Here is a 56,792-nt window from a genome sequence, read left to right on the forward strand (position 1 = left end):
TCCGAGGGCAACCGGACATGATAGTCCGCCGGACAGCCCCGCCCCCAGCCCGACAGAAGCCGCCCGCTCGCCATGAAATGCCCGGCGGACTATCATGTCCGGTTGCCCTCGGACGATCGCCCCCTTTGAATTCCAAAGCCACTGAACAAGCCGAACATCGCGCTGAACACGCCGAACGCGAGGAGCGCGAACGTGACGCCCAGCGCGAACGCGACACCTACCTCGGCGCCGTGCTTGCGCAGCAGCGCATCAGCATCCGCGGTGCGCGCACCCACAACCTGAAGAACGTCGACCTCGACATTCCGCGCAACAAGCTGGTGGTCATCACCGGGCTGTCGGGCTCGGGCAAGTCGAGCCTGGCGTTCGACACGCTGTATGCCGAAGGGCAGCGGCGCTACGTCGAGAGCCTGTCGGCCTATGCGCGGCAGTTCCTGCAGCTCATGGACAAGCCCGACGTCGACGTGATCGAGGGGCTGTCGCCCGCCATCAGCATCGAGCAGAAGGCCACCAGCCACAACCCGCGCTCCACCGTGGGCACGGTGACCGAAATTCACGACTACCTGCGCCTGCTGTACGCGCGCGCCGGCACGCCCTACTGCCCCGACCACCACCTGCCGCTGCAGGCGCAGACGGTGTCGCAGATGGTCGACGCCACGCTGGCCCTGCCCGGCGAGCCGCGCCTGATGATCCTGGCGCCCGTGGCGCGCGAGAAGAAGGGCGAGTTCCTCGAGCTGTTCACCGAGATGCAGGCCGCGGGCTATGTGCGCTTTCGCGTCGACGGGCAAACCTACGAATACAACGACCTGCCCAAGCTCAAGAAGACCGAGAAGCACGACATCGACGTGGTCATCGACCGCCTGCGCGCGCGCCCAGACATGCAGCAGCGCCTGGCCGAGAGCTTCGAGGCCGCGCTGCGCCTGGCCGAGGGCCGCGCCATCGCGCTGGAGCTGGGCGCAAGGCCGGAAGGCAGCGCCGATGGCGCTGCGGGCGCGGCCGACAAGGAGCACCTGTTCAACGCCAAGTTCGCCTGCCCGATCTGCCACTACTCGCTGTCGGAGCTGGAGCCGCGCCTGTTCTCGTTCAACTCGCCCGTGGGCGCCTGCCCCAGTTGCGACGGCCTGGGCCACCGCGAGGTGTTCGACCCGGCACGGGTGGTGGCCTTTCCGTCGCTGTCGATCGCCAGCGGCGCCATCAAGGGCTGGGACCGGCGCAACGGCTACTACTTCAGCATGATCGAGAGCGTCGCCAAGCACTACAAGTTCGACGTCGACGCGCCCTTCGAGTCACTGCCCGCCTCGGTGCAGCAGGTGTTGCTGAACGGCTCGGCCGCCGAGGAGATCAAGTTCAACTACACCATGGAGTCGGGCAACTTCGTGGGCAAGAAGCTCACGAAGAAGCACCCCTTCGAGGGGATCATCCCGAACATGGCGCGGCGCTACCGCGAGACCGACTCGGTGATGGTGCGCGAAGACCTCGCGCGCTTTCGCAACCTGCAGCCCTGCCCCGACTGCGGCGGTTCCCGCCTGCGGCGCGAGGCGCGCAACGTGTTCCTGGTGGACGAATCGGCGCGTCCGGCAGACGGCGGCGAGCCGCCCCGCATGGCCATCTTCGAGCTCAGCCATCTCACCTTGCGCGACTCGCTGGCCTGGTTCCAGAACCTCAAGCTGCGCGGCTCCAAGGCCGACATCGCCGACAAGGTGGTGCGCGAGATCGGCCTGCGCCTGAAGTTTTTGAACGACGTGGGCCTGAACTACCTGAGCCTGGACCGAAGCGCCGAGACGCTCTCGGGCGGCGAGGCGCAGCGCATTCGCCTGGCCTCGCAGATCGGCTCGGGCCTCACCGGCGTGATGTACGTGCTCGACGAGCCCAGCATCGGCCTGCACCAGCGCGACAACGACCGGCTCATCGGCACGCTGAAGCACCTGCGCGACATCGGCAACAGCGTGATCGTGGTCGAGCACGACGAGGACATGATCCACGCCGCCGACCACGTGATCGACATGGGCCCCGGCGCGGGCGTGCACGGCGGCCGCGTGATGGCGCAGGGCACCTATGCCGAGGTGTCGGCCAACCCCGAATCGCTCACCGGCCAGTACCTCTCGGGCGTGCGCAGGATCGAGGTGCCCAAACACCGCACCGCCTGGCTCCCGGTGGTCAAGAAAGCCGCCTTCAACGAAGGCAAGAAGGCCTCTCGCTTCGCGCCCAGCCCGGCGGCCGAACGGCGCGCCGCGCGCGAAGCGGCGCACCTGGCCTCGCAAAGCGACCTGCAGGAAATTCGCGTGGTCCACGCCACCGGCAACAACCTGAAGAACGTGAGCGTGGCCTTCCCGGTCGGCCTCTTGACCTGCGTGACGGGCGTGTCGGGCTCGGGCAAGTCGACGCTGGTGAACGACACGCTCTACACCGCCGTGGCGCGCACACTGTACCGCGCGCACGAGGAGCCGGCCGCGCACGAGGCCATCGAGGGCATCGAGTACTTCGACAAGGTCATCAACGTCGACCAGAGCCCCATCGGCCGCACGCCGCGCAGCAACCCGGCCACCTACACGGGCCTGTTCACGCCCATCCGCGAGCTGATGGCCGAGACCAACACCGCGCGCGAGCGCGGCTACGGCCCGGGCCGCTTCAGCTTCAACGTGGCCGGCGGGCGCTGCGAGGCCTGCCAGGGCGACGGCGTGGTAAAGGTGGAGATGCACTTCCTGCCCGACGTGTACGTGCCCTGCGAGGTATGCCACGGCCAGCGCTACAACCGCGAGACGCTCGAGGTGCTCTACAAGGGCAGGAACATCGCGCAGATCCTCGAGATGACGGTGGAGACCGCGCACGAGTTCCTGAAGGCCGTGCCCACCATCGAGCGCAAGCTGCGCACGCTGCTGGACGTGGGGCTGAGCTACATCAAGCTGGGCCAGTCGGCCACCACGCTGTCGGGCGGCGAGGCGCAGCGCGTGAAGCTCGCGCTGGAGCTCAGCAAGCGCGACACCGGCCGCACGCTGTACATCCTGGACGAGCCGACCACCGGCCTGCACTTCGCCGACATCGAGCTGCTGCTGAAGGTGCTGCACCAGCTGCGCGACGCGGGCAACACCATCGTGGTGATCGAGCACAACCTGGACGTCATCAAGACGGCCGACTGGCTGATCGACATGGGGCCCGAAGGTGGCGCGGGCGGAGGCACGGTGGTGGGCGAAGGCACGCCGGAAGACATTGCGGCGAACGAGGCGAGCCACACGGGGCGTTACCTCAAGCGGCTACTACCAAACTGAGAACCGCTTGAGCGGCAACGTTCAATCGTTCGGTTCGTTCAACAGCGCCCTCTGTCCATTGTCAAACCAGGCTGAATCGAAACCATCGGCCAGCAAAATTGACTTCACGCTGCTGGTGCCTGCCTTGTTCAGGCGGTCGAGGTACTTCACCAAGGTCTGGGCGTCTTCTGTAAGGATATGAGTCAGCGATTCGCAGATTGCCTGAGCAATCAGCTTGATGTCGTCTTTCACGGCGCTGCGATCGTCACCAACATCCCGCTTGATATCTCGCATCAACAAGCCAGCCTGCATGGCGTGGTCGATATTGAATGGCAGCACTTCGAAATTGCGCAATGGGAGATCGGTCACCGCCTGCTTGACCTGAAATTCCGAAGCGACGACTGCCGAAAGGTACAGCGGCACACCGCGCTTCAAGGCTTCTCGAAGATAGCTGACCGCGACTTGATGATGAGCACGTGCCGGATCGGCCAACGAGATCAGATAGCTCGTATCGAGCAGGATCGCAATCACTCTTTGCTTCCCCGAAGCTCATCGACCCAGGTGCCCGCATCGGGCACATCTCGCCATGCCTTGGCCCCGCGCTGGGTGAGGCGATCGAGAGCCTTTTCATCGAACCGGCTTTCATGCTCAATGAATTCAAGCAATCGCGCACCTCGGTATTCACGCGTCACCACGTTGTATTCGGCAACGATCCGGATCATCGCGGGCTTGTACAGGCGGTTGACCTTTTCGTCTCGAAGCATTTCACGTGCCGCCTCCACGAGGAGTGCCTTGCCATCGGGCAGGCGAATATGGGCATTCGGCTTGCTGTGCCCTCCCATGTCCTCGATCTCGCCACGCACATAGCGCTCGACACGAACCCACTGATCAGCGTCGTCGGAACGAAAATCAGATCCGCCACTGATGACAATAGCCTCGGGCAGGAAATTTGATGCAATGCTCACACGCCACTGACGCCCGCTGCGCGCGTTTTTCTGCCACCTCTCGATGACCGCGCGCCGCTTCAAACTGACGCCATCCATCTGCTGATCGTTTGCAAGTTTTCGCAAATCACTCATCAAAACGGGGTTGGCAGTCGGCGCTGTTCGGATGCCCAGCGATCCATCGACAACAGAGACTTCCAGCGCATTGGTATCTATGTCGTTGCCATCCCCACGCAAAAACTCATCCACGTCCTTGGCAAAGTTCCGCAGCACGGACATCGGTACTCTGTCGGGCGAGATTTCGTATCCCGCCGACTCGTCGTGCAAAGCAATCAAAAGCTCTTGTGCTTCCATAAAAGCATTCTAGGGGTGCAGGCCCTTTTTCGTAGGGCCACAGAAAGTCCACGTCCATGACGTACCTGTACGAATACGCGGGCCGCGCCACAATCGCGGCCCATGCCTTCCTTCACCCCGCGCCAGCTCGTTCTTCTCGTTCTCCTGACCCTCGTGCGGGGCTTCAACTGGCCGGTGATGAAGCTCGGCGTGGCCGACTACCCGCCGCTCGGCTTTCGCGCCATCTCGATCTGGCTCGGCCTGCCCGTGCTGGGCCTCGCGCTGGTGTGGCTCAAGGTGCCGTTCCGCGTGCCGCGCAGCGCGTGGCCCGAGCTGGTGTGGCTGGGCGCGACCAACATGTTCATCTGGCACGCCTGCATCATCCTCGCGGTGAAGGCGCTCTCGGGCGGGCGCGCGGCGATCCTGGGCTACACGATGCCGGTGTTCTCCGCCGTCATCGGCGCGCTGCTGTTCTCGGCCGTGCTCACGCGCCGTGCATGGCTGGGTGTGGGCGCCTGCGCGGTCGGGGTGGGGCTGCTGCTGTGGCACGAGCTCACCGACCTGTCGGGGCGGCCCGGCTATGTGGCGCTGGCGCTGGTGGCCGCCGCCACGTGGGCACTGGGCACGCAGCAGCTGCGCCACACGCGCATCGGGCTGCCGACGCTCACGATCTCCTTCTGGATGACGGCGATGACCGCGGTGGTGATGACCGTGCTTTCGCTGCTGTTCGAGCGGGACCGGCTGGCCTGGCCGGGGAGCGTGGCGTGGGGGTCGATCGGCTACAACGCGGTGCTGATCTTCGGCTTTGCGCACGCCGCATGGTTCTACCTGGCGCGCGGCCTGCCGCCCATTGCCTCGACGCTGAGCGTGATGTTCATCCCGGTGCTCGGCGTGTTCAGCGGCGCGGTGTGGCTCGGCGAGGCCGTGCACTGGCAGGACGGGGTGGCAATGGTGCTGATGGTGGTGGCCATCGCCTCGGTGCTGCTGCCCTCGCGCGCCGCCGCGAAGGCCTGAGCGGGCGGATTCAGGTCGTCGTCTGCACGTGCAGGCGGCTGGTCTTGCAGCGGTGCAGCGCGCGGTAGTGCTCCAGCGGCCTTCCGTTGGCACCGTAGGCGATCGACTCGATGCGCAACAGCGGCTCCGGTGTGGGCAAGTTCAGCAGTTCGCAGGTGGCCGCATCGGGCAGCACCGCGTCGATCCAGCGTTCGGCGCGCACCAGGCGCAGGCCGTACTGGCGGCGCAGCACGTCGTAGAGCGAGCGGTCGTCCAGCCGCGTGCGGTGCAGCCCCGGCGCCAGGTCCGCGGGCACCACGGTTTCCACCAGCAGGCGCAGCTCGCCGTCCACGCTGCGCAGGCGCTTGAGCGCCACCACCTGCGTGCCGTCGGTCAGGCCGAGCGACGCGGCCTCCTGCTCGGTAGGCGCGCGCAGCTCCTGCGTGAGGATCTGCGTGCGCACCGAGCGGCCCTTGCGCTCCATCTCGTCGGAGAAGCCGAGCACGGTGGAGACGAAGTCTTCGTCGCGCTCGCGCGCCGACACGAAGGCGCCGCGGCCCTTGATCTTGTAGATGAGGTTGTTGCGCACCAGGTCGGCCAGGGCTTCGCGCACCACGATGCGCGAGATGCCGAACTGCTCGCCGAGCTCGGCTTCCGACGGCAGCTTGGCGCCGATGGGCAGCACGCCCTGCAGGATCTGCAGGCGAAGCGCGTCGCGAAACTGGGCCCACAGGGGAGATTCGGAGCCGCGGTCGAGCACGGTCGAGGTATCGGTCGAAGAGTTCACGTGGAGGGCTGGCCTGCGGCCTGAGGTGTCGTCAATGATGCATCGAAAGCGGTGTGCGCCCGCGCCGCCATCGGCGAAAGGCCCACGCCGTGCCGATCGCGCAACGCGGTGGCGCAGGCCTGAAGCTCGTCGTGGGCCTGCCGTGCGTCCCAGCCGAGCGCTTCGGCAGCGATGCCCGCCATCTCCGCCAGCACGGCGTCGGTGACGAGGCCGCGAATCGCCAGCAGGGTTCGGCGGATCACCAGGTCGTCGAGGTGGACCACGCCGGTTTCCAGGCACAGGTAGGAGAGTTCGGCCACCGAGTAGTCGGGCGCATGCTGCAGCGGCACGTCGCCCGAGGCCCCGAGGCGCTGCGCCAGCGCCAGCGCCTTCGAGCCGTAGCGGCCCAGCAGTGCCTGCGCCCGCGCGCGGCCCACGCCCGACGACGCCACCATGCGGTCGAGAAAGCGCGCCGTCGCGTGGGCATCGCCCGGCAGCTCCGCGCCGCCGCCGATGGGAATCAGCTCCGTGGACGCCGTGCGCGGGCGGCCCAGCTGCCGCAGCACTTCGTCGGTGGCTTCTTCCGCGAGCGCGCGGAAGGTCGTCCACTTGCCGCCGACGAGGCCGACGATCGGAATGTCGCGCGACGCGTTCGGCAGGTCGACCACCACCGAATGGTCGCGCGAGATCTGGCCGGGCTTGTCGGCGTCGGAGCGCGCGAGCGGGCGCACGCCGACGTAGGTGTAGACCACATTGCCGCGCCCGAAAGCCAGGTTCGGGAACACCTCCGCCAGCACCTCGAGCAGGTAGTCGACCTCGGCCGGCTCGGTGCCGATCTGGTCGGGGTCGTCCACCGGAATGTCGGTGGAGCCCACCAGCACGCGGTCCAGGAACGGATAGACGATGCACACGCGCCCGTCCACCGCCTCGAAGTACGCCATGCGGCCTTCGAGCGCGTCGCGCAGCGCGGGGTGGTCGAGCACCAGGTGCGAACCCTTGGTGCCCATCACCCGGGACTTGATGCGCGAGCCCGCGCCACCGAGCACCGCCGTGCTGCGGTCCAGCCACGCGCCGCTGGCGTTCACCACCGTGTCGGCCGTCACGCGCACCAGCGCGCCGGTGATCTCGTCGCGCAGCGTGAGGATGTTGCCCGCGCAGCCCATCACGCGGCAGTAGTTGGCGGCGGCCGAGCGCGGCTGGTCGCGGCAGGCGTCGCCGATGAGTTCGAGCACCAGCCACTCGGGGTGGCTGATCCACGCATCGAAGAAGGTGGCGGTCCAGCGCACCGCCGCGCGGAACAGGTTGCGGTCGGCCGGCGGCACGCGGGCGATGCGGTGGTTGGGCATCACGCGCTGGCGGCGGCCCAGCAGGTCGTACAGCCGCAGGCCCGCGGCCACGGCCAGCAGGCCGCGCGTGCGCTGCGGCGGCGTGCGGCCGAAGAACTTGAGCGCGCTGCTCATGAGGCCGCCGAAGAAGCTCGACAGCGGCACCACCGTCTTCAGCGGCTGCACCAGGTGCGGTGCGTTGCGCAGCAGCAGGTTGCGCTCGCGCGTGGCCTCGGCCACCAGCGAGAAGCTGCCGTTCTCCAGGTAGCGCAGGCCGCCGTGGATCATGCGCGACGGCGCGCTGCTGGCGCCCGCGCTGAAGTCGCCCTTGTCGACGATGAGGCAGTCCACGCGCTGCAGGCAGAGGTCGCGGAACACGCCCACGCCGTTGATGCCGGCGCCGACGATCACGGTGGAGAAATGGCGGTCGGCCAGGGCAGCCGGACGCACGAAGGGCAGTTGCCAGGCGCTCATTGCGCGGCTCCGACCAGGTGGGAAAACACAGGGGACATGGTGTCGATCAGTTCGTTGAAGCCGGCGTTGAAGTCGGCATGGGCGCGCGCCTGGGCGGCGTCGGGTTCGACGGTGTCGCAGGGCGCGAGAAGCGCGCTGCCTTGCGCGGCGCGGTCGATGCCTTGCGACATGGCGGCGTAGAGCGCCGCGCCGCGCGCGCCGGTCTCGTCGTCGGCGCAGCGTTCGACCGGACGGCCGAGGAACGAGGCCAGCAGCCGCACGAGCCGCGTGTCGCTCGCACCGCCGCCGAGCACGGTCGATGCGGACACCGGCAGGCCGCAGGCCGCAAGGCGCGCGGTGTGGCGCGCATGCAGCGCGGCGACCGCATCGACCACCGCACGCGCCATGTCGCCGCGCGTGTGATGGCTCTTGAGGCCCACGAAGCCCGCCGTCACACCCCCGCCGCCGTTCACGAACGGCAGGAAGCGCAGGCCGCCGGCGCCCAGCGGCACCGACATCGCCAGGTCGACCACCGCGCGCGCATCGGGCAGGCCCAGCACGCCGGCCAGCCATGCGATGTTGGCCATGGAGGACGGGCTGTTCTCCATGTAGAGCCGCCTGTCGGCGCGGCCGAAGTTCACGACCGCCGCGACATCGGGCTTGGGCTCGATCACCGGCCCGATCACCGCGTTGACGCACCACGTGCCGAAGACCGACACCGCACGCCCTCTTCCCTCGGCGCAGATGGCCGTCATGGAGGCCAGCAGGTCGATGGCGCCCATCGCGACAGGAATGCCGGCCGGCAGGCCGCACAGCGCGGCTTCGGCCGGCCGCAGCGTGCCGACGACCTCGCCGCTGGTCACCAGCGGGCCGAAGGCACGCGGCCCGAGGTCGGCGATGCCGGATGCGTCGAAGGCCGCCTGCGACCAGCCGCCCGTGGCGATGGCCACCAGCCCCGCAGTGCTCGCGTCGCTCGCGTCGGTGGCAATTTCGCCTGTCAGCAGAAAACCGAGGTAGTCCTTGGCGAACAGCAGCCGGCGCACCGCGCCACGCTGCACGGCGTCGGTGCCGAGCAGCTCCGCCGCGATCACGGTCGGTTGCCCCGGCCACGGCTGGCAGCCGACGTCCGCGAAGAGCGCCTTGCCATGGCTCGCCGCCAGGGAGCGCGCACGCGCGTCGGCGCGCTGGTCGGTCGAGGCGACCGCCCTGCCGCCCACCAGTTCGTTCTTCGCGTCGAGCGCGTAGAGCCCCGCGCCGTGGCCCGTGCAGCCGATGGCGCGGACCTCGGCCACGCGGGCGCCGAGCTGGTGGGCGACGTCGCGCAGCACGTGGGTCAGGGCCGCGCGGATGGCCGTGGCGGCCACCTCGCATCCCCCGCCAGGCAGCCGGTCGTGCGGCAATTGCATTCGGGACAGGGCGACGGCCCGGCCGCTCCCGGCTTCGAGGGCCAGGGCTTTCAGGCTGCTCGACCCCATGTCGATGCCGATGAGTATGTTGGGCTTCATGTCATAACAGCTTCGGCGGAATAAAAGCGGCTTGCCAGTAGCGTTTCCCCTAGTTATCGCTTCAAACTCGCTGCGCTTACATTCTACCTGTCATAACAACTGTCGTGACACAGAGGATCAAAGCGCTGCCCCGAAAGGGCAGCACCGCAAGTTGAGCCACCCAACGCGAGGAGACAAAAAATGAGGCGAAATTTCCTGAAGTCCGCAGCGGCCGCCGGCATCGGCCTGGCCGGCGCGAGCGCATTCGCGCAGCAGCAAGCCGCCGCCCCGGCAGCCGGTGCGGCAGGCGCCGGTTTGCGCGGCAACGCCAGCGACGTCTACGTGATGAACGTGATGGTGTCGGGCGTGGAGTACTGGTTTCCGGTCTACGAAATGATGAAGCAGCTCGGCCGCACGCTGGGCGTTCGCACGCGCTACACCGGCACGCCGGAGTACGACGTGAACAAGCAGCTCGCGTCCTTCGAGCAGGAGCTGGCGCGCAAGCCCGCGGGCATCCTGCTGCACCCGATGAACCCGGACCCGTTCATCGAGCCCATCAACCGCGCGGCGGCGATGGGCATTCCGGTGGTCACCTTCGCGGCCGACTCGCCCAACTCCAAGCGCACCTCGTTCATCACCTCGGACAACGACCGTGAAGGCACGCAGGCGGCCGACGCGATTGCCGCGTCGATGGGCGGCAAGGGCGAATACGCCGTGCTGGAGAACCCGGGCCAGGACAACCACGACCGCCGCATCGCCGCCTTCGTGAACCGAATGAAGACCAAGCACCCGGGCATGAAGCTGGTCGGCCGCGCCGCCAGCAACCAGGACCCGAACAAGGCCTACCAGGCCGTGCTGAGCCTGGCGCAGGCCAACCCGAACCTGGGCGCGCTGTTCATGCCCGAGGCCAACTCGGCGCTGGGCGCGGCGCAGGCCAAGGTCGAGAGCAAGAAGAACATCAAGGTGATGTGCTGCGACGTGAACGCCAAGATCCTGGACATGATCAAGTCGGGCGACGTGTTCGGCTCCATCAACCCGAACCAGGGCATGCAGGGCTACATGGGCATGATGATGCTGTTCCTGGCGAAGAACCCGGGCCTCATCGACCCGATGAACGACGCCAAGCGCAACGGCACCAACCCGATGGCCGTGCCCTTCCTGGACAACGGCCTGGCGGTGGTCAGCAAGGCCAACGCCGACGACTTCTACTGGGACAAGTACCTCGCGCGCCGCGGCACCAAGGGAATCGGCGAGTGAGCCAGGAGACCGCCATGAGCGCCACGGGCGCCTTGCTCGAACTGCGCGGCATCAGCAAGCGCTTCGGCGCTTCGCGCGCGCTCACGGGGGTGGACTTCTCGCTGCAGCGCGGCGAGATCCACGCGCTGTGCGGCGAGAACGGCGCGGGCAAGTCCACGCTGATGAACATCATCGACGGCATCCACCGGCCCGACGAGGGCGAGATCTCGCTCGACGGGCAGCAGGTGGTCATCGACGGCCCGGCGCATGCCATGCGCCTGGGCATCGGCCTGGTGCACCAGGAAATCGCCCTGTGCGCCGACGCCACCGTGGCCGAGAACATCTTCATGCAGGAGATCAACGCCGGCAAGCACGCGTGGATGAACTACGCCAGCCTGAACGAGCGCGCCGCCAGGGTGCTGCAGCGGCTGGGCCAGGACGTGGACCCCGCCTGCCTGGTGAAGGACCTGAGCATCTCCACGCAGCAGCTCATCGAGATCGCCAAGGCGCTCACGCTCGACTGCAAGGTGCTCATCCTCGACGAGCCGACCGCCGCGCTCACCGACAACGAATCGGCCGCGCTCTTCAAGGTGCTGCACGACCTGAAGGACCAGGGCATCGGCATCATCTACATCAGCCACCGCATGGCCGAGATCTTTGCGCACTGCTCGCGCGTGACGGTGCTGCGCGACGGGCGCAACGTGCACAGCGGGCCGCTGGCCGAACTGAACGCGGACGGCCTGGTGCGCCGCATGGTCGGGCGCGACCTGGGCAACTACTACCCGCCGAAGCAGGACGATGCAACCCACGGCGAGCCGGTGCTCGAAGTGCGCGACATCGCCGACGGCGAGCGCGTGCACGGCATCTCGTTCACGTTGAAGCGCGGCGAGATCCTCGGCATCGCGGGCCTCATGGGCGCGGGCCGCAGCGAACTCGCCGAAACCGTGTGCGGCCTGCGCACGGCCACGCGCGGCACGGTGCGCCTGCGCGGCAAGGCATTGACGATCCGCAGGTACAGCGACGCGCTGCGCGAAGGCATCGCCTACCTCAGCGAAGACCGCAAGGCGGCGGGCGTGTACCTCGACCTGCCCATTGCGCAGAACATCGCCTCGATGGCGCTCAAGCGCGTGAGTTCGCGCTTCGGCCTGCTGCAGCGCGCGGCCGAGCACAAGCTGGCTGTGGCGCTGGGCGCCAAGCTCAAGCTCAAGAGCGACGGCGTGGACATCGACGTGGCCAGCCTGTCGGGCGGCAACCAGCAAAAGGTGGCCATCGCCAAGCTGCTGGCCACGCACCCCTCGGTGCTGCTGATGGACGAGCCCACGCGCGGCGTGGACGTGGGGGCCAAGTCGGAGATCCATCACATCCTGCGCGAACTGGCGAACCAGGGCGTGGGCGTGGTGGTGATCTCTTCGGAGCTGCCCGAGATCATCGGGCTGTGCGACCGCGCGCTGGTGATCCGCGACGGCCGGCTGGCCGGCGAAGTGCAAGACAACGACATGACGGAAGAGGCGCTGCTGCGGCTGGCCTCCGGACTTTGCGAACAGGAAACAGCATGAACTACCCGGCACAACTCGACGCGGGGGCGCCCGCGGGCCTCGCGCCACGACAGCAAGGCGGCGGCCCCCTGAAGCCCGCCAACAAGCTCACCAGCATGCGCGAGATGGGGCTGCTGCTCATCATCGCGGTGCTGTGCGTGGCCATGAGCTTCGCGTCGCCCTACTTCCTGACCTGGGACAACGTGCGCGCGATGCTGCTGTCCTTCTCCATCGAGGGCATCGTGGTGGTGGGCATGACCATCCTGCTGATCGTCGGCGGCATCGACCTGTCGGTGGGCTCGGTGGTGTGCTTCGCGATGGTGGTCACGGGCAAGCTCTTCCTCATGGGGTTCGACCCGTGGACGGCGGGGCTGATCGCCATTGCGGCCAGCGCGGGCATCGGCGCGATGATCGGCGGCTGCGTCACGCGCATCGGGCTGAACCACTTCATCGCCTCGCTGGCGTTCATGGTCATCGTGCGCGGCCTGTGCCTGGCGCTCACGCAGGGCACGCCGCAGTCGCTGTTCTCGCTGCCGGCGGAGTTCAAGTTCATCGGCCAGGGCACGCTGTTCGGCATTCCGGCCGTGATCCTGATCTTCCTGGCGATCGTGGTGGTGAGCGACTTCGTGCTGCGCCGCGCCTCGCTGTTGCGCCGCGTGTTCTACACGGGCAGCAACGAGAAGGCCGCGCTGTACTCGGGCATTCGCGTGGGCCATGTGAAGTTCTGGGTCACGGTGCTGTGCTCGGCCTCCGCGGGCCTGGCCGGCGTGATCTACACGGCGCGCTTCGGCGCCGCCACGCCCACCTTCGGCGTGGGCATGGAGCTCAACGTGATCGCCGCCGCCGTCATCGGCGGGGCCAGCCTGAAGGGCGGCTCGGGCACGGTGCTGGGCGCGGTGCTGGGCCTGGCGCTGCTGTCGGTAGTGACCAGCTCGCTCATCCTGCTGGACGTGTCGCCTTACTGGCAGGACGTGATCAAGGGCCTGATCCTGCTCGCGGCCGTGACCATCGACCACCTCATGAACACGAGAAAGACCAAGCGATGAACAACGCAGCGATGAAGAAGACCACCCTGGGCCCCTCGGGCATCGAATGCTCGGCCATCGGCCTGGGCACCTGGGCCATGGGCGGCTGGATGTGGGGCGGCGGGGACAACGCAGCCGCCGTGCTGGCCATCCAGGCCTCGCTGGACGCGGGCGTGACCCTGATCGACACCGCGCCGGCCTACGGGCTCGGGCGCTCGGAAAGCATCGTCGGCACGGCCTTGAAAGGCCGCCGCCAGGAGGCCGTGATCGCCACCAAGTGCGGGCTGGTGTGGCACACGCAGAAGGGAACGCACTTCTTCGAAGAAGACGGGCATCCGGTGTACCGCTACCTGGGGCGCGAATCGGTCTTCCACGAATGCGAGCAGAGCTTGAAGCGCCTGCAGACCGACTACATCGACCTGTACATCACGCACTGGCAGGACAGCACCACGCCCGTGGCCGAGACCATGGACGCGCTGCTCGAACTCAAGAAGCAGGGAAAGATCCGCGCCATCGGCGTGAGCAACGTGAGCCCCGAAACGCTCGCCGAGTACCTGCGCTACGGCCCGGTCGATGCGGCGCAGGAGCGCTACAGCCTGATCGACCGCGAGATCGAGCAGACGCTGGTGCCGCTGTGCAGCGAGCACAACGTGGCGGTGCTGGGCTACTCGTCGCTGGCGCTGGGCCTGCTCGCCGGCCCCATCGACCCCGCACGCCAGTTCACCGGCGACGACCAGCGCGCCACCAACCCGCGCTTCAGCGCGGACAACCGCGCGAAGCTCAAGGCCTTCTTCGACGAACTGGAGCCGTTGCGCACGCACCTCGAATGCTCGTTCGGCCAATTGATGATCGCGTGGACGCTGGCGCGCGGCAGCGTGCAGGTGGCGCTGTGCGGCGCGCGCGTGAGCAAGCAGGCCGTGGAGAACGCGGCCGCGGGCTCGCTCGCGCTGCGAGACGACGCGCTGCAACTCATCGATGCGGCGGCGGGCAAGTACCTGCACACGCTGGCCTGATCTTCTTCACCCCCCACACAAGGACCTTTTCGTATGTCGAAGGACAAGACCGCACGCCTGAACCGGCTGCTGACCCACGGGCGCTGCCTGGACATCGCGCTCGACCACGGCGTGTGCAACGAGCCCTCGTTCCTCAACGGCCTGGAAGACATGCCCGCCGTCGTCGACAAGCTGGTGGCCGCGCGCCCCGACGCGCTGCAGCTCAACCACGGCCAGGCCGACCTGCTGCAGGACCGACCGGGCCGAGACAAGCCCGCGCTGGTGCAGCGCATCGACATGGGCAACCCCTATAACGCCACCGCGCACCGCGTGATGTGGGCGCTGCTGCAGAACGAGCACGACCCGGTGCTGCCCGCGGTGCAGCGCGACGCGGCCTGCGTGGTGGTGAACCTGTTCATGCTGCCGAACGAGCCCGACCTGTTCCGCCAGTGCGTGCAGAACATTTCGCGCGTGCGCGCCGACTGCGACCGCTACGGAATGCCGCTGATGATCGAGCCGCTGGTGATGCGCCCGCACAGCGAGCAAGGCGGCTACATGGTCGACGGCGACGCCGAGAAGATCGTCACGCTCGTGCGCCTGGCGCGCGAGATGGGTGCCGACATCGTCAAGGCCGACCCCACCACCGACCCCGCCGAGTTCCACCGCGTGGTGCAGGCCGCGCGCTGCCCCGTGCTCGTGCGCGGCGGCGGACGCGAAGACCTGCAGCAGGTGTTCTCACGCTCGCGCGTGCTCATGGACCAGGGCGCTGTCGGCATGGTGTACGGACGCAACGTGTACCAGCATGCCAATCCGTCGGCGGTGGTGGACGCACTGATGGCCATGATTCACCGCGGCGCGAGCGCCAAGGAGGCGTGGGACATCTACGAATCGGGCGGCGCGCAGAAAAAAGCAATGTGATGTGACGACGTAGCGCCGTCGACAACGAGGAGAGGGAGAGGCTGGACGGCCGGCGGCGGACTCGCCGCCGGCCGGGTGCGCCCCTGCGCGCGCACTTTTGCGAGTGACCCAACAACCTGGAGGCGACGATGAAAATCCGGTATTACTTGATGGCGTTCCTGCTGCCATTCGTCACGCTGCTGACGCACGCGGCAATCACCGGGGTCAGTCCGATGACGACCCTGAACAACATGGCCACGGCGGTGGCCCAGGCCGTGGCCGACCCGCTCCCGGTGCAGGGGCCCGGCCTGGGCAACCTCACCTACACCTCGGCCGAACTGTTCAAGCCGGTGTCGATGATCACGAGCGCCGCGCACCCGCTCGATCCCGCGCACAGCACCGCCTACGAGTCGCGCGAGGTGCCGGCCACCTACCCGGGCCGCAAGGACTACGGCATGAATGCGGGCATCATGATCAACGGCTACTTCCTCACCTCCTTCGCGCCGGACAGCGGCCTCGGCCCGGGCGGCTTCCTGCTGTACGACGTGTCGAACCCGCGCCAGATCCAGCTCGTCAAGAAGATCTACGAGCCCGAGGCGCGCACCAAGGAGTTTCGCGAGACCCATTCCTTCGGCACCGCGAAGATCGGCGGCAAGACGTACGTGGTGCTGCCCAGCATCAAGGGCGTCGAGTTCTGGGACTTCACCGACGTCAACGACATCAAGCAGGTGAAGAAGCTGGCACTGCCCGGCGTCAATGGCGGCGACTACGAGGACGTGGCCTGGCAACTGTGGTGGCAGGCGCCCTACCTGTACGTGGCCTCGGCGGGCCGGGGCATCTTCATCGTCGATGCGAGCGACCCCGCGAATGCCGTGGTCGCGAACCGCGGCACGGGCAAGCCCAACCCCGTGCCCACCGGCGAGCTCGGCGGCTTTCGCATCGGCCCGATCTTCACGATGGGCAACCACATGGTGCTGACCGCGATGGAAAGCAACGGCGGCTTCGCCAGCCTGGACATCTCGGACCCGCTCAACCCCAAGGTGCTCGACGCCATCGTGGGCACCACGCCGTTCTACTACGCGACCTGCTTCGACGGCAGGAACCTGCACACCTCCGCGCGCAACAGCGGCGCCAGGATGTACAGCTACGACCTGAGCGACCGCTCGCGCTTCGTGCCCGAGGACAACCGGCTCGTCATCGACGAACAGCTGTACTGCGCCACGCAGGACAACTACGTCATTCAAGGCGCGCAGACCCGCATCCACAAGGTGGACGTGAGCAATCCTTTGAACCACGTGGAGGTGGGCCGCGGCAGCATCCTGCGCGAGGACGACCCGAACTTCTCGCACTCGGACAACGGACAGGTCGCGATGTTCGGCAACCTGGTCTTCGTGGGCAACGACCACGGCTCGGGCAGCGGCTTCATCGTGCACCAGGTCGATCCCGACACCACCAAGCCTGAAGTCAAACAGGTCTCGCCCGCCAACGGCGCGAAGCAGCAGGCGCTGACCTCGCGCATCGGCCTGGGCATGACCGACAACATCCGCCCCGAGAGCGTGAATTCCAACACCTTCATCGTGCGGCCCGTGGGCGGCAACACGCTGGCGGGCACCTACAGCGTGCAACTGGGCATCGTGAACTTCCATCCCGAGCAGCCGCTGCAGCCGGGCACCAGCTACGAGGTGTTCCTGCCGGCCAACGGCGTGAAGGACTATGCGGGCAACGCCATCGGCGCGGACTACACCTCGGTGTTCCACACCGGCAACGCGACCGACATCAGCCTCATGCACCACTGGACGCTGGCGGGCAACCTCTCGGACCCGATCGGCGCCAACAACGGCACACCCGCCACCGGCGACGCCTTCGAGAGCATCGGCCTGAACTTCGCCAACCGCACCGCGGGCGTGCCGCTGAAGAACGACACGGTGGCCACCGTGCTGGGCGGCACCGCCTCGCTGAGCTTCTACATGAAGACCACGCAGCCCGGCGCCGCGAATTCGTGGACTGCGCCCGGCCTCTTCGGGCGCGACCAGGTCAGCGGCACGGACGACGTGTTCTGGGGCTGGCTGGACACCGGCGGGCGCATCAAGCTGTCGGTCGGCAACGAGGCGGGCACCACCTCCGCCGCGGCGGTGAACGACGGTGTCTGGCACCACGTGGTGCTGACGCGCGACGCGGCCTCGGGCGCGCAGACGGTCTACGTCGACGGCGTGAAGACCTCGTCCGCAGGCCTCACCGGCAACAAGGGCCTGTCGAACAAGTTCCAGGTGCTGGGCCAGATCCAGGGCAACGCGGCCCTGTTCAAGGGCACGCTGGCCGAGGTTCGCGTGTACGGGCGCGTGCTGAACGACGCCGAGGTCGCCACGCTGCGCAGCCAGGCCATCATCGGCGACCCCGGCATCGGCGGTGGGCCGAAGGTGGTCAACGGTCAGCTGGTGTTCGCCCCCGCCACGCTGGGCGCCAACGGCGCGCAGTACCGCTGGAACTTCGGCAACGGCACGCAGACGGCCTTTGCGAGCCAGCCGGGCTACACCTATACCTACACGAGCCCCGGCCACTACACGGTGACGCTGACGGTGCGCGACACGGCCGGCCGCGAGAGCTACTACACGTACAACGTGACGGTGATCGCACCGGTCACCGCGCGCGCGCCCACGCACACCACCAACATCGCGGGCGACGCCAACTCGGTGTATGCGGTCAACCCCGACAGCGGCACGGTCGCCGCCATCGACGCGCAGACCCTGGCCAAGCGCTGGGAGACGCGCGTGGGCGACGAGCCCAAGACGCTGGCCGTGGGGCCCGACGGCCGCATCTGGGTGTCGGTGCACGGCGAAGACAAGCTGGTGGCGCTGAACGCGGCCGACGGCGCCGTTTCCGCCACGGTGTCGCTGGGCTACGGCAGCGGACCGTACGGCGTGGTCTTCACGCCCGACGGCACCAAGGGCCTGCTCACGCTGGAGAGCAAGTCGGCGCTGATGAGCTTCGACCCCGCCAACGGCAACGCCACCGGCACCGTGCCGCTGCAGGGCGAGGTGCGCGGCATCGCGGTGAGCGCCGACTCGCAGGTGGCCTACGTGACGCGCTTCAAGTCGAAGCTCACCGGCGGCCAGCTGCACAAGGTGAACCTGCAGAGCCTGAGCGCGATAGGCACCATCGCGCTGCCGGTGGACACCACCACGGTGGACACCGAGAGCCGCGCGCGCGGCGTGGCCAACTACCTGAGCCAGGTGGTCATTTCGCCCGACGGCACGCGCGCCGTGCTGCCATCGAAGAAGGACAACATCGTGCGCGGCAAATTCCGCGACGGCACGAACCTCGTGCACGACCAGACGGTGCGCTCCATCCTGTCGCAGGTCGACCTGCAGCAGGCGACGGAAAAGTTCGACGAGCAGATCGACTTCGACGACCGCGCCCCCGCGCGCGCCGCGCTGTTCTCGCCGGCGGGCGACTACCTGTTCGTGGCGCAGATGGAGGGCAACCGCGTGGCCATCGTCGACAGCTACACGCGCTCGGTGCGCGGCGAGATCAACGCGAGCAGCGCGCCGCACGGGCTGTACCTGGATGCGGTGCGCAAGCGGCTGTTCGTCAACAACTTCCTCGCGCGCTCGGTCACGGTGCACGACGTGGCGACGGTGCTGACGTCCGAAAGCAATGCCCCGACCTTCCTGCAGACGGTGCAGACGGTGGCCACGGAGCCGATGGCCGCGGCGGCCCTGCGCGGCAAGCAGGTGTTCTACAACGCCTCCGACCGGCGCATGAGCAAGGACAACTACATCTCCTGCGCGAGCTGCCACGCGGACGGCGGCGACGACGGCATGGTGTGGGACTTCACCCAGCGCGGAGAGGGCCTGCGCCGCACCATCAGCCTGCAGGGCAAGCGCGGCACCAGCCACGGCAAGCTGCACTGGACGGCCAACTTCGACGAGGTGCAGGACTTCGAGCACGACATCCGCAACGAGTTCGGCGGCACCGGCTTCCTGAGCAACGCCGACTTCACGGCCACCTCCGACCCGCTGGGCGCACCCAAGGCCGGCAAGAACGCGCAGCTGGACGACCTGGCGGCCTACCTGGGCTCGCTGAACAAGTACCTGCGCAGCCCCGCGCGCATGTCGGACGGCAGCCTGAGCGTGGAGGCGGTGCGCGGCCAGACCGTGTTCAACACCGCGCAGTGCGCCACCTGCCACACCGGCGGCACGCTGCGCGACGGGTTGCGGCACGACGTGGGCACCATCCAGCTCTCGTCGGGCAAGGGCATCAACCAGCCGCTGGCGGGCGTGGGCTTCGACACGCCGACGCTGTCGGGCACCTGGAACGCCGCCTCGTACTTCCACAACGGACAGGCGGCCACGCTGCAGGACGTGCTGGCCGGCGGCCACGGCAATGCATCGAGTCTGCCGCCATCGGACGTGGTGGCTTTGCGCGAGTACGTGCGCTCGCTGGACACGGCCCCGCCGTTCGTCGCGCGGCTGCGTTCGGAGCTCAGCGGCATGTGCGTGAACATCAAGGGCGGCGCGGCGGCCAGCGGTACCACCGCGGTGCAATGGCCCTGCGGCAACGCGAGCCACGAGAAGTTCACGGTGACACCGCTCATCGGCGGCTACGTGCAGTTCGTGGCCGAGCACAGCGGGCTGTGCCTCGCACAGAACGGCACGGCCACCACCAACGCGCCAGTGGTGCAGGTGGCCTGCTCGGCGGGCAACACGGCGCAGTGGAGCGTGGTCGGCGGCGCGTTGAAGAACCGGGCCTCGGGCTCGTGCCTCGACGTGCCGAACAGTTCGACCACGCAGGACACGGCGCTGATCACCTGGACCTGCAACGGCGGCAACAACCAGAACTGGGCGCAGATTCAATAGACCAGGCTCGCCCCCGGGCTTCGCGGCACTTCGTGTCGCTGCTCCTTCCCCCTACCGGGGGCAACACCTGCGGCCCGGCGAAGCCGGTTCCGCGGTGTTCCACGACAGGCCGGCCGTTTCGACGGCCGGCTTTTTTCGTTCGCGCCGCGCCCTGCGCATGACCTCCCACGTCATGGACCGTGCGCACCCTCTCTGGAAAAGTACCTCCATCGACTCACCAACCCCCAGGAGAAAACACCATGACCGGCTTCAACATCCTTCCCCTCGCCGTCGCCTTGCTGATCGGCATCGCGGCGCTCGGCTCGTGCTTGGGCATCGGGCTGGTCGGACAGAAGTTTCTGGAGAGCACCGCGCGCCAGCCCGAGCTGGTCGACACGCTGCAGACCAAGTTCTTCCTGGTGGCGGGCGTGACCGACGGCGCCTTCATCATCGCCACCGGCATCGGCCTTTGGTTCGCCACCGCCAACCCGTTCGGCTGACCCGGTGAGGCGCCCGGCGAGGCCCGGCAAAACAGGGGCCGCGCACCAGGAAGTGACATGAACCACTGGCACCATTCGTGCTAGCACCGTTGACACCGAATTGTTTATGGTTAAAGTATTTAGCTATCAACGGTTCGATGTTGACGGTGCCGCAGGGAGCGGTGCCGGTGCGTCGTTTCAACCCCTTCCTCGCCGGAGAATCCATGAGCCATCTGTCCCCGAAGTCGCCCGCGCTGCCGCGCACCCTGCTCTCGCTGCTGCTGTGCGGCGCAGCCCTCGGCACCTCGATGTCGGCCATGGCCGCGCCGGTCAAGGTGGGCTTGGCCCTTGATATTTCAGGGCCATTCGCGGCACTCGGCGCCGAGGCGCGCGACGGCTTCGCGCTCGGCATCAAGCAGCTGGGCGGCAAGCTCGGCGGGCAGGACGTGGAGTTCGTGCAGGCCGACATGGCCGGCAGCCCCGACCAGGCCAAGCAGCTGGTCGACCGCATGATCCAGCGCGACAAGATCGACATCTTCAGCGGCCCCATCGGCTCCAACGTGGCGCTGGCCGTGGGCCCCACGCTGTTCGCGGCCAAGGTGCCGTACCTCTCGGCCAACGCCGGCCCCAGCCAGTTCGCGGGCGCGCAGTGCAATGCCTTCTTCTTCGGCACCGCCTACCAGAACGACCAGTTCCACGAGGCCGCCGGCAAGTTCGCACAAGACCGCGGCTTCAAGAAGACCGTGCTCATCGCCCCCAACTACCCCGCCGGCAAGGACGCGCTGGGCGGTTTCAAGCGCCAGTTCAAGGGCCAGGTGGCCGACGAGCTCTACACCAAGCTCGGCCAGATCGACTACGCCGCCGAGCTCGCGCAGCTGCGCGCGGCCAAGCCCGACTCGATCTACTTCTTCCTGCCCGGCGCGATGGGCATCAACTTCATCAAGCAGTTCGTGGGCGCGGGCCTGTCGAAGGACATCACGCTGGTCACCAGCGGCTTCTCGGCCGACGAGGACGTAATCGGTGCCGTGGGCGAGCCGATGCTCGGCCTGTTCAACACCTCGCACTGGGCGCACGACCTGGACAACGCGGCCAACAAGCAGTTCGTGGCCGCCTTCCGCAAGGAATACAACGGCCGCTACCCGTCAGTGTACGCCGCGCAGGCCTATGACGCGATCCTGGCCATGGACGCGGCCGTGAAGCAATCGGGCGGCAACGCGCAGAACCGCGAAGCCGTGGTGGCGGCGCTGAAGAAGGCCAACTACGCGTCGACGCGCGGCAGCTTCAAGTACGCCAACAACCACTACCCCATCGAGAACTTCTACCTGCGCGTGATCGGCAAGGACGCGCAGGGCAAGGTCACGAACAAGCTGATCAACACGGTGCTGACCAACTACGGCGACTCCTACGCCGACAAGTGCCCGCTGAAGTAAAGCTCGCCCCCAGGCTTCGCGGCACTTCGTGTCCGCTACTCCTTCCCCCTACCGGGGGCAACACCTGAGGCCCGGCGAAGCCGGTTCCTCGGTGTTCCTTGAATGAAAACGCGGGCAAACCTGTTGGTTCTTCTATGAGTGGAATTCTTGTTCTCGAGCAGCTGCTCAATGGCCTTGGCTATGGGCTGATGCTGTTCCTGCTGGCCGCGGGCCTCACGCTGGTGTTCGGCATCATGGACGTGCTGAACCTCGCGCACGGCTCGCTGTTCATGGCGGGCGCGTATGTGGCTGCCGAGGCGCACACGCGCACCGGCTCGTTCACCGCGGCCATCGTCATCGCGGTGGCGGTCACGGTGGTGGTGGCGCTGCTGCTCGAAGTGCTGCTGATGCGCCGGCTCTACACGCGCGACCACCTGGCGCAGGTGCTCGCGACCTTCGGCGTGATCCTGGTCGCCGACGACATCGTCAAGATGGCTTGGGGCCCCTCGCCGGTGATGGCGCCGACGCCCGCCGCGCTCTCCGGCCCCATCGAACTCATGGACGGCCTGCCCTACCCCTCGTACCGCCTGGTCATCCTCGTGGGCGGGCTGCTGGTGGCGCTGGCGCTCTACCTGCTGGTGAATCACACGCGCATCGGCATGCGGGTGCGCGCGGGCGCGTCCGACCGGCCTATGGCCGAGCTGATGGGCGTGCGCGTGGGCCGCATCTTCAACGGCGTGTTCCTGCTCGGTGCGGCACTGGCCGCGCTGGCCGGCGCGCTGATGGGGCCAATCGTCGCGGTGCAGGTCGGCATGGGCGAGGCCATTTTGATTCCGGCGCTGGTGGTGCTGGTGATCGGCGGCATCGGTTCGGTGCGCGGTGCCTTCGTCGCCGCACTGCTCGTGGGCGTGGTCGACACCGTGGGGCGCGCCTTCGTGCCGATGCTGCTGCGCGCCACGCTCCCCCCGGCCACGGCGGCCGACCTCGGTCCGCTGTTCGCCGAAGTCGCGATGTACGCGCTGATGGTGGTGGTCTTGATCTTCCGGCCCTCGGGCCTGTTCTCGGCGCGCGCATGAAGTCTTCTCTCTCATCCTCACGCTACATCGGCCTCGGGCTGCTCTTCGTGCTGCTGGCGGCGTTTCCGCTGGTGGCGCCGCTGTTCGGGCTCGAGTTCTACATCGGCTTCGTGCGTCGCGTGCTCATCGTGGCGCTCGCCGCCGCGAGCCTCAACTTCATTCTCGGCTTCGGCGGCATGGTGGCGCTGGGGCATGCGGGCTTCATCGGCGTGGGCGCGTACACGGTGGTGGCGCTCAGCGATGCGGGCGTGCTGTCGGGCTGGATCCTGTGGCCGGCCGCCGCGCTGGTCGCGGGGCTGGTGGCCGCGCTGATCGGCACGGTGGCGCTGCGCACGCGCGGCGTGTACTTCATCATGACCACGCTGGCCTTCGCGCAGATGCTGTACTTCGTGGTGGTGTCGCTGCGCCGCTATGGCGGCGACGACGGCTACACGCTCATGAGCCGGCCCGTGCTGCTGCCGGGGCTGGACCTGGGCAACGAGTCGAACTTCTACTGGGTGGTGCTGGCCATCGTGGCGCTGGCACTGTGGTGGCTGCACCGCGCGACGCAGTCTCGCTTCGGCCACGCGATCATGGGCATCCGCGACAACGAGACGCGCATGCGCGCGCTGGGTTATCCGGTGTTTCGCCTGCAGCTGGTGGCCTTTGCCATCGCGGGCGCCATCGCGGGCCTGGCCGGCGCGCTGCTCGCGGGCGGCAACGGCTTCGTGAGCCCGGCGACGATGCACTGGACGCAGTCGGCCACGCTGCTGGTGATGGTGGTCATCGGCGGGCTGGGGCGCAGCTGGGGCGGGCCGGTGGGCGCGGTCGTATGGCTGGTGCTCGAGGAATTCCTGAAGCAGCAGACCGAGCACTGGCACATGCCGCTGGGCTTGCTGCTGATCGCTGTCGCGCTGTGGGCGCCCAAGGGACTGGCTGCCATCTACAAGCGCCGCCGGCCCCTCTCCCCAGCGCTCTCCCCAGAGGGACGAGGGAGCAAGTCATGAGCCTTTTCAGAATCGAAGGGTTGGTCAAGCGCTTCGGCGGCCTGCTGGCGACCGACCATGTGAACCTCACGGTGGAGCGCGGCGAAGTGCATGCGCTCATCGGACCGAACGGCGCGGGCAAGACCACGCTGGTGAACCTGATCACCGGGCTGCTGAAGGCCGACGCCGGCCGCCTGCTGCTCGACGAGCGGGACATCACCGCGCTCAAGGACCACCAGCGCGTGGCCGCGGGCATGTCGCGCTGCTTCCAGGTGACGCGCGTGTTCCCCAAGGAAACGGTGCACGACAACCTGATGCTCGCCGCGCAGGCCCATGCGGGCAGCAGCCTGCGCTTCATGGCGCCGCGCGCGAAGGAGCGCGACCTCGTCGACCGTGCGGTGGCGCTGGCCGACCGCGTGGGGCTGGGCGGCGAACGCGAGCGCATCGCGGGCACCTTGCCGCACGGTGCGCAGCGCGCGCTCGACGTGGCGCTGGCGCTCGCCGCCGAACCCAAGCTGCTGTTGCTCGACGAGCCGATGGCCGGCATGGGCCCGGACGAATCGGCACGCATGGTGGCGCTGATCGAATCGCTGCGCGCGTCGATGGCCATCCTGCTTATCGAGCACGACATGGACGCGGTGTTCCGCCTGGCCAACCGCCTCACGGTGCTGGTGCAGGGGCGCGTGCTGATGAGCGGCACGGCGGACGAGGTGCGCGGACACCCGGATGTGCAGGCCGTCTATCTCGGCACCGAAGCGGAAGGTCATTCATGAGCGCGGCATCCACATTGCTGGAAGCGAAATCCATCGAAGCCGGCTACGGCGCCAGCCAGGTGCTGTTCGGCATCGACATCGACATCCGCCCCGGCGAAGTGCTGGCCCTGCTGGGCCGCAACGGCATGGGCAAGAGCACGCTGCTGAAGGTGCTGACGGGCACGCTCTCGCCGATGCGCGGCAGCGTGCACTTCGACGGCGCGGCCATCGGCGGGCACAAGCCCGACGCCATTGCGCGGCGCGGCGTGGCCATCGTGCCCGAGGGGCGGCACGTGTTTCCCAACCTCAGCGTGGAAGAGCACCTGCGCGCTTTTGCACGGCCGCGTCCGGGCAGCGCGCCGCGCTGGACGGTCGAGGCGCTGTACGGCCTGTTTCCGCGCCTGTCGGAGCGCAAGGCCAACGCGGGCAACCAGCTCTCGGGCGGCGAGCAGCAGATGCTGGCCATTGCGCGGGCACTTTCCACGCACCCTCGCCTGCTGATCCTCGACGAAGCCACCGAAGGCCTGGCCCCGGTGATCCGCGAGGAGATCTGGCACTGCATCGCCACGCTCAAGGCCGAGGGCGAAGCGATCCTGGTGGTCGACAAGTACGTGCAGCGCCTGCTGCCGCTGGCCAACCGCCACGTGATCCTGGAGCGCGGGCGCGTGGTGTGGCAGGGCGACTCGGCCGCGCTGGATGCCGACCGGTCGCTGTGGACGCGGTACCTGGGCGTGTAGCTCGCTTGGCCATGGGCGAGCAAGGTTCGCCTGAAGCGTCTTCGCCGTCGTCCGTCAGCAGCAGATCGATCTGCGCTTTGATCCTTGCCTTGTCCGATTCGTGGAAGTTCGGCATGCCGGGCCGAACAGGCGCGGTTGCTCAGCCGGGTGTCGGGCTCGACCCGTGTCTCGCGGCCTGCGGTAAGGGAGCTCGTGGTGTACGGCGCAACGTACTGCTTTCCGGCCAGGTCGCGGCGTGAAGACTCAGCGCACCTCGCAGTCGACAGCGGCCGGCTTGGGTGCGGTGCCGCCGGAGGTGCTCGGACCCGTGGCGACGTTGAACGCCGGGGGCGGCGTGAACTGTATGCCCGGGTTCGTCGGCACGATCACGGGCGGTTGCTTGAACGAGGGCGTGAAGCCGAACTGCCCCGCGCTGAAGTTGCTCGAACCGGCCGGGTTGGTGACATGGATCAAGCCGTCGAGCACCTGCACGTACAGCCCGGGCGCCGGCGCGCCGGTCGGCGCCGGTGGCACCGGCCCCTGGGCGAAAGCGGGCGTCGAGAACGTGGCCACCAGGGTGAGCAGGGTGAGGAAGAAATTGTTCATGGGTGTCTCGCGAAATGGGCTGTTCAGGGCTGCTGCAGGGAAACGACCATGCTGGCGTTGCCCTTGAGCGCGCCCATCGGCGTGTTGATCACGGTGGCGTCCTGGCTGCGCTGGCCCACCACGCCGGCGATGCTGCGAAAACCGCCCTGCGCCAGGCCGAGCTCGATGCCGTCGCGCTGCGGCTGCGCGGCGTCGTAGCTGTAGCGCGTGACCACCAGCATCGACTGCGGCTGCAGGATCAGCTCGGCGCCGTCGCTGAACTTCAGCTGCGCATAGGCGCGGCTCTCGGTGGTGAGCGTGTCGCCCTGGCGGATCTGCGAATCGACAGCCAGCAGCCGGGTGACGCCTTCGGCGCTGCGCACGACCAGCACGCCCGACAGGTCGGTGACGGTGCCGACGACCTGGGCGTGGGCGGCCGTGGCCATGGCGAGCGAGGCGGCAAAGGCCAGCAGGCCGGCGAGGGGTTGGAGCAATTTCATGGTTCTGTGGCGCCTCAATTGCAATACATCTTCTTGACGGGCTCGGCCTTGCTGTCCCCCTTCGCCGACGGTTCGGCCGAATCAAGCTTGGTGTCGGTTTTCTTGTCGGGGGTGGACGCGGTCTGCGTATTCGGCAGCGACGCAAGGACGACGTTCGTCGCCTCCTGCACCGGCTTGACCGGCTCCGACGCCGTGGGCGGCGACAGCGCAATGCACTGCGCCAAGCTGGGCGCGACGGTGCAGATGTCGGCAGAAGCCGCAGTCGCCACGGTCGCGGCAACAGGGCACCCCGCCATCGACGGACTCACCGCGCAGATGGCGGCGCTCGGCAGCCTTGCCGAGCAACCGGCGAGCGCCCGGTTCGCCACGCACTGCGCCAACGTGGGCAGCACCGCCGAGCAGCCTGGCAGCTCGGCGTTCGAGGTGCACGCGGCCACCGACGGCGTGGTGGCGGACACCACGCGCGCCACGGTGCTGTCGCCCGTGGGATAGCCGAGGGCCAAGGTGGCCGTGCCGCTGTCCGACGCCAGGGCAGGGGCATTGACCTGGGCGAAGGTGCCGGCATCGCCCGGGCGGCGCGCCACGATGAAGTTGGCCGCCGCGCCGTCGGCAGGCAGGAAGCCGCCGAGCGCGCCCAGGTTCAGGGTGCCGCCCAGCGTGGCCGAGCCGTCGATGTCCAGCAGGTCGGCGCCGCCGCTGCCCAGCCGGATGTTCAGCACCCCGTTGGCGCCCTGCACGTAGTTGCCCCGAATGGCGAGCGTGCCCAGCGCGCCCGCGGTGCCGGGCGATACGGTGCCGTTGTTGAACAGCGTGGCGTCGCCGCCCAGCGCGATGGCGCCGGTGCCCGAGATGCTGCCGTTGTTGTAGAGGTGGGTGCCGCCGCTGCCCAGCGTGGTGCCTGGCAGCAGCACGATGGCGCCGTTGTTCGGGTTGTCCTGGCCCTGGCGCGCATCGAGCTCGCCCTCTTCGATGCGCAGCGTGCCGCCGGCGAGGTTGCTCAGTGGCGCCGAGGTGCTGCCCACGCCGCTCTTCACCACGGTGCCGCTGTTCAGCAGGCGGCCGTTGGCGGGGTTGCCGAAGATCGGGCCCGAGTCCGAGCCGTCGCTCACCAGTTTGACGGTGGCACCGGCGTCGTTGGTGACCACGCTGGCGGCCACCAGCCGCAGCTGCGAGCCGGGCGCCACGCTCAGCGTGCCGCCCGTGCGGTTGTTGAAGGCGCTGCTGTCGCGAAACTCGAGCATGCCGGGGCCGACGTCGCCGCGCGCGGCCCCCACGGTGCCCACGTTCACGCTGCCCAGGTTGTTCCAGGTGGTTGCGCCGGCCAGCACCCAGTTGGCGTTGTTGGTGATGTTCACCACATTGCGCGTGGTGAACTGGTGGCCGTTGCCGTACAGGAAGGTGAGCGGACCGCCCGACAGCGTCGGCGCCGACGCGCCGATGTCCACGTCGCCCAGCAGGTTGACCGCGCCCTGCCACGTGATGGCGCCGGCGCCCGAGAACACGACGCCGCTGTTCAGCGTGAGTCCGTCGAGCGTGGCGTGCGCGCCGGCCGCCACCTGCACGTTGCCGCCCTGCGTGGTCTGCTGCAGCAGCAGCTCGCCCGCGTCCACGCGGATGGTGCCCGTCGAGCCGTTCGTGATGTTGAAGTAGTTCTGCGCGGTGCCGCTGCTCTTCACGATGGTGCCGTTGTTGACGACGGTGCTGGCCGCCGTCGAGCCCACGAGCACGTTGGCGAAGGTGCCCGAGGTGGTGACGCTGCCGTTGTTCTCGAAGCGGTTGCCCGCCTGGTAGACCACGATGGCGCCGTCGCCGCGCACGTCGACGCTGCCGTTGTTCACCCAGACGGCGCCGCCTTGCAGGTACACTTGGCTGTCGACGACGTTGCCCGTGCCCTGCGTGGTCAGCACGCTGGCGTTGCTGCCGGAGACCGAGAGGCCGTGCATCACCAGCGGGCCGTTGCCGCTGCCGAAGGTGAGCGAGGTGCCCAGGGTGACGTCGTCGGCCCATTCCACGGTGCCGGCGCCGGTGAAGGCGGTGCCCGCGTTGAAGCTGTGGTTGCCCGAGAACGAGGCGCTCGACCCTGTCGCCACGTTGAACGTGCCGCTGTGCGTGCCGCTGTGGTCGAACAGCGCGGTGCCGCCGCCCACCGACACGGTGCCCGCGTTGTTCAGCACGCCCGACAGCGCCGAGCCGGCACGGCCGATCGCCAGCGTGGCGCCCGATGCCACGTTCACCGTGGCGGCGTTGATGGCCGAGCCCGGTGCGTTCAGCGAGGTCGTGCCGCTGGCAATGTCGAGGGTGCCGTTGCCGCTCTGCCCGGTGCGCTCCGAGACGCTCAGCACGCCGCCGTGCAGGTCGAGGTTGGCATCGAGCTTCACCGCATGGTTGGTGCCGGCGTCGTTGGCCTGGTTGCTGTTGAGGTTGAGCGTGAGCGCGCTCGCGGCGCTGGTGATCGGCGCGTTGATGACGATGTTGTTGCTCGCGTTCAGCGTGAGCGCCGAATCCACCGCGCCGGTCTTGGCGATGGCCGCGTTGACGGTGATGTCGCCGGCATCGGGCGTGGCGCTGCCGGTCGTGATGCTCACGTCGGTGCCCGCGTCGAGCTGCGCCGTGATGAGGTCGGCGCCGATGCGCGCGCCGGTCTCGCTCGAGGTGATGGCGTTGCCGCCGGTGGTGCCGCTCGTGCCGCCGCCGGCCACGATCTCGATGCTCACCGGGTCGATGTGCCACTCGCCGCCGCGGCCCACCACCGGCGCATTGACCACGTCGAGCGAACGCTGCCCCGAGGTGTCGACGTAGCCGCCGCGTCCCGCGCTGCCCGTGGCCGACACGCGCCCGTCGATGGCTGCCGCGCCGTCGGCATACAGCACGACGTTGCCGCCGGTGGTGCCGTTGGCGCTGATGTCGGAAGCCGCCGTGGTCTTCAGGTCGCCCGACGCGCGCAGGAACACGCGCCCGCCTTCGCGCACCACGCTGTCGGCGTTGATGCTGCCGCTGTTGCTCACCAGGCCCGCCGCGAGGCCGATGCGCCCCGCCTCGGCCGCGATGCGCCCGAGGTTCTTCACCTCGCCCGCCGTGCCGGTGACGGCCACCGACACGCCCGGCGTGCCGGTGTCCACAAGCTGCACGCTCTGCCCCGCCGCCAGCAGCACCTCGCCGTTCGGGGCGTTCAGCGTGCCGGTGTTGGTGACGCTGGGCGCCACCAGGTAGATGCTGCCGCCGCTGGCGGCGGTGACGGTGCCGGCATTGCGCACTTCGCCTGCGGTGGCGCCGGTGCCGGCCTTGAAGGTCAGGCGGCCGGCAAGGAAGTCGCTGTCGCTCACGTTGAGCGTGCTCGCGATGAAGCTGCCCACGTCGATGCGCGCCCCTGCGCCCACCATGATGCCGGCCGGGTTGATGAGCCACAGCGCGCCGTTGGCCTTGATCTGCCCGTAGATCTGCGACGGATCTCCACCGGTCGTGCGCGCCAGCAGCGCCGACGTGCTGCCGGGCTGGCGGATGTCGACCAGCGCGCCCGCGCCCACATTGAAGGTGGCGAAGTTGACCAGGGCCTGCGGCGTCGCCTGGTTGATGTTGAGCGTGCTGCCGTTCTGCACGAACGAGACATTGCCCGAAGTGACGTTCCAGCCCGTGGGCAGCGCGCCCGGCGCAAGCTGGGCCTGCGCCGGTGTGGCCGCCGCGAGGCACAGGGCCGCGATGGCGAGCGGAAGAAATCGAAGAGCGAGGTGCGAGCGCATGGTTGTGTGTCTGCCGGGTAGATCGTCAGAAAAGTCCGGAGAGGGTCAGAACGCCACCATGGCGCTCAGGTGCGCGCGCCAGTCGCCGCGCTTTTCGGTGAAGGCATTGCCGGCGTCGTTGACGCGCGCGATGTCCAGCCGCAGGTTGAAGTTGCGTCCCCACGCGTAGCGCGCCCCGACGCCCATGCTCGCCACCGTGACGTGGCTCGGCACCAGCGTGCCCGCGGTGCGTTTGTTGGCGCCGTAGCCCGCGTCGTAGAAGGCCAGCAGGCGCAACTGGCCGGGCACGCCCGCCATGCCGTTCGGGCCGCCGAGTTCGGGCGTGTAGAGCTCGGCATTGGCGATGACGCCGCTGTCCGCCGCCACCGCGCGCTCCTGGAAGCCGCGCACCAGCGACAGCCCCGTGAGGCCGAACTGCTCGCTCGCCACCAGCGGCGTGTTCGCGTACTGCGCGCTGCCGTTCAGGCGCAGCTGCCAGTCGTTGGACAGGGCCTTGAACCACGAGGCCGCGCCGTGCAGCACCACGAAGCCGTCGCGCGTGTCGCGGTTGCCGGGCGTGAGGTACGAGTAGCGGTCGATGCGGCCGTCCACGTTCGTGTAGCGCGTGCCGCTCGCGAGGTTGCGCGACACGCCCAGGCTGTAGCCCAGCGTCTCGCCCACGCTCTCGCGCTGGCCGACGTAGGTCAGGCTCAGCGGCGCGGTCACGTACGGCACGCAGGCCGAGATGGGCGGCGTCGGCGGCGCGATGCTCACCTCTTGCCCGCCCACGTCGCAGCGCGAGTCGATGCGCTTGCGGTCGATGCCCAGCACCAGCCGCGCGCTGCTTTCGCCGCTGCGGCCCAGGAAGTGATTGAAGCGCAGGCCGTAGATGTCGCCCTTGCCGGTGAAGCCCAGCACGCCGCCCAGCGTGGGCGAGCTCGCGGGCGAATTGGCGCTGGACTTGCCGTAGACGAAGTCGATGCTGTCGCCCAGGGCATAGAGCGGAATGCGATAGCCGAGCGAGTACAGCTCCAGCCGCATGCCCGAGGGGCTGTCGGGCGAGGTCGTGTACGCCAGCGTGCCGACCTGGTCGCGGCCGAACAGGTTGGCGTGCTGCAGCGCCACGCCGGTGCGCCAGCGGCCGCTGGCGGGCGTACCGGTGTTGTCGAGCGTGGCGATCACGCGCAGCGGGTCGTTGTCGGTCACCGTCACTTTCGCGTCGAGGGTGCCGGGCACGACCCCGTCGCCGAGCGACACGCCGACCTGCTTGGCCGGGTTGTCGTTGGCGAGTTGCACCGCGCCGGAAATGGCGCGCAGGTCGGGCACCCGGCCCGGCTGCAGCGCGGGCAGGCTGGCGCGGATGTTCTCGGCGCTGAAATGCGTGTTGCCGGTGACGGTGACAGCGCCGATCGCGGCCTGCGTCACCTTCAGCGTGACGATGCCGCCCGTGAGCTCCTGCTCGGGCACCGAGACCTTCACCGTGGTGTAGCCGGCCTGGGCATAGGCCTGCTGCAGCGCATCGACCGCGCGCTGGATGTCGCCGTAGGCACGGCCGGTGCCGGCGATGCCGCCGACCAGGCGCTGCACCTCGGCCGGGCCCAGCAGCGTGTCGCCCTCCACCTGGAAGCGCGCGATGTCGAAGCGCTCGCCCTGCGCGTGGGCGGCCGTCCCGCCCAGAACGGCCATGGCCACCGCGGCGGCCACGCCGCATCGAACCCACTGTCTCATCAAGCTTCGGCTCATTTCTTCTTCCAGGGAACACCGGGGCTGGACAAATGAGGCGCAAGGCTGCGATGTCCAGAATCGCTACCAATAGTAATCAGGCGTAAACGAAAGTCTGAATTGCCGGCGAAAGCGGGGCGCAGAATACCCTGTTCTGTTTCAAATTGTTGCCAAACGGCAACGTGAGCGCGCGGGCCAGGTGGCGATTCAGTCGGGTGCCGCGTCCAGTTGCAGCACCAGGTCGCGGCTGGCCTGGTTCATGCCCGTGACGTCCACCGCGCTGCCGTGCTTGCGCAGCCGCTCGACCACCTTCTTCAGCGCGGCCACGGCGGTCACGTCCCAGAAGTGCGCCTGCGACACGTCGATGCGCACCAGCGCGCCGTCGATTTCGCGCACGTCGAAGGCGTCCACCAGCATGTCGGACGAGGCGAAGAACACCTGGCCGGTGACGCGGTAGGCGCGCGTGCCGTCCGCCTCCAACGCCGCGTGCACCTGCAGCAGCCGCGCCACCTTGAAGGTGAAGAACACGCCGCTCAGCATCACGCCGACCGCCACGCCCGTCGCCAGGTTGTCGGTGGCCACGGTGACGGCCACCGTCGCGAGCATCACCGCGCTGGACATCCGCGGGTGCCGCACCAGCGTGCGCAGCGAGCCCCAGTCGAAGGTCGAGGCCGACACCATCACCATGATCGCCACCAGCGCCGCCACCGGCACCTGCGACACCCACGGCTTGAGCAGCACCATCAGGATCAGCAGGAACGCGCCCGCGAACAGCGTCGAGAGGCGCCCACGCCCGCCGTAGCGCACGTTGCTCACGGTCTGGCCGATCATTCCGCAGCCCGCGATGCCGCCGAAGAAGCTGGCCGCCACGTTGGCCACGCCCAGGCCGCTGCACTCGCGGTTCTTCGAGCTGGGGGTGTCTGTGAGTTCGTCGACCACGCTGGCGGTCATCATCGATTCGAGCAGGCCGACCATGGCCATGGCGAAGGCAGGCAGCGCAATGATGCGCAGCGTCTCGAGCGTGAGCGGCACGTCGGGCAGCGCGAAGGCCGGCAGCGCGCCCGGCAGTTGCCCGAGGTCGGCCACCGTCTTCAACGGCAGGCCCAGCCAGTGGCCCGCCAGCGTCACCACCACGATGCACACCAGCGGCGAGGGCACCGCGGTGGTGAGGCGCGGCAGCAGGTAGATGACGGCCAGGCCCAGCCCCACCATGGCCCAGGTCGCGGCGTTGGCGCCGATGAAGTGCGGCATCTGCGCCGCGAAGATCAATATCGCCAGCGCATTGACGAAGCCGGTGCGCACCGACGACGACACGAAGCGCATCAGCACGCCCAGGCGCAGCAGGCCGAACACGATCTGCATCGCACCCGCGAGCACCCCGGCGGCCAGCAGGTACGGCAGGCCGTGCGCATGCACCAGCGGCGCGGCCACCAGGGCCACCGAGCCGGCCGCGGCCGACACCATGGCCGGCCGCCCGCCCGTGAAGGCGATGACGATGCCGATGACGAAGGAGGCGAACAGCCCGACCGCCGGATCGACACCGGCCACGAAAGAGAAGGCGATGACTTCGGGAATGAGCGCGAAGGTGGCGACGGCGCCGGCCATCAGCTCGCGGGGAATGCTGGGGCACCACTCGGTGCGCAGGCGACTGTGGAGGGAGGTCATGAGAAAAAGGAAAGCAGCCCGCATGCCGCCGGCAAGGCGGTGCGGGACTAGGCAGGACGCAGGGGCCGGCATTCGCGGCCCCGCGTGTGTGCGGCGGCGGCCGGGGCCGACGGTGTGTGTGGCGGCGGCCGGGGCCGCCGCGTGTCACTGCACGGTCGTCAAGGAGGCGTCGGCCGCGAGCAGCCAGACTGCCGGCGGCGAATGGGAAAGCGGGGCATCCTCGAGCACATGGGGCGCGATTGTAGGGAGCGGCCTTTTCCGGCGGTCTCTTTCGCCGCCCGCCGGCCTCACACCGAGCGCGTGATCCCGCCGTCCACGCGCAGGTTCTGCCCGGTGATGTAGCCCCCGCCCTCCGACGCCAGGAAGCCGATGACGGCCGCGATCTCGCTGCTCTTGCCGTAGCGCCCCATGGGAATGCGCGCGCGGAACTCGGCCTTCTCGGGCAGGCTGTCGATGAAGCCCGGCAGCACGTTGTTCATGCGCACGTTGTGCGCGGCGTACTTGTCGGCGAACAACTTGGTGAACGCCGCCAGGCCCGCGCGGAACACGCCCGAGGTCGGGAACACCGGGTCGGGCTCGAAGGCCGCGAAGGTCGAGATGTTGATGATGGTGCCGCCGCCCTGCTTCACCATCAGCGGCGCCACGAGCCGCGCGGGGCGCACGGCGCTCAGCAGGTAGACGTCCATGCCGCGGTGCCAGTCTTCGTCGGTGATGTCCAGGATGGGCGCGCGCGGGCCGTGGCCGGCGCTGTTGACCAGCACGTCGACGCGGCCCCATTCGTCGACCACGCGGTCCACGAGGCGCTTCACGTCGTCGTTCGACTGGTTGGAGCCCGTCACGCCGATGCCGCCCAGCTCGGCCGCGAGCGCCTCGCCCTTGCCGGACGACGAAAGAATGGCCACGCGAAAGCCGTCGTCCGCGAGCTTGCGCGCCGCGGCGGCGCCCATGCCGCTGCCGCCGGCGGTGACGATGGCTACCTTTTTCTGTGCTTCAGAAGACATGCAGGGTTCCTTGGTTCATGCGAGAACCGCATTAGGCCAAGGAATGGGCAAGCGTGCCAGCCTGGGGCTCTTTGCCTACTCGCCGATTTCCCAGCGCGGCTTGACGGCGAACGGCTCCGCGCCCTGCAGTTGAAAGCGCGCCAGTTCCTCTTCGCGCTGCGCTTGCGAGATCAGCGAGGGCACCTGCTCGGGCTGGGCACGCGGCCCTGCCTTGAAGGGCCGCGACTCGACCGGCCGGCGGCTCAGGGCCTGCAGCCATGCGGCCGTCTGTGCGTCCATGAACGCTGCGACCGACGCCGCGTCGTCGATGACGCGCGCCGCCATTTCCTCTTCCGACAGATCGTCGTCCTCGAGGTGGCTCAGGTCCGCGAAGCTCTCCAGGAACTTCGCGCAGACGAAGTCCGTGAACGAGCCGTGGTCCGCGCGGCTTTCCTCGGCGTCATGCCACACGAAGGCCACGCCGACCGCTTCCCCCGCGTCACCCGACAGCGGCACCAGGCAGTACGCGTCGCCCCCACCCGATTGCGCGAAGGGCAGGAAGCGCCGGCCGCCCTGCCACTTCGCGTCCAGCCACTCGTCGAGAACGCTGGCAGCCTCTGCGGCGCTCAGCCACTCGAAGTCATACGTGCTGCCCAGCGCCTGCGGTGCGTTCGCAATGAGCTGACGCAGCAACGCCGGCAACGCGATGCCGGTGCGCACCGACAAGTCGTCGAACGTCATCGCGCTCAGGCCGGCGGCAGGGTCGCGCGCATCGACGGGCGCTGGTTGAAGGCATCGAACCACTTCGCGCTGTTCGGCGCATCGGCGCGCCAGTCGACCGTGGGAAAGCGGAAGTCCATGTAGCCCAGCGCGCAGGCGAAGGCGATGGTGCCGATGTCGACGCGCTCGCCGAACGACGGCGCGGCCGTTTCGAGCCATTCCAGGCCGGTGCGCACCTTGGCGAGCTGGCCGTCGGTCCAGTCGGTCCAGCGCAATGCCTCGGGGCGCAGCACGTTCTCGTAGCGCGCGAGCAGGGCTGCGGCGGTCATGCCGTCGGCCAGCGCCAGCTCGGTCAGGCGCGCCCAGCGGTCCGCGCCTTCGGCCGGGAACAGGTGGCCCGACTGCGTGGCGTTCAGGTACTCGCAGATCACGCGGCTGTCGAACAGCACCTGGCCGTCGTCGGTGATGAAGGTCGGCACCTGGCCCAGCGGGTTCTTCGGAATGATGGTGGCGTCGCGCACCACCGGGCCGGCCGCGCTGGGCAGCTTCTCGATGCGATCGGCCATGCCGAGCTCGTGGGCCACGACCATGCATTTGCGCACGAAGGGGGAAGCGGGGGAGAAGAAGATTTGCATGATGAAGTGATGTCTTTCAGGCGCGATGTCGGGCGCAATGCAGGTCGGGTCTCAGGCGTGTTCCGTGGCGCCCCTGGCACCGTGCGCCAGGTGCATCCCGGCGACCCAGCCGAAGGTTAGCGCAGGGCCGAGCGTGATGCCCGGCGCAGGATACTCGCCGCCCATGACCGAGTGCATGTCGTTGCCGGCCACGTACAGGCCGGCGATGGGCGTGCCCTGCGCATCGAGCGCGCGGGCATTGGTGTCGGTGCGAATGCCGAGCGCCGTGCCGATGTCGCCGGGGTAGACCTTCACGCCGTAGAACGGCCCCTGCTGCACCGGCGCGAGGCAGGCGTTGGGCTGGTGGTCGGGGTCGCCGAGGTAGCGGTTGTAGGCGTTGCCGCCCTTGTCGAACGCGGGGTCCTGCCCCTGCGCGGCGAGCGGGTTGTAGCGTGCGACCGTGCGCGCCAGGCCGGCCGGGTCCACCCCCGCCTGCTTCGCCAGGTCTTCCAGCGTGCCGGCGCGGTACAGGTAGCCGGCACGCACCAGGTGCTCGCGCGGGCGGCCGCCTGGCAGCGCAAGACCCAGGCCCCACTTCTCCATGAAGGCGCTGTCGCACACCAGCAGCGCGGGCACGGCCATGGCCTTGTCGTTCGCGCGGTACATGCCGCGCACGAACTCGTGGTACGAGGTCGACTCGTTGACGAAGCGTTCGCCCCGCACATCGACCGCAATCAGCCCGGGCTTGGCGCGGTCCCACACCAAGTGCGGATAGCGCAGCACGCTGCCGTCGGGCCGCGTGAGCATCGACACCGGCGCCCACAGCGCGGGCCCGGTGTGGCCCGTGCCGAGCACGCCGCCCGCCTGCCGCGCCATCGCGATGCCTTCGCCGGCATTGTCTTGCGGCGACATCGAGTACGGCCCGGTCGGCGCCGGATAGTGCTGGCCGCGCATGGCCGCGTTCCATGGAAAACCGCCGGTGGCGATGACCACGCCGCGCCGCGCGTGCACCGTGATCTCCTTGCCGTCGCGCCGCAGGTGCACGCCAGTGACCGCACCGCTCGCATCCTTCTCCAGGCCGAGCGCCGGCGTGTCGAGCCAGAACGGAATGTTCTTTTGCAGCACGCTGTGAAAGAGCCGCGCCGCCAGCGCATTGCCCAGCAGCAGACGCGTGCCGCGGTGGTGGCCGCGCAGCCGGTCGCCGGCGTAGCGCAGCACCATCTTCACGCCGTGCTTCCACGAGGCGAACGAGCGCCACACGCCGAGCAGGTGCTTCACGTCGGTCATGTTCACCATCATTCCGCCGAGCACGCAGAACTCGGGCAGCGGGTCGCGCAGCGTCTTGAAGTGCGCGCCGAGCAACCGGCCGTCGAACTCGATCGGGTCGAGCGAGCGGCCGCCCATCGCGGCGCCTTCGCGGTCGGGGTAGTAGTCGGGCGAGTAGGTGCGCGCGGCGAGCTTCACCTCCGTGCGTTCGCGCAGGTAGCGCAGCGCGAGCGGGCCCGCGTCGAGGAAGGCGTGGCGCAGCTCCTCGTCGCCGGCCGCGCCCACGGTGTTCTGCAGGTAGGTCCAGGCCTTGCCGCGCGTGTCGGGGTGGCCGGCGGCCTCGGCCTGGTCGTTGAGCGGTATCCACACGGCGCCGCCCGAGATGGCGGTGGAGCCGCCGACGCGGCCGGTCTTCTCGACGACCAGCACGTCCAGCCCTTCGAGCTTTGCGGTGAGCGCGGCGCTGAGCCCGCCCGCGCCGCTGCCGATGACGACGACGTCGTACGACGTTTTTTCCGGTGACTTCGCCATCACGATCCCGAGCCTCCGAGCGACTTGCCGCCGTCGACGAACAGCACCTGCCCGGTGACGAAGCAGGTCGCGGGCGAGGCGAAGAACACCACGGCGTTGGCGATGTCTTCCGGCGTGCCGGCCGCGCCCGTGGGCTGCAGCGCCAGCTGCGCGGCGAGCCGCTCGGGCGACAGCGCGCGCAGCAGCGGCGTGTCGATGAGCCCGGGCGCGATGGCGTTGACCATGATGCCGCGCGCCGCCAGTTCCATCGCGCTGGCGCGCGTGTAGCCCACCAGCGCGGCCTTCGAGGCCACGTAGTGCGCGTGGTTCTTCGCGCCCAGGTAGGCGCGCGACGCGATGTTGACGATGCGCGCACCGTGGGTCATCTTGCGCGCGGCCTCCTGCGTGAGCGTGGCCACGGCCAGCAGGTTCACTTCGTACATGCGGCGGAAGTCGGCCGAGGTCACGTCCAGGAAGGCGCGCTCGTCGAAGATGCCCGCGTTGTTGACCAGCGCGGTGAGCGGCGGCAGTTGCTGCACCATCGCGCGCACGGCCGCCTCGTCGGTGAGGTCGATGGCGCGGCACGCCACGTCGAGGCCGGCGGCGCGCAGCGCCTGCGTCTCGCGTTCGGCGAGTTCGCCGTTGTAGTCGGCCATCACCACGCGCCAGCCGTCGCGCGCCATGCGCTCGACGATGGCGCGGCCCATGCCGCTGGCGCCGCCAGTGACCAGGACCAGGCGTTTGTCTTCACTGCTGTTGTTCATTTGTTGTTCCAGGGTGTGGCGGTCTTCAGACCGCCAGGTAGCCGCCGTCGACCGGCAGCACCACGCCATTGACGTAGCTCGCCATCGAGGAGGCAAGAAAGACGACCGGCCCGGCAATCTCGTCGGCCTCGCCGTGGCGCTTGATGGGCACGCGGCTCATGTACCAGTCGGTGCCGTGCTCGGTCTCGCGCTGGCCGGCGGTCATGTCGGTGACCATGAGGCCCGGCGCCACCGCGTTCACGCGCACGCCATATGGGGCGAGGTCGCGCGCCAGCACCTGCGTGAGCGATCGCACGCCGCCCTTGGCCACCACGTAGCCGGCCGACGAGATGCCCGCGCCGAAGGCCACGATGGACGACAGGTTGACGATGTTGCCGTGCGTGCGCTTGAGCGCGGGCACGAAAGACTGCGTCACGTTGAACACGCCCTGCAGGTTGACCGACATCACGCGGTCCCAGGCCTCCCGCGCGCCGGGCTCGTCGAACTTCGAGCGCGCGGAGATGCCGGCGTTGTTCACCAGGACGTCGATGTCGCCGTGCGAGGCCGCCACGCGCGCGGCGAGCGCATCGACCGCCGCCGCGTCGCTCACGTCGACGCTTTCCGCGTCGGCGCGGCCACCGGCTTCGCGGATCGATGCGGCCACCTGCTGCGCCACGTCGAGGTCGCGGTCCACCACCAGCACGTGCGCGCCTTCGGCCGCCATGCGGCGCGCAATGGCCTCGCCCAGGCCGCGCGCGGCGCCGGTGACGAGCGAGAGTTTGTCTTCGAGAAGCATGAACTTTCCTTCGGAGGGGTCGGCGTCAGACGCCGAGGTAGGCGCGGCGCACCGCTTCGTCATTGGCGAGCTGCGCGGCTGGCCCGTGCAGCGAGATCTCGCCGTTCTCCAGGATGTAGCCGTAGCTGGCCACCGCCAGCGCGAGCTGCACGTTCTGCTCGACCAGCAGGATGGTGAGCCTCTGCTCGCGGTGCAGCCGCTCGATGATCTCGAACATCTGCTCCACCAGCAGCGGCGACAGGCCCATCGACGGTTCGTCGAACAGCATCACGCGCGGGCGCGCCATCACCGCGCGGCCGATGGCCAGCATCTGCTGCTCGCCGCCCGAGAGCGTGGCGGCCATCTGGTGCTGGCGCTCCTTCAGGCGCGGGAACATGGCGTACACCGCCTCGAGGTCGTTGCGGATGCCGGCGCGGTCGCGCCGCAGGTAGGCGCCCAGGTCGAGGTTCTCGCGCACGCTCATGTCGCGAAACACCTGGCGGCCTTCGGGCACCTGCACGATGCCGCGCGCGACGAGCGCATCGGAGCCGAGCCGGTCGATGCGCTCGCCGTCCAGCCGCACCTCGCCCTCGGTGCAGTCCACCAGGTTGGAGATGCAGTTCAGCGTGGTGGTCTTGCCCGCGCCGTTGCTGCCGAGCAGCGCGACGATCTCGCCCTCGGGCACGTCCACCGACACGTTGCACAGCGCCTGGATGCGGCCGTACGCGGCCGAGATGGCGCGCAGGGACAACAGGGCTTCAGCCATGCGCGGCCTCCTTTGCTTTTCCCTTGCCGAGGTAGGCCTCGATGACGCGCGCATTGCTGCCGATTTCCGCGGGCGTGCCCTCGGCGATCTTCTCGCCGAAGGCCATCACGGTGATGCGGTCCGAGATGGACATCACCAGCTGCATCACGTGCTCCACCAGCAGCACGGTGATGCCGTCGCGTGCCACCAGCTCCTTGAGCAGCCGGTCGAGGCTTTCGATCTCGCGGTTGCGCAGGCCTGCGGCCGGCTCGTCGAGCAGCAGCAGCTTCGGCTTGATGGCCAGCGCGCGCGCCAACTCCAGCAGCTTCTGGCGGCCGAAGTCGAGGTCGCGCGCCGGCTGGTGGCGCTCGCCGGCCAGGCCCACGCGCTCCAGCAGGTGCATGGCGAAGTCTTCGGTCTCGCGGTCGGGGCGGCGCAGCAGCCGGCCGAGCGTGTTCGCGCCGCGGGCGTGCGTGCCGAGCAGCACGTTCTCCAGCACCGAGAGTTCGGCGAACAGCTCCAGGTTCTGGAAGGTGCGCGCGATGCCCAGCGAGGCCATGCGGTGCGGCGACACGCGCGTGAGCTCGCGGCCCTCGAAAGTGACGCTGCCGCTGCTCGGCGTGTAGAAGCGCGAGATGCAGTTGAAGGTGGTCGACTTGCCCGCGCCGTTCGGCCCGATGAGCGCGTGGATGCGGCCCTGTTCCACCTGGAACGAGAGGCCGTTCACCGCCTTCAGGCCGCCGAACACCACGCTGATGTCGCGCACGTCGAGAAATGCTGTCGTGTTCATTGAATAACCTCCGCGCTGCGCGCTACGGTGCGAGCTTGCTCGGGGCGGCCCAGCGCGGCGCTCATGCGTGCTTCTCCGTTGCATTCACGGAGGTCGCGCGCTGCGACTTGCGGCGCGCCACGAACAGCGAGGCCATGCCCTTGGGCAGGAACATCATGAAGAGCATGAGGATGCCGCCGTAGATGATTTCCTGGTACGACGGGGCCTGGCGCAGCAGCTCCGACGCCAGGCCGAACACGATGGCGCCCGCCACCGCGCCGCGCACCGAGCCCAGGCCGCCCACCACCACCATCGTGAGGATCAGGATGGTGGTCTGGAAGCCCAGGCTCTCGGGGTGGATGAACGAGGTGAACAGCGTGTACATGCCGCCCGCCACGCCCGCGAAGGCCGCCGACAGCACGAAGGCCGTGACCTTCACCGCGCGGGTGTTCACGCCCATGGCCACGGCCGCCACGTCGCTCTCGCGCACCGCGCGGAACGACGAGCCCAGCCGCGAGCGCGCCAGCGCGACGGTGAGCCACAGCATCAGCGCCGCGATGGCCACCACGAAGGGGTAGGCCTGCAGGTCGTTCATGAGCTGGTAGCCGCCGAGCGAGGCCGGCTTCATCTGCAAGCCGTTGGAGCCGTTGGTCACGGACTCCCAGTTCAGGAACACCCATTGCATCGCCTCGCCGAAGGCGAAGGTGGCCAGCGCCAGGTAGATGTCGCGCATGCGCAGCGCCAGCAGCCCGATGACCCAGCCCAGCGCCGCCGACAGCACCGCACCCGCGAGGATCGACACGAAGAAAGGCGGCTGCCACTGGTTGTTGATGAGCCCGGCCGTGTAGATGCCGATGCCGAAGAAGGCCGCGTGCGACAGCGCGAACTGGCCCGTCTCGCCGATGACCAGGTGCATGCCCAGCGCCAGCACCGAGAACACCATCAGCAGGTTGACCACGTACAGCACGTAGCCGCTGGTGGTGAAGGGCAGCACCGCGAGCACCACGGCCATGCAGAGCAGCACGCCGCGGTCCCACCACGAGGACGAAACTGTGGACGCGCTCATACCTTCTTCACCTGCGGCTTGCCGCCCAGCAGCCCTTGCGGACGCACCAGCAGCACCACCATGATCGCCACGAAGGGCGCCACCACGATGGCATTGGACGAAATGAAAAGCCCCACCAGGTTCTCGACGATGCCGATGATGAAACCGCCGACCACCGCGCCCGGCAGGCTGGTGAAGCCGCCGACGATGGCCGCCGCATAGGCCAGGATGGCGATGTGGCCGATGTCGGGCGTGATGAGGATCTTCGGCGTGATCAGCAGCGCCGAGATGGCCGAGATGACGCCCGTGAGCGCCCAGATCTTCATGCGGATGCTGCCCAGCTTCACGCCCACGATCTGCGCGCCGCGCGGGTTCATGCCCACCGCGCGCATGGCCTGGCCGGTGCGGGTGCGCGTGAACATCAGGTACAGCAGCACCATCACCACCACGGCCGAGCCGAAGATGGCCAGGTCGAGCAGCGTGAGCGAGGCCTGCCCGATCATGACCGGGTCCTGCGGCACCAGCGAGGGCAGCGAGCGCGGCGTGTCGCCCAGGCCGGTCTTGCGCACCAGGCCCTTGAGCAGGTACGCGAAGCCGAGGGTGGCAATGACGAGCTGCACGCCCACGCCGCGCGAGGCGGTCACGCGCTGCATCACCACGCGCTGGAACGCCGCGGCGAGCAAGGCGGTGACCACGATGCTCGCGAGCACCGCGGCCCAGTAGGGCCAGCCCCACACCACCAGCGGGAACAGCGCGGCGTAGCCGCCGGCCATGAAGATTTCGCCCTGCGAGAAGTTTGGCACGTCGGTGGTCTTGAAGACCATGACGATCGCCACCGCGAGCAGCGCGTAGACGCTGCCGGTCACGATGCCGGACAGCACGCCCTGCTGCAGGAAAAGCCAGATGTCGGAGAGGCTCATGGGTTCGCCGCCGCCCTCAGGGCTTGTACTTCCACACGCTCTTGTAGCTGCCGGGCACCAGCGCCATGTTGCTGCCGTCGAACTTGATGTAGATGGCCGCCTCCTGCGCGGCACGGTCGTCGGGGCCGAACTCGATCGGACCGGCCATCACGCCGGAGTCGAACTTCATGGTCGACAGCGCGGTGAGCACCTTCTCGCGCGTGGGGTTCGGGCCGGCCGCCTTCAGGGCGTTGACCACCGCCATCGCGGGCGGGATGCCGTAAGGCATGTAGGCCTGCGGATGGCCGGGCTTGGACGCCAGGTCGGGGTAGGCGGCCTTGTACATGTCGTACACCCACTTCAGCTTGGGACCGCCGGGCACGTCGGCCAGCACTTCCTGGATGTAGACGTTCTTGAACGCGTCCTTGTTGCCCACGTTCTCCACCAGCTGCTTCAGGTCGGCGGTGGAGTTCACGGCCAGCACGATGGGCTTGTTGAAGCCGAGCTCGAAGGCGCGCTTGACGATCAGGCTCACGGGCCGCGCATAGGTGGTGAGCAGCAGCACGTCGGGGTTGGCGGCCTTGATCTTCAGCATGGGCGCGGTGACGTCGGTGATGTTCGGGTTGACCGACTGCACCTGCAGGTCGACGCCGCCGAGCGCCTTGGCCTGTGCCTGGGCCGACTCGAGGTTCCAGCCGCCGTAGGCGTCGTCGTGGTTGATGTAGCCGATCTTCTTCGCCTTGAGCTGCTCGCTCGCGAACTGCACCATCGAGCCGCCCACGGCGTGCTGCGAGATGGAGAACGCGCCGTAGATGTACTTGGAGGGCGGATACAGCGCGCCGTCGCCCGAGGCGTTGAGCATCACGAGCGGAATCTTCGCGCGCTCCACGTACTCGCGCGCGCCCACCACGGCGGCCGAGCAGGAACCGCCGTTGAGCAGGAACACCTGGTCCTGCTCGGTGAGCTTCTTCACCGCGGCCAGCAGGTCGTTGGCGTTGCAGCGGTCGTCTTCCACCACCAGCTCGATCTTGCGGCCGTTCACGCCGCCTTCCTTGTTGATCTTGTCGTAGTACATCTTCGCGGCGTTGATCACGTCGAAGCCGTAGTTCATCGACGCGCCCGACATCGGCGAGAACATGCCGATCTTGATGGTCTTGTCGGTGAGGCCGGGTTCGGCCTGCGCGGCGGCGCCGCCCGCGAAGGCGCACAGCGCGAGGGGCGCCAGGGCCGAAATCAGGAAGTTCTTTTTCATGGGCTGTCTCCGTTGGAATGAGTGTGTGAAAGAAAACCCGCGCGCCTACTGCATGCGGTAGCCGCCGTTGACGTCGATCACGTTGCCGGTGATGTACGCCGCCTGCTCCGAGGCCAGGTAGTCGACCGCGCCCGCCACGTCGTCCACCGTGCCGATGCGGCCGAGCGGAATGTTGGCGGCCGCGGCCGTGAGCGCGCCGCTGCTCTGCACGGTGCCGCGCAGCATGTCGGTGTCGATCAGGCCGGGGGCCACCGAATTGCAGGTGACGCCCAGGTGCGCCGATTCGCGCGCCATGGCCTTGGTGAGGCCGAGCACCGCCGACTTGGCGCCGATGTAGGTCGCGCTCGCGCGGTAGCCGCCGAGCTGCGCCGCCACCGAGCCGAAGGTGACGATGCGCCCGTGCGCCACGGGCGCCGCCTCGCGGCGGCGCAGGTAGGCGCGCCCGCACAGGAACACGCTGCGCGCGTTGACGGCGAAGGTGCGCTCCCAGTTCTCCAGCGTGGTGTCCTTGATGGGCGAGCGCTCGCCGCCGGGCTGCAGCAGCACGCCGGCCACGCAGATGAGCGCGGCGACCGGGCCGAGCCTGGCCTCGATGTCGTCGAACGCGGCTTCGACCGCGGCCTCTTCGCTCACGTCGAACTGGCGGAAGTGGTGGCCCTCGCCCAGCGACTGCGCCACGGCGCGCGCGTTGTCGCCGTCGATGTCGGCCACGACGATGCGGTAGCCGCTGGCCGCGAGCCGGCGGCACACGGCCTCGCCGATGCCGCGGCCGCCGCCGGTCACGAGGGCCAGCCGGCCGTGGGGTTGTGCATGATGGTCCGCCATGGGCTTCAAGGTCTCCGGGCCGCCTGCGGGGCGGCTTGAAAGTTGATCGAGGGTCGCATTGTGTATACATGAACACATCCATGCGCCCTCGTTTTCCCTAATAACGCCAACTATCGTCCCAATTTACGGGCATCATGTATACCTGACATGGACACACTCTCCCAACAAGTCACCGAGACATTGCGCACCTGGATCCTTCACGGACGGCTCGCGCCGGGCATGCGCGTGGAAGAAGTGCCGATCGCGGAAAGCCTCAAGGTGTCGCGCACGCCGGTGCGCGCCGCGCTGGCCGCGCTGGCGATGGAAGGGCTGATCGACCACCAGCCGAAGAAGGGCTACCTGGTGCGCTCGTTCGCGCTGGAGGACATCCTGGCGGCCTACGAGGTGCGCTCGGTGCTGGAGGGGCTGGCCTGCCGGCGCTTCGCCGCACTGGGGGTGGACGACGCCACCGCCGCGCTGCTGCGCGAGTGCCTGCGCGAGGGCGACGAGATCCTGGCGAAGGGCCGGTTGCTGCTGGACGACCTGGCGCCCTACCAGCAGATGAACGTGAAACTGCACAACACGCTGATGCACGGCGCGCGCAACCCGTGGGTGATGCGCTTCGGCGCGCAGGCGCAGGCGGTGCCGTTCGCGTCGGACCGGATCATGCTGTGGAACGACCACGGCGTGATCCTGCGTTCGCACGACGACCACCACCGCATCGTGCAGGCCGTGATTTCAGGCGATGCCGCACGTGCCGAGCAGCTGATGCGCGAGCACGTGTACTACGCGGGCATCCTGCTGCGGGACAACTACCAGCGGCTGCTGGACGAACGCAGCCGTGAAGGGCTGCCGCCCACGCTCATGACCGAACCTGCCGAGCCGCCGGCTTCCTGATGCGCAGCATGCCCTCTTGCGCGGCCGAGGCCACCAGCCGGCCGTCGCGCGCATAGAGGCTGCCGCGGCACAGGCCGCGCGCGCCGCCCGCGCTGGGCGAGTCGAGCACGTACAGCAGCCAGTCGTCCATGCGGAAATCGCGGTGGAACCACATGGCATGGTCGAGGCTGGCGGGGCGCACCTGGCCGCTCATGAAGCTCAGGCCGTGCGGCAGCATGGCGGCGCGCAGCAGGCCGTGGTCGGACGCATAGGCCAGCAGCGCGCGGTGCACCATCGGGTCGTCGGGCAGCGGCGCGACCGCGCGCATCCAGATGGCGCTTTGGGCCGAGGTCGGGCGCACCTCGGGTGCGATCAGGTCTTCGGGGTCGACGCGGCGGTACTCGATGCCGTGCGGCTGCGTCGCCTTGGCGCGCCAGGGCTCGGGCAGCCGGTCGCCCAGGGCGATGCGCTGGTCGAGCTCGCTGACCAGGCCTTCGGGGCCGGCCACTTCGGGCATGTCGAACTGGTGGTCGACGCCGTCGTCCACGGTCTGGAACGAAGCCGACATCTCGAAGATGATGCGCTCCTGCTGGCGCGCCACCACGTGGCGGGTGGTGAAGCTGCGGCCGTCGCGCACGCGGTCGACGCTGTATTCGATGGGCGCATGCTCGCCCGGCAGCAGGAAGTAGGCGTGCATCGAGTGCACCGGGCGGTCGGCGCCGACCGTGAGGCTGGCGGCCATCAGCGACTGGCCGAGCACCTGGCCGCCGAACACGGCGGGGGTGCCGATGTCCTCGCTCTGCGCCAGGAAGCGGTCGCCGCCCAGGGGCTCGAGCTGCATGAGCGAGACGAGTTCGTTGACGAGGCGGGCGGCGGTGGCGGGGTCGATGATCATCGGGAAGGAGCAGTCAGGGGCTGGCAAAAAGGCAAGCTCCGACCATAGCAAAGGCCGGGCCCGCAAGCTGTCGCGGCCCGGTCAGCACGCATTGCCGGCGCGGCTACCGGTACAGGCAAAAGCCCATGACGCGGGCGCTGCAGGTGAAATCGGTGCCGCCCTGAACCACGCGCACGGGCACGCCGCCCAGCAGCATCGAGCCGTCGTCGGCGTACACCAGCGGCGTGGGCGCGGCCTTGGTGAAGGCGCCGCTGAGCGTTTCCTGCTCGACGTAGGCGAGGTACTGGCGCCTGGAAAAGTCGACCTTGTCGGCCGACTTCAGCGGCGCCGCTTCGTAGCGCTTGCCGTAGACGGTGCCGAAGTAGCGCAGCGCCGGCCCGGTGCGGTCGCCGTATTTCACGTCCGCCTTCGCAAAACCGGTCTGGACCAGGAAGCTGCGGTCTTCGGGCGTCAGGTCGGCGTCGAACGCCATCAGCACGTACTGGCCTTCGAAGCTCTGGTTGCGCGCCACCTTGAACTCGCCGATCACGGCGGGCACGACCTTCGCGCGCCCGTCCCAGCGCAGCAGCGCCGCCACGGACGGGTCGCCGTCGAACACGTAGTGGTACTTCTCGCCGGCGATGGCGACCTTGCGGCCGTCCTTGGCCGCCACGAAGCTCAGGATGCGGTCCTTGCCATGGACCGGGTCGCCTTCGGGGGTGCTGGCGCAGCCCATCTGCAACAGGCCGAGGGTGGCGCAGGACAGCGCCAGGAGAATGCGACGCGCGGTGGTCGGCAACGACAGGAAGTGCACTTTTCGTCCGGGGTTCGAGTTCATCAAGCCCCGGACTCTAGCGTCATCCCGCCGTGTTCGCCGCGCTCAGCGGTCGAGGTCGGCGCCGTCGGCGAGCAGCTTCTTCTGCAGCGCCGCCACGTCGACCGCGGCAAAGGCCGCGCTGCCCAGCGACGCCGCCGCCGTGCCCGCGGCCTGCCCCATGACGAAGCAGCCGCCGCTCGCACGCGCGGCCGACTGGCCTTCGTGCGTCATCGACGCGCAGCGCCCGGCCACCAGCAGGTTGTCGAGCGCCTGCGGCACCAGCATGCGCCACGGCAGGTGGTTGTAGGCGTTGTCTTCGTCGCGCGGGAAGGCCCATTCGATGCGGCCGTCGGCATGCATCTCCATCGGCCAGGCGTTCAGGCCGATGTTGTCGTCGAACTTCACCGAACCCAGGATGTCCTCGCGCTGCAGCGCATACAGCCCCTGGATGCGCCGCGTCTCGCGAATGCCCACCTGCGGCGCGATCTCCACGATGGCCGACTGCGCGAAGCCCGGCACCTCGGCCTTCAGGAACCTGAAGTACTCGGTGATCTGGCGGCGGCCCTCAAGCTCGCCGTCGGTGAGCTCCTGCGCGTCCACGCCGTTCATCGCGCGGCCCTGGGCGTTGCGGATCTGCGTGACGTTGGCGCGCCACTCGCGCGGGTCCTTGTTGGGCCGCAGGATGGCGCCTTCGCGCGGAAACTTGTAGACGCCCGGCTTTTGCGCCTCGGCGCGCGCCATGAAGTCGTTGATGGCCTTGAACTCGCCCACCGCCTCGAGCGCGGCCGGCGCGTCGACCTGGCCGATGCGGAACATGGTGGTCGGGAACAGCCCGCTGCCGTGGCCGTCGCCCACCTCGAAGGGCACGCCCGCGAAGGCGGCCACGTCGGCGTCGCCGCTGGCGTCGATGAAGGCGTTGGCGCGGAGGGCCTGGCGGCCCGACTTGGTCTCCACCACCAGCGCCGCGATGCGGCTGCCGTCGCGGATCACCGCGGCCGCATACGCATGGAACAGCAGCTTCACGCCCGCCGCTTCGAGCAACTGGTCGGCCGCGAGCTTGTACGCCGAGGTGTCGTACGAGCGCACGCAGATGCGCCCGCCCATGCCGTTCTGCGGATCGTTCATGCCGTTGAGCGCGGCGATGCGCTCGATCAGCTGGTCGACCACGCCGTGCACCAGCTGCGTCATCTCGCCCCTGCGCTTGCCGTACAGGCCCGCGAAATTGGTGACACCGCCCGCGGTGCCCATGCCGCCGAGGAAGCCGTAGCGCTCCACCAGCAGCGTGCTGGCGCCGTGGCGCGCCGCGCTCACGGCAGCGGCGATGCCGGCGGGGCCGCCGCCGACCACGACCACGTCGTACTCGCCGAACACCGGCAGTTCGCGCGCCGGTTCGTGCAATGTCTGGGTGCTCATCACTGCAACTTGATGCCGCGGGCCGAGATGATCTTGCTCATGATGGCCGCCTCTTCGGTCACGCGCGTGCGCATGCCGTCCGGCGAGGTGCCCACCGCCTGCCAGCCTTGCTCGAAGAGCTTGCGGCGCACGTCCGGGTCCTTCATGACGACTTCGAGTTCGCGGCTGATGCGCGCCTGTGCGGCCTTCGACAGGTTGGCCGGGCCCAGCAGCGCCACCCACACCTCGAGGTTGAAGTCCTTCACGCCGGCGTCGGCCAGCGGCGCAATCTCCGGCACCAGCGCGCTGCGCCCGCCGGTCAGGCCGATGGCCTTGAGCTTGCCGGCCCGGATCTGCGGCATGGCCACGCCCGGGGGAATCAGGCCCATCTGCACCTGGTCGCCCAGCATGGCGGTGATGACCTGCGGGTTGCCCTGGTAGGGCACGTGCTCGGGCTTGAAGCCGGGCACGCGCGTCTTGAGCAGTTCCATGCCCAGGTGGCCCACCGAGCCGATGCCCACCGAGCCGTAGTTCCACTTGTCGCCGGCCTTGCGGCCCGCGTCGAAGAAGGCGGTGCCCGAGGGCAGGTTGTTCTGCGCCACCAGCACCAGCGGCGCGGTCGCGATCAGCGACAGGTAGGTGAAGTCCTTGACCGGGTCGTACGGCAGCTTGGCGTACAGCATCTTCGACGACGTGAGGTTGCCGTTGATGACGATGCCCAGCGTGTGGTCGTCGGTGGCCTTGGCCACCTGGTCGGCCGCGATGTTGCCCGAGGCGCCGGCCTTGTTGTCCACCACGATCGGCTGGCCCAGCGCCTTGGACAGCGGCTCGGCGATGGTGCGCGCCGCGATGTCGGGCGTGGAGCCGCCCGGGAAGCCCACCAGCAGGCGGATCGGCTTGGACGGCCAGGCGGCGTTCTGCGCGCTGGCTGTCAGCGGCAACGCGGCGGCGGCGGCCAGGCCGCAGGCAATCAGGAGGGCTCTCTTGGTGGCGTGCATGGAAATGTGAAGAATTGTCAAAAAAAACAAAGAGGGCCAGCTTAACTGCCGAGCGGAAGGCTGGGCAAGGCGCGGCCCGCGCTATTCGAGGCTGATGTTGCCCCTGCGCACCAGCTCGCCGTACACCTTCGACTTGGCCTCGGCATTGCGCTCGATCTCCTCGGGCGACCACGCCAGCGGCTCGAAGGCGAAGGTGTCGAAGCGGGCGCGAATTTCGGGGTCGGCGATGACCTTGGCCACGTCGGCGTTGATCTTCGCCTTGACGGCCGCCGGCACGCCCTTGGGCGCGAGCAGCGACACGAACGAATTCACCTCCAGCGAGGCCGGGCCACCGGCCTCGGCCATGGTGGGCACGTCGGGCATCTGCGGAATGCGCCTGGCCGCGGCCACCGCGATGTAACGCAGCTTGCCGGCCTTGTAGATGCCCTGGCTCGACGGAATGCTGGCGAAGGCCCATGGCACCTCGCCGGCGCCCACGTTGGCATACAGCTGCGACACCTCGCGGTAGGGCGCGTGGCGCATGCGGATGCCGGTGAGCGCCTCGAGCTGCTGGGCGCCCAGGTGGCCCGGGCTGCCGACACCCCACGAGCCGTAGACCACGGCGTCGGGGTCGGCCTTGGCCGCGGCGATCAGGTCGCCCATGGTCTTCCACTTCGAGTCGCTGCCCACGGCCACGAAGAAGGGCGTGCGAAACAGCGAGGCCACCGGGTCGAAGTGCTGCAGCGTCACGAAGTTCTTCGACTTGTACAGGTGCGGCAGCGCGGCGATGTGCTCGCTGTCGAGCTGCAGCAGCGTGTAGCCGTCGGGCGCGGCGCGCCGGGCCTGGTCGATGGCGATGAAGCCGCCGCCGCCGGGCTTGTTGTCGATCAGCACGCGCTGGTTCCACAGGCGCGAGAGCTTGTCGGAGACCAGGCGCAGCACCGCGTCGGGGCCGCTGCCTGCCGCGAACGGGGTGACCAGGGTCACGGGCTTGTTGGGATAGTCGCCGGCCTGGGCCAGCGCCCCGGTGGCCGCCGTCAAGGCAAGAACGCCTGCCAGCAGTGCGCGCGAGAAATTCATGTCTTTGTCTCCTGGGCGTGACCTTGGTGGCCGCCTCGATGGTTGTGGATGATGAAAGAAACAGGTGTCAGTGCGGCGAAAGCGCGGCGGCCGCCTCGGTCCTTGCCGAAGCCGGCGCGTGCAGTGCCTCGGGTGCATCGTCCAGGCACTGCTCGGGCCGCCAGGCGTAGAGCCACTCGACCGCATCGTAGAAGCGTTCCGGCGAGCGGCCGACCCACAGGCTGTTGCGCACCAGCCGCTCCACGCCCTTGGCGTGGTAAAGGCGCCCCATCTCGCGCACCGACAGCACCACGCGCGCGGTGCGGGCGACACGCGCCGCCTCGTACAGCCTGAACGCGGCGGGCATGTCGAAACCGCAGGCCTTCACGGCCTCGCCGAGCGTCACCGCGTCTTCGAGCGCCATGCAGGCGCCCTGCGCGAGGTACTGCATCATGGGATGCGCCGCGTCGCCCAGCAGCGTGGCCGCACCCTCGCTCCAGCGCGCGACCGGGTCGCGGTCGGCGGTGCTCCAGCGGCGCCACGAGGTCGGGCGGTCGAGCAGCTGGCGCGGGCGCGCATGCACGCCCTCGAAGTACGAGAGCACTTCTTCCTTGCTGCCGTCGCTCACGCCCCACACTTCCTTCTCGCGGCTGTGGAAGGTGACGACCAGGTTGTATTGCTCGCCGTGGCGCAGCGGGTAGTGCACCAGGTGGCAGTCGGGGCCGGCCCAGACCACGGGCGCGTTCCAACGCAGGTCGGCGGGCATGTCGGCCGCGGGCACCACGGCGCGGTAGACCACGTGGCCCGACACGCGCGGCGCGTCGCCGATGAGCGCGTGGCGCACCACCGACTTCACGCCGTCGCAGCCGACGATGGCGTCCGCCCTGAAGCGGCGGCCGTCACGGGTGACGGCGGTCACGCCCTGGCCGCCGATGTCGACGGCCTCGACCTGCGCCGAGGTGTGGAAGCGGATCAGCGGATGCTGCTTCACCGCCTCGTGAATGGCGCCGTGCAGGTCGGCGCGGTGGCTCACCGCGTACGGGTTGCGAAAGCGCGCGCGGAAGGCTTCGCCGACCGGCACCGAGGCCACCTCGCCGCAATCGACCGCGTCCATCATCACGAGCCGGTCGGTGAACACCGAGCCCCGGCGCACCGCCTCGCCCACGCCCAGCGCGTCGAGCGCGGCGAAGGCGTTGGGGCCCAGCTGCAGGCCGGCGCCGATCTCGCCGATGGCGGCGCTCTGCTCCAGCAGGTCGACGGCCACGCCGATGCGCGCGAGCGCCAGCGCGGCGGCCATGCCGCCGATGCCGCCGCCGACCAGCAGCACGGTGGGAGGGTTCTTGGGGGCGGATGCGGTCATGGGGCGGCCTGTGCTTTCTCGTGCGGGACTCAGTCGATGCGAACCGTCAGCGACGGCAGGCGCTCGATGCTCACCTTGATCGTCTGGCCGGGCTTGACCGCGCCCACGCCTTCGGGCGTGCCGGTGAAGATCAGGTCGCCGGGCTGCAGCGTGAACAGCGTCGACAGGTTGGCGATGACTTCGTTCACCGACCAGATCAGGTGCGTGATGTCGCTGTTCTGGCGCACCTGGCCGTCGACTTCCAGCGTGATGCTGCCGGCGTTGATCTCGCCCACGTCGGCCAGCGTGCGCAGCGGCGCGATGGGCGCGGAGAAGTCGAAGGCCTTGCCGATTTCCCACGGGCGGCCCTGCTCGCGCATCTTCATCTGCAGGTCGCGGCGCGTCATGTCCAGGCCCACCGCATAGCTGTGGATGTGGCTGGCGGCCTGGTCGATGGCAATGTCCTTGCCGCCCTTGCCGATGGCCACCACCAGCTCGGCTTCGTAGTGGTAGTTGCTGGTCTGCGGCGGGTACGGAATGCGGCCGGTCGCGCCTTCGGCCACGGGCACCACCGACGCGTCGTCGTTGGGCTTGCAGAAGAAGAACGGCGGTTCGCGGTCCGGGTCGAAGCCCATCTCGCGGGCGTGCGCCGCGTAGTTGCGGCCGACGCAGTAGACACGGCGCACGGGGAACAGCTTGTCGGAATCCACGATGGGCAGGCCGACGATGGAGGGGGGTGTGAAGACAAAGGACATGAAGGCTCCTGCCGCACGCGGCGGCACACGGTCAAAACAAGTGGAAGGAAAAAGAGTCGCCGGGCTTCAGGCGTCTTCGAGGAAGGCTTCGCGCAGGATGCCCATGGCCTGCTGCACGGGGCGGTCGGAGAAACTGAAAAGCACGGTGTCTTCGTTCGGAGACAACAGCCGCAGCGGTGCCCAGGACGGCACCACGAAGGTGTCGCGCGGACCGAAGTCGAAGCGCCGGCCGCCGATCTCGGCCGTGCCGTGGCCTTCGACCACGCTGTACACGGCGCCGTCGGTCGCGCGGTGCGTCTTGCCCGCGAAGCCTTGGGGCAGCAGCTGCAGGTTGGTCGAGATGGTCGGCATCGGCGAGCCGCCCGTCAGCGGGTTGATGTAGCGCAGCTTGTGGCCCAGCCAGGCGTCGGGCGCTTCCTGCACCTGCAACTGGGCCAGCGCCTCGCGGCTGCGCGCATAGGGGTAGTTGAAGATCGGCGAGGTGGCCGACGCATGGTCGTGGCGCACCGGCACCATGTTGTGGCCGAAGCGCGCCAGGCTGTGGCCTTCGGGGCGCGACACATGCTGCACCTTGGCGTCGTCGTTCTCGGCGAAGCCGGCGTCGAAGAAGCGCAGCATCGGAATGTCCAGCCCGTCGAGCCACACCACCGGCTCGGTCACGCCTTCGATGCCTTCGTTGCCATGGTCGTGCCAGGCCCACGAGGGCGTGATGATGAAGTCGCCCGGGTACATGGTGGTGCGCTCGCCGCCCACCGTGGTGTACGCGCCCTTGCCGTCGACGATGAAGCGCAGCGCGGACTGCACATGGCGGTGCGAAGGCGCCACCTCGCCCGGCATGATGAGCTGCAGGCCCGCATAGATCGACTGCGTGATCGACGAGTTGCCGGGCAGCGCCGGGTTCTCCAGCACCAGCACGCGGCGCACGGCTTCTTCGGCGGTGATGAGGTCGGCCGATTCCATCAGCAGCGGGCGGATCTCGTCGTAGCGCCACAGGGCGGGCACGCAGGGCGTCTGAGGCTCGCGCGGCACCAGGGCGTGCAGCGATTCCCACAGCGGCGTGAGGTTCAGGGGGCGAATGCGGGCGTAGTAGTCGCTGCGCTCGGCCGCATTGGATGGCGCGGTTTTCATGGGCGTGGGTGTCTCCGTTGCGGGCATTGTTGAGCGGCACCACTATTTCCTCAAGACCGGTGGCCAATACACGGAATTCGAAATTTCGATAATGGTGCCTTTCGCAGTCCTGCGGCACCCGAGGAAACCTGTCCATGTCCAAGCTCGATCTCGAATGGCTCGCCGTGTTCGACGAGGTCTACAAGACCGGCAACGTGTCCAAGGCGGCCGAGCGGCTGGGCATGGCGCAGGCGGCGGCGAGCACCGCGCTGAACAAGCTGCGCGCCCACTTCGACGACCGCCTGTTCACCCGCACCGCGCAGGGCATGCAGCCCACGCCGCATGCCGAGCGCATCTACCCGAACCTGCGCGAGGCGCTGGCCCAGCTGGCGCAGGCCCAGGGCAACCGCAGCAGCTTCGACCCCGCCCAGGCGCAGCGGCGCTTTCGCATCTGCATGACCGACATCAGCGAGGTGGTGCTGCTGCCCGGCCTGCTCGACCACCTGCGCCGCGCGGCGCCGGGCGTGCACATCGAGACCGAGATCATCTCCACGATCAGCGGGCGCCGCCTGCAGGACGGCGAGGTCGACCTGGCCGTGGGCTTCATGCCGCAGCTGGACGCGGGCTTCTACCAGCAGACGCTGTTCATGCAGAACTTCGTGTGCCTGGCGGCGCGCAACCACCCGCGCATCGGCGCGAAGCTCACGCGCAAGCGCTTCGAGGCCGAGGCGCACGCGGTGGTGTCCACGTCGGGCACCGGACATGCCATCGTGGACACGACCATCGCCCGGCTGGGGCTCCAGCGCAACGTGGTGGTGCGGCTGTCGAGCTTCCTGAGCGTGGCGCGCATCGTGGCGCACACCGAGCTGATCGTGGTGGTGCCGCGCATCCTGGGCCAGGTGCTGGTCACGCAGGAACCGGTGAAGCTGCTGGAGCCGCCCTTCGCCCTGCCCGCCTACGCCGTCAAGCAGCACTGGCACGAGCGCTTTCACGCCGACCCGGGCAACGCCTGGCTGCGGCGCACGCTGGCCCAGCTGTTCAGCGGCAGCTGAGCGCGCATGCCGGAGCGACAGGCGGCGTCCTCGGGTATTCGGGCGCTCGCATAATCGCGGCTCCCGAACCCACAGCCCTACGAAAAAGGCGGCCCCCATGTCCTCGATCACCCTGCGGTTCCTCGCAGAACCCAGCACCGTCAACTTCGGCGGCAAGGTCCACGGCGGCACGGTCATGAAGTGGATTGACGAGGCCGGCTACGCCTGCGCGACCAGCTGGGCCAAGCGCTACTGCGTCACCGCCTTCATCGGCAGCATCCGATTTCACCGCCCGATCATGATCGGCGACCTCGTCGAGGTGGAAGCCCGCCTGGCCTACACCGGCACCACCAGCATGAACATCTCGGTCGAGGTGCGCAGCGGCGACATGAAGGGCGGCGTGATGGAAAAGACCACCGAATGCCTGATCGTGTTCGTGTCGGTCGACTCGCACGGCCGGCCGCTGCCGGTCGAGGCCTTCGCGCCGGTAACGCCCGGCGAAATGGCGCTGGCCGAGCGCGCCAAGGCCCACCTGGACGCCAGCCGCGCGGCAGGCGCCACGCCCTGAGGGTGCCCGGCTAGGCGGAAAGCTCTAACGGCGAGGGGCGCGGGCGGCTAGAGTCCTGCGACCCGACCCCTTTCAAGGAATTTCTCGCATGGCCACCTCCGGCAACCACGACGACAGCAGCGACAACAGCAAATCCTCCGACCGCATCAAGGACTCCGCCCAGCAGATCTGGCTGGCCGGGCTCGGCGCCTTCGCCAAGATGCAGCAGGAGGGCAGCAAGGCTTTCGAGGCGCTGGTCAAGGACGGCGCCGGCATGCAGAAGAAGACCCAGCAGGCCGCCGAGGAAACCCTGAGCCAGGCGCAGACCCGCATGGCCGGCTTCGCCAGCGAGTTCGGCACCAAGGCCGCCGGCCAGTGGGGCAAGCTGGAGAACATCTTCGAAGAGCGCGTGGCGCGCGCGCTGGAAAAGCTCGGCACGCCCACGGCCGCCGACATGGCCGCGCTGCAGGCGCGCGTCGACGCGCTCGAGGCGCAACTGAAGAAGCAGCACGGCGGCGCGCCCAAGGAAGCGGCCCCGGCGCGCGCCAGTCGCAGCGCCGCGCGCAAGACGGCGGCCCCCGCCGCCAAGAAGACCACCTTGCGCCGCAGCAAGGCCGGCTGACCCCGCGCAGGCCGAACGCGGCCTGCCCGGATTGCGGCACTGCACCAAAAATCAGTCCCGCGAAACATGTCCTGCGCCATCCATGGCGCGGTGCACATACGCTAGAGTGTCCCCAACAGACCACGAGACAAACGGGGGCACCGACATGGCAAAGAAGGCGCCACGACGCACGGCGCAACGCATCCTCGAAGCCGCATTGGACCTGTTCAACCGCTTCGGGGAGCCGAACGTCTCGACCACCCTGGTGGCGGGCGAACTCAACATCAGCCCGGGCAACCTGTACTACCACTACCCGGCCAAGGAAGAGCTGATCAACAAGCTCTACGACGGCTACGAGGCCGAGCTCAACGAGCTGCTGCACGCCAGCGAAGGCGTGCACGACGTGGAGGATGCATGGTTCTTCATGCACACGCTGTTCGAGCTGATCTGGCGCTACCGCTTCCTGTACCGCGACCTGAACGACCTGCTCAGCAAGAACCGGCACCTGGAAACGCAGTTCCAGCTGGTGCTGAAGCACAAGGCGCGTGCCATTCGCCAGCTGATTGCCGGGCTGAGCCGCGCCGGCCACCTGGAGATCGACGCGCACGAGGTCGACACGCTCGCGCAGAGCATGGTCGTCGTGCTGACCT

General features: G+C 68.8%; 49 protein-coding genes (1 of these 49 running past the window's edge). 19 read left to right on the plus strand and 30 right to left on the minus strand.

Annotation, left to right across the window (positions count from 1 at the left end):
- Positions 1-230 precede the first annotated feature (230 nt).
- Positions 231-3,263, plus strand: coding sequence for an excinuclease ABC subunit UvrA (gene uvrA, locus AC0IYU_RS04715; protein ID WP_472114334.1), 3,033 nt, complete (start codon positions 231-233; stop codon positions 3,261-3,263).
- Between the two features lie 21 nt (positions 3,264-3,284).
- Here the strand turns inward: uvrA and AC0IYU_RS04720 are convergent, their stop codons facing one another.
- Both AC0IYU_RS04720 and AC0IYU_RS04725 read right to left on the minus strand, forming a co-directional pair.
- Positions 3,285-3,773, minus strand: coding sequence for a type II toxin-antitoxin system VapC family toxin (locus AC0IYU_RS04720; RefSeq protein WP_472113647.1), 489 nt, complete (start codon positions 3,771-3,773; stop codon positions 3,285-3,287).
- Positions 3,770-4,540, minus strand: coding sequence for a hypothetical protein (locus AC0IYU_RS04725; protein WP_472113650.1), 771 nt, complete (start codon positions 4,538-4,540; stop codon positions 3,770-3,772). The genes AC0IYU_RS04720 and AC0IYU_RS04725 overlap by 4 nt, the downstream gene beginning before the upstream one ends.
- 102 nt (positions 4,541-4,642) lie before the next feature.
- On the opposite strand from AC0IYU_RS04725, the gene AC0IYU_RS04730 reads away from it, so the two are divergent.
- A complete protein-coding gene (locus AC0IYU_RS04730) occupies positions 4,643-5,533 on the plus strand; it encodes a DMT family transporter (RefSeq protein WP_472113653.1) in 891 nt (296 codons plus the stop codon).
- 10 nt (positions 5,534-5,543) lie between these two features.
- Here the strand turns inward: AC0IYU_RS04730 and AC0IYU_RS04735 are convergent, their stop codons facing one another.
- Genes AC0IYU_RS04735 through AC0IYU_RS04745 form a run of 3 tightly spaced genes read right to left on the minus strand, consistent with a single transcriptional unit; the run spans position 5,544 to position 9,561 of the window.
- On the minus strand, positions 5,544-6,299 hold the full coding sequence (locus AC0IYU_RS04735; protein WP_472113657.1) for a GntR family transcriptional regulator: 756 nt from the start codon (positions 6,297-6,299) through the stop codon (positions 5,544-5,546).
- On the minus strand, positions 6,296-8,077 hold the full coding sequence (locus AC0IYU_RS04740) for a glycerol-3-phosphate dehydrogenase/oxidase (protein WP_472113660.1): 1,782 nt from the start codon (positions 8,075-8,077) through the stop codon (positions 6,296-6,298). Before AC0IYU_RS04740 ends, AC0IYU_RS04735 begins: the two co-directional genes overlap by 4 nt.
- Positions 8,074-9,561, minus strand: a complete 1,488-nt coding sequence (locus AC0IYU_RS04745) for an FGGY family carbohydrate kinase (RefSeq protein WP_472113663.1) — start codon at positions 9,559-9,561, stop codon at positions 8,074-8,076. The genes AC0IYU_RS04740 and AC0IYU_RS04745 overlap by 4 nt, the downstream gene beginning before the upstream one ends.
- A 180-nt stretch (positions 9,562-9,741) precedes the next feature.
- Here AC0IYU_RS04745 and AC0IYU_RS04750 point away from each other — a divergent pair, with 180 nt between their 5' ends.
- From AC0IYU_RS04750 to AC0IYU_RS04805, 12 genes are all read left to right on the plus strand, one after another.
- Complete coding sequence (locus AC0IYU_RS04750) at positions 9,742-10,797, plus strand: substrate-binding domain-containing protein (protein ID WP_435487134.1); 1,056 nt, start codon at positions 9,742-9,744, stop codon at positions 10,795-10,797.
- Between the two features lie 14 nt (positions 10,798-10,811).
- Positions 10,812-12,332, plus strand: coding sequence for a sugar ABC transporter ATP-binding protein (locus AC0IYU_RS04755; RefSeq protein WP_472113666.1), 1,521 nt, complete (start codon positions 10,812-10,814; stop codon positions 12,330-12,332).
- A complete protein-coding gene (locus AC0IYU_RS04760) occupies positions 12,329-13,357 on the plus strand; it encodes an ABC transporter permease (RefSeq protein WP_435438920.1) in 1,029 nt (342 codons plus the stop codon). Before AC0IYU_RS04755 ends, AC0IYU_RS04760 begins: the two co-directional genes overlap by 4 nt.
- Before the next feature lie 11 nt (positions 13,358-13,368).
- On the plus strand, positions 13,369-14,349 hold the full coding sequence (locus AC0IYU_RS04765; RefSeq protein ID WP_472114337.1) for an aldo/keto reductase: 981 nt from the start codon (positions 13,369-13,371) through the stop codon (positions 14,347-14,349).
- 33 nt (positions 14,350-14,382) lie between these two features.
- Positions 14,383-15,246, plus strand: coding sequence for a class I fructose-bisphosphate aldolase (locus tag AC0IYU_RS04770; RefSeq protein WP_472113669.1), 864 nt, complete (start codon positions 14,383-14,385; stop codon positions 15,244-15,246).
- Positions 15,247-15,374: 128 nt separating this feature from the next.
- Positions 15,375-20,081 carry an Ig-like domain-containing protein gene (locus AC0IYU_RS04775; protein WP_472113672.1) on the plus strand — a complete coding sequence of 1,569 codons (4,707 nt, stop codon included), beginning with the start codon at positions 15,375-15,377 and terminating at the stop codon, positions 20,079-20,081.
- Positions 20,082-20,320: 239 nt separating this feature from the next.
- On the plus strand, positions 20,321-20,560 hold the full coding sequence (gene atpE / locus AC0IYU_RS04780; RefSeq protein ID WP_435438917.1) for a F0F1 ATP synthase subunit C: 240 nt from the start codon (positions 20,321-20,323) through the stop codon (positions 20,558-20,560).
- A gap of 203 nt (positions 20,561-20,763) precedes the next feature.
- A complete protein-coding gene (locus AC0IYU_RS04785) occupies positions 20,764-21,969 on the plus strand; it encodes an ABC transporter substrate-binding protein (RefSeq protein WP_472113676.1) in 1,206 nt (401 codons plus the stop codon).
- Between the two features lie 134 nt (positions 21,970-22,103).
- A complete protein-coding gene (locus AC0IYU_RS04790; protein WP_472113679.1) occupies positions 22,104-23,024 on the plus strand; it encodes a branched-chain amino acid ABC transporter permease in 921 nt (306 codons plus the stop codon).
- Complete coding sequence (locus tag AC0IYU_RS04795; RefSeq protein ID WP_472113682.1) at positions 23,021-24,010, plus strand: branched-chain amino acid ABC transporter permease; 990 nt, start codon at positions 23,021-23,023, stop codon at positions 24,008-24,010. Before AC0IYU_RS04790 ends, AC0IYU_RS04795 begins: the two co-directional genes overlap by 4 nt.
- The gene (locus AC0IYU_RS04800; RefSeq protein ID WP_472113686.1) at positions 24,007-24,762 is read left to right on the plus strand and encodes an ABC transporter ATP-binding protein; all 756 of its coding nucleotides are present in this window, start codon (positions 24,007-24,009) and stop codon (positions 24,760-24,762) included. Before AC0IYU_RS04795 ends, AC0IYU_RS04800 begins: the two co-directional genes overlap by 4 nt.
- Positions 24,759-25,478, plus strand: coding sequence for an ABC transporter ATP-binding protein (locus AC0IYU_RS04805; protein WP_472113689.1), 720 nt, complete (start codon positions 24,759-24,761; stop codon positions 25,476-25,478). Before AC0IYU_RS04800 ends, AC0IYU_RS04805 begins: the two co-directional genes overlap by 4 nt.
- 243 nt (positions 25,479-25,721) lie before the next feature.
- Here AC0IYU_RS04805 and AC0IYU_RS04810 read toward each other — a convergent pair whose 3' ends face one another.
- The 17 genes from AC0IYU_RS04810 to AC0IYU_RS04890 form a co-directional block, all read right to left on the minus strand.
- On the minus strand, positions 25,722-26,063 hold the full coding sequence (locus AC0IYU_RS04810) for a hypothetical protein (protein WP_472113692.1): 342 nt from the start codon (positions 26,061-26,063) through the stop codon (positions 25,722-25,724).
- A 23-nt stretch (positions 26,064-26,086) separates the two neighbouring features.
- Complete coding sequence (locus AC0IYU_RS04815; RefSeq protein WP_472113695.1) at positions 26,087-26,542, minus strand: FecR family protein; 456 nt, start codon at positions 26,540-26,542, stop codon at positions 26,087-26,089.
- Positions 26,543-26,556: 14 nt separating this feature from the next.
- Positions 26,557-30,279, minus strand: coding sequence for a beta strand repeat-containing protein (locus AC0IYU_RS04820; RefSeq protein ID WP_472113697.1), 3,723 nt, complete (start codon positions 30,277-30,279; stop codon positions 26,557-26,559).
- A gap of 45 nt (positions 30,280-30,324) precedes the next feature.
- Complete coding sequence (locus AC0IYU_RS04825; RefSeq protein WP_472113699.1) at positions 30,325-32,001, minus strand: ShlB/FhaC/HecB family hemolysin secretion/activation protein; 1,677 nt, start codon at positions 31,999-32,001, stop codon at positions 30,325-30,327.
- A 186-nt stretch (positions 32,002-32,187) separates the two neighbouring features.
- On the minus strand, positions 32,188-33,645 hold the full coding sequence (locus tag AC0IYU_RS04830; RefSeq protein ID WP_472113701.1) for a SulP family inorganic anion transporter: 1,458 nt from the start codon (positions 33,643-33,645) through the stop codon (positions 32,188-32,190).
- A 287-nt stretch (positions 33,646-33,932) separates the two neighbouring features.
- A complete protein-coding gene (locus AC0IYU_RS04835) occupies positions 33,933-34,646 on the minus strand; it encodes an SDR family oxidoreductase (RefSeq protein ID WP_472113703.1) in 714 nt (237 codons plus the stop codon).
- Positions 34,647-34,721: 75 nt separating this feature from the next.
- Positions 34,722-35,366, minus strand: coding sequence for an SMI1/KNR4 family protein (locus AC0IYU_RS04840; RefSeq protein WP_472113706.1), 645 nt, complete (start codon positions 35,364-35,366; stop codon positions 34,722-34,724).
- Positions 35,367-35,371: 5 nt separating this feature from the next.
- Positions 35,372-35,980: a glutathione S-transferase gene (locus AC0IYU_RS04845; protein WP_472113708.1), complete on the minus strand. Its 609-nt coding sequence runs from the start codon at positions 35,978-35,980 to the stop codon at positions 35,372-35,374.
- 51 nt (positions 35,981-36,031) lie between these two features.
- A complete protein-coding gene (locus tag AC0IYU_RS04850) occupies positions 36,032-37,756 on the minus strand; it encodes an FAD-dependent oxidoreductase (protein WP_472113710.1) in 1,725 nt (574 codons plus the stop codon).
- On the minus strand, positions 37,756-38,499 hold the full coding sequence (locus AC0IYU_RS04855; protein ID WP_472113713.1) for an SDR family NAD(P)-dependent oxidoreductase: 744 nt from the start codon (positions 38,497-38,499) through the stop codon (positions 37,756-37,758). Before AC0IYU_RS04855 ends, AC0IYU_RS04850 begins: the two co-directional genes overlap by 1 nt.
- 25 nt (positions 38,500-38,524) lie before the next feature.
- On the minus strand, positions 38,525-39,274 hold the full coding sequence (locus AC0IYU_RS04860; RefSeq protein WP_472113716.1) for an SDR family NAD(P)-dependent oxidoreductase: 750 nt from the start codon (positions 39,272-39,274) through the stop codon (positions 38,525-38,527).
- Positions 39,275-39,299: 25 nt separating this feature from the next.
- Positions 39,300-40,019: an ABC transporter ATP-binding protein gene (locus tag AC0IYU_RS04865; protein ID WP_435487151.1), complete on the minus strand. Its 720-nt coding sequence runs from the start codon at positions 40,017-40,019 to the stop codon at positions 39,300-39,302.
- Entirely contained in the window at positions 40,012-40,788 is a 777-nt protein-coding gene (locus tag AC0IYU_RS04870; RefSeq protein ID WP_472113719.1) for an ABC transporter ATP-binding protein, read from the minus strand. Before AC0IYU_RS04870 ends, AC0IYU_RS04865 begins: the two co-directional genes overlap by 8 nt.
- Positions 40,789-40,849: 61 nt before the next feature.
- Entirely contained in the window at positions 40,850-41,833 is a 984-nt protein-coding gene (locus tag AC0IYU_RS04875) for a branched-chain amino acid ABC transporter permease (protein WP_472113722.1), read from the minus strand.
- Entirely contained in the window at positions 41,830-42,732 is a 903-nt protein-coding gene (locus AC0IYU_RS04880; protein WP_472113725.1) for a branched-chain amino acid ABC transporter permease, read from the minus strand. Before AC0IYU_RS04880 ends, AC0IYU_RS04875 begins: the two co-directional genes overlap by 4 nt.
- 16 nt (positions 42,733-42,748) lie before the next feature.
- The gene (locus tag AC0IYU_RS04885; protein ID WP_435487155.1) at positions 42,749-43,963 is read right to left on the minus strand and encodes an ABC transporter substrate-binding protein; all 1,215 of its coding nucleotides are present in this window, start codon (positions 43,961-43,963) and stop codon (positions 42,749-42,751) included.
- A gap of 45 nt (positions 43,964-44,008) precedes the next feature.
- Positions 44,009-44,788, minus strand: a complete 780-nt coding sequence (locus tag AC0IYU_RS04890; protein ID WP_472113728.1) for an SDR family NAD(P)-dependent oxidoreductase — start codon at positions 44,786-44,788, stop codon at positions 44,009-44,011.
- Between the two features lie 147 nt (positions 44,789-44,935).
- Here AC0IYU_RS04890 and AC0IYU_RS04895 point away from each other — a divergent pair, with 147 nt between their 5' ends.
- The gene (locus tag AC0IYU_RS04895; protein ID WP_435487157.1) at positions 44,936-45,664 is read left to right on the plus strand and encodes a GntR family transcriptional regulator; all 729 of its coding nucleotides are present in this window, start codon (positions 44,936-44,938) and stop codon (positions 45,662-45,664) included.
- Here AC0IYU_RS04895 and AC0IYU_RS04900 read toward each other — a convergent pair.
- The 8 genes from AC0IYU_RS04900 to gtdA all read right to left on the minus strand — a co-directional run bounded on the left by AC0IYU_RS04900 (position 45,630) and on the right by gtdA (position 53,984).
- Positions 45,630-46,538 carry an acyl-CoA thioesterase gene (locus tag AC0IYU_RS04900; protein ID WP_472113731.1) on the minus strand — a complete coding sequence of 303 codons (909 nt, stop codon included), beginning with the start codon at positions 46,536-46,538 and terminating at the stop codon, positions 45,630-45,632. The genes AC0IYU_RS04895 and AC0IYU_RS04900 overlap by 35 nt on opposite strands.
- A gap of 103 nt (positions 46,539-46,641) precedes the next feature.
- Positions 46,642-47,355 (minus strand): hypothetical protein, encoded by a 714-nt coding sequence (locus AC0IYU_RS04905; protein ID WP_472113734.1) that lies wholly within the window; start codon positions 47,353-47,355, stop codon positions 46,642-46,644.
- Positions 47,356-47,397: 42 nt separating this feature from the next.
- Entirely contained in the window at positions 47,398-48,747 is a 1,350-nt protein-coding gene (locus AC0IYU_RS04910) for an FAD-dependent oxidoreductase (RefSeq protein WP_472113737.1), read from the minus strand.
- Positions 48,747-49,724, minus strand: coding sequence for a Bug family tripartite tricarboxylate transporter substrate binding protein (locus AC0IYU_RS04915; protein ID WP_472113740.1), 978 nt, complete (start codon positions 49,722-49,724; stop codon positions 48,747-48,749). The genes AC0IYU_RS04910 and AC0IYU_RS04915 overlap by 1 nt, the downstream gene beginning before the upstream one ends.
- An 81-nt stretch (positions 49,725-49,805) precedes the next feature.
- Positions 49,806-50,783 (minus strand): Bug family tripartite tricarboxylate transporter substrate binding protein, encoded by a 978-nt coding sequence (locus AC0IYU_RS04920; RefSeq protein ID WP_472113743.1) that lies wholly within the window; start codon positions 50,781-50,783, stop codon positions 49,806-49,808.
- A gap of 67 nt (positions 50,784-50,850) precedes the next feature.
- Positions 50,851-52,122 (minus strand): 3-hydroxybenzoate 6-monooxygenase, encoded by a 1,272-nt coding sequence (locus AC0IYU_RS04925; protein WP_472113745.1) that lies wholly within the window; start codon positions 52,120-52,122, stop codon positions 50,851-50,853.
- A 29-nt stretch (positions 52,123-52,151) separates the two neighbouring features.
- On the minus strand, positions 52,152-52,856 hold the full coding sequence (locus AC0IYU_RS04930) for a fumarylacetoacetate hydrolase family protein (RefSeq protein ID WP_472113748.1): 705 nt from the start codon (positions 52,854-52,856) through the stop codon (positions 52,152-52,154).
- 66 nt (positions 52,857-52,922) lie between these two features.
- On the minus strand, positions 52,923-53,984 hold the full coding sequence (gene gtdA, locus AC0IYU_RS04935; RefSeq protein ID WP_472113751.1) for a gentisate 1,2-dioxygenase: 1,062 nt from the start codon (positions 53,982-53,984) through the stop codon (positions 52,923-52,925).
- Positions 53,985-54,118: 134 nt separating this feature from the next.
- Between gtdA and AC0IYU_RS04940 the strand changes: the two genes are divergently transcribed.
- The 4 genes from AC0IYU_RS04940 to AC0IYU_RS04955 all read left to right on the plus strand — a co-directional run.
- Positions 54,119-55,015: a LysR family transcriptional regulator gene (locus AC0IYU_RS04940; protein WP_472113754.1), complete on the plus strand. Its 897-nt coding sequence runs from the start codon at positions 54,119-54,121 to the stop codon at positions 55,013-55,015.
- 97 nt (positions 55,016-55,112) lie between these two features.
- Positions 55,113-55,562: an acyl-CoA thioesterase gene (locus tag AC0IYU_RS04945; RefSeq protein ID WP_472113757.1), complete on the plus strand. Its 450-nt coding sequence runs from the start codon at positions 55,113-55,115 to the stop codon at positions 55,560-55,562.
- Between the two features lie 88 nt (positions 55,563-55,650).
- Complete coding sequence (locus tag AC0IYU_RS04950) at positions 55,651-56,163, plus strand: phasin family protein (protein ID WP_472113760.1); 513 nt, start codon at positions 55,651-55,653, stop codon at positions 56,161-56,163.
- A gap of 145 nt (positions 56,164-56,308) precedes the next feature.
- A protein-coding gene (locus AC0IYU_RS04955; RefSeq protein ID WP_472113762.1) for a TetR/AcrR family transcriptional regulator crosses the window boundary here: on the plus strand, positions 56,309-56,792 show its 5' portion. It continues 224 nt past the right edge of the window; 484 of the gene's 708 nt are visible here — the first part of the coding sequence; it begins with the start codon at positions 56,309-56,311; its stop codon lies off the right edge, out of view.

The sequence above is a fragment of the Variovorax sp. AC103 genome (assembly GCF_979254005.1).

Coding starts and splice junctions, on each gene's coding strand:
- AC0IYU_RS04790 (WP_472113679.1), top strand. CDS start 22,104: ATGAGTGGAATTCTTGTTCTCGAGCAGCTGCTCAATGGCCTTGGCTAT.
- AC0IYU_RS04920 (WP_472113743.1), bottom strand. CDS start 50,783: ATGAATTTCTCGCGCGCACTGCTGGCAGGCGTTCTTGCCTTGACGGCG.
- AC0IYU_RS04800 (WP_472113686.1), top strand. CDS start 24,007: ATGAGCCTTTTCAGAATCGAAGGGTTGGTCAAGCGCTTCGGCGGCCTG.
- AC0IYU_RS04915 (WP_472113740.1), bottom strand. CDS start 49,724: ATGCACGCCACCAAGAGAGCCCTCCTGATTGCCTGCGGCCTGGCCGCC.
- AC0IYU_RS04855 (WP_472113713.1), bottom strand. CDS start 38,499: ATGAACAACAGCAGTGAAGACAAACGCCTGGTCCTGGTCACTGGCGGC.
- AC0IYU_RS04765 (WP_472114337.1), top strand. CDS start 13,369: ATGAAGAAGACCACCCTGGGCCCCTCGGGCATCGAATGCTCGGCCATC.
- AC0IYU_RS04880 (WP_472113725.1), bottom strand. CDS start 42,732: ATGAGCCTCTCCGACATCTGGCTTTTCCTGCAGCAGGGCGTGCTGTCC.
- AC0IYU_RS04845 (WP_472113708.1), bottom strand. CDS start 35,980: ATGCAAATCTTCTTCTCCCCCGCTTCCCCCTTCGTGCGCAAATGCATG.
- AC0IYU_RS04910 (WP_472113737.1), bottom strand. CDS start 48,747: ATGAGCACCCAGACATTGCACGAACCGGCGCGCGAACTGCCGGTGTTC.
- AC0IYU_RS04775 (WP_472113672.1), top strand. CDS start 15,375: ATGAAAATCCGGTATTACTTGATGGCGTTCCTGCTGCCATTCGTCACG.
- AC0IYU_RS04905 (WP_472113734.1), bottom strand. CDS start 47,355: ATGAACTCGAACCCCGGACGAAAAGTGCACTTCCTGTCGTTGCCGACC.
- AC0IYU_RS04890 (WP_472113728.1), bottom strand. CDS start 44,788: ATGGCGGACCATCATGCACAACCCCACGGCCGGCTGGCCCTCGTGACC.
- AC0IYU_RS04805 (WP_472113689.1), top strand. CDS start 24,759: ATGAGCGCGGCATCCACATTGCTGGAAGCGAAATCCATCGAAGCCGGC.
- AC0IYU_RS04930 (WP_472113748.1), bottom strand. CDS start 52,856: ATGTCCTTTGTCTTCACACCCCCCTCCATCGTCGGCCTGCCCATCGTG.
- gtdA (WP_472113751.1), bottom strand. CDS start 53,984: ATGAAAACCGCGCCATCCAATGCGGCCGAGCGCAGCGACTACTACGCC.
- AC0IYU_RS04850 (WP_472113710.1), bottom strand. CDS start 37,756: ATGGCGAAGTCACCGGAAAAAACGTCGTACGACGTCGTCGTCATCGGC.
- AC0IYU_RS04810 (WP_472113692.1), bottom strand. CDS start 26,063: ATGAACAATTTCTTCCTCACCCTGCTCACCCTGGTGGCCACGTTCTCG.
- AC0IYU_RS04875 (WP_472113722.1), bottom strand. CDS start 41,833: ATGAGCGCGTCCACAGTTTCGTCCTCGTGGTGGGACCGCGGCGTGCTG.
- AC0IYU_RS04895 (WP_435487157.1), top strand. CDS start 44,936: ATGGACACACTCTCCCAACAAGTCACCGAGACATTGCGCACCTGGATC.
- AC0IYU_RS04840 (WP_472113706.1), bottom strand. CDS start 35,366: ATGACGTTCGACGACTTGTCGGTGCGCACCGGCATCGCGTTGCCGGCG.
- AC0IYU_RS04740 (WP_472113660.1), bottom strand. CDS start 8,077: ATGAGCGCCTGGCAACTGCCCTTCGTGCGTCCGGCTGCCCTGGCCGAC.
- AC0IYU_RS04860 (WP_472113716.1), bottom strand. CDS start 39,274: ATGCTTCTCGAAGACAAACTCTCGCTCGTCACCGGCGCCGCGCGCGGC.
- AC0IYU_RS04925 (WP_472113745.1), bottom strand. CDS start 52,122: ATGACCGCATCCGCCCCCAAGAACCCTCCCACCGTGCTGCTGGTCGGC.
- AC0IYU_RS04760 (WP_435438920.1), top strand. CDS start 12,329: ATGAACTACCCGGCACAACTCGACGCGGGGGCGCCCGCGGGCCTCGCG.
- AC0IYU_RS04755 (WP_472113666.1), top strand. CDS start 10,812: ATGAGCGCCACGGGCGCCTTGCTCGAACTGCGCGGCATCAGCAAGCGC.
- AC0IYU_RS04795 (WP_472113682.1), top strand. CDS start 23,021: ATGAAGTCTTCTCTCTCATCCTCACGCTACATCGGCCTCGGGCTGCTC.
- AC0IYU_RS04815 (WP_472113695.1), bottom strand. CDS start 26,542: ATGAAATTGCTCCAACCCCTCGCCGGCCTGCTGGCCTTTGCCGCCTCG.
- AC0IYU_RS04745 (WP_472113663.1), bottom strand. CDS start 9,561: ATGAAGCCCAACATACTCATCGGCATCGACATGGGGTCGAGCAGCCTG.
- AC0IYU_RS04830 (WP_472113701.1), bottom strand. CDS start 33,645: ATGACCTCCCTCCACAGTCGCCTGCGCACCGAGTGGTGCCCCAGCATT.
- AC0IYU_RS04770 (WP_472113669.1), top strand. CDS start 14,383: ATGTCGAAGGACAAGACCGCACGCCTGAACCGGCTGCTGACCCACGGG.
- AC0IYU_RS04725 (WP_472113650.1), bottom strand. CDS start 4,540: ATGGAAGCACAAGAGCTTTTGATTGCTTTGCACGACGAGTCGGCGGGA.
- AC0IYU_RS04785 (WP_472113676.1), top strand. CDS start 20,764: ATGAGCCATCTGTCCCCGAAGTCGCCCGCGCTGCCGCGCACCCTGCTC.
- AC0IYU_RS04820 (WP_472113697.1), bottom strand. CDS start 30,279: ATGCGCTCGCACCTCGCTCTTCGATTTCTTCCGCTCGCCATCGCGGCC.
- AC0IYU_RS04825 (WP_472113699.1), bottom strand. CDS start 32,001: ATGAGCCGAAGCTTGATGAGACAGTGGGTTCGATGCGGCGTGGCCGCC.
- AC0IYU_RS04900 (WP_472113731.1), bottom strand. CDS start 46,538: ATGATCATCGACCCCGCCACCGCCGCCCGCCTCGTCAACGAACTCGTC.
- AC0IYU_RS04940 (WP_472113754.1), top strand. CDS start 54,119: ATGTCCAAGCTCGATCTCGAATGGCTCGCCGTGTTCGACGAGGTCTAC.
- AC0IYU_RS04835 (WP_472113703.1), bottom strand. CDS start 34,646: ATGTCTTCTGAAGCACAGAAAAAGGTAGCCATCGTCACCGCCGGCGGC.
- AC0IYU_RS04750 (WP_435487134.1), top strand. CDS start 9,742: ATGAGGCGAAATTTCCTGAAGTCCGCAGCGGCCGCCGGCATCGGCCTG.
- atpE (WP_435438917.1), top strand. CDS start 20,321: ATGACCGGCTTCAACATCCTTCCCCTCGCCGTCGCCTTGCTGATCGGC.
- AC0IYU_RS04950 (WP_472113760.1), top strand. CDS start 55,651: ATGGCCACCTCCGGCAACCACGACGACAGCAGCGACAACAGCAAATCC.
- AC0IYU_RS04865 (WP_435487151.1), bottom strand. CDS start 40,019: ATGGCTGAAGCCCTGTTGTCCCTGCGCGCCATCTCGGCCGCGTACGGC.
- AC0IYU_RS04885 (WP_435487155.1), bottom strand. CDS start 43,963: ATGAAAAAGAACTTCCTGATTTCGGCCCTGGCGCCCCTCGCGCTGTGC.
- AC0IYU_RS04730 (WP_472113653.1), top strand. CDS start 4,643: ATGCCTTCCTTCACCCCGCGCCAGCTCGTTCTTCTCGTTCTCCTGACC.
- AC0IYU_RS04945 (WP_472113757.1), top strand. CDS start 55,113: ATGTCCTCGATCACCCTGCGGTTCCTCGCAGAACCCAGCACCGTCAAC.
- AC0IYU_RS04870 (WP_472113719.1), bottom strand. CDS start 40,788: ATGAACACGACAGCATTTCTCGACGTGCGCGACATCAGCGTGGTGTTC.